Source organism: Proteus hauseri (assembly GCF_040139125.1).
GTDB lineage: Bacteria > Pseudomonadota > Gammaproteobacteria > Enterobacterales > Enterobacteriaceae > Proteus > Proteus hauseri_B.
In genome coordinates this window covers 1-57,671 of sequence record NZ_JBEEUB010000009.1, presented here as the reverse complement: position 1 = coordinate 57,671, position 57,671 = coordinate 1, and the positions used below count along the sequence as shown (strand labels likewise).

Annotated in this window: 48 protein-coding genes (1 of these 48 running past the window's edge); 16 read left to right on the top strand and 32 right to left on the bottom strand. The window is 38.0% G+C overall.

Annotated features, from left to right (window positions below; translation table 11 throughout):
• Both umoA and ABN099_RS14710 read left to right on the top strand, forming a co-directional pair.
• A protein-coding gene (gene umoA, locus ABN099_RS14715) for a UmoA family flagellar biogenesis regulator (protein WP_349464681.1) crosses the window boundary here: on the top strand, positions 1-262 show its 3' portion. The gene continues 275 nt to the left of window position 1, outside the view; the window shows 262 of its 537 coding nt (coding positions 276-537); the start codon falls outside the window, past its left edge; its stop codon occupies positions 260-262.
• 301 nt (positions 263-563) lie between these two features.
• Positions 564-1,427 carry an ATP-grasp fold amidoligase family protein gene (locus tag ABN099_RS14710; RefSeq protein ID WP_349464679.1) on the top strand — a complete coding sequence of 288 codons (864 nt, stop codon included), beginning with the start codon at positions 564-566 and terminating at the stop codon, positions 1,425-1,427.
• A gap of 84 nt (positions 1,428-1,511) precedes the next feature.
• Here ABN099_RS14710 and fdhD read toward each other — a convergent pair whose 3' ends face one another.
• Positions 1,512-2,342, bottom strand: a complete 831-nt coding sequence (fdhD, locus tag ABN099_RS14705; protein ID WP_349464677.1) for a formate dehydrogenase accessory sulfurtransferase FdhD — start codon at positions 2,340-2,342, stop codon at positions 1,512-1,514.
• Positions 2,343-2,520: 178 nt separating this feature from the next.
• On the opposite strand from fdhD, the gene fdnG reads away from it, so the two are divergent.
• From fdnG to ABN099_RS14670, 7 genes are all read left to right on the top strand, one after another.
• Complete coding sequence (gene fdnG / locus ABN099_RS14700) at positions 2,521-5,568, top strand: formate dehydrogenase-N subunit alpha (protein ID WP_349464675.1); 3,048 nt, start codon at positions 2,521-2,523, stop codon at positions 5,566-5,568.
• A gap of 11 nt (positions 5,569-5,579) precedes the next feature.
• On the top strand, positions 5,580-6,518 hold the full coding sequence (gene fdxH / locus ABN099_RS14695; RefSeq protein WP_349464673.1) for a formate dehydrogenase subunit beta: 939 nt from the start codon (positions 5,580-5,582) through the stop codon (positions 6,516-6,518).
• On the top strand, positions 6,515-7,174 hold the full coding sequence (gene fdoI, locus ABN099_RS14690) for a formate dehydrogenase cytochrome b556 subunit (protein WP_349464671.1): 660 nt from the start codon (positions 6,515-6,517) through the stop codon (positions 7,172-7,174). Before fdxH ends, fdoI begins: the two co-directional genes overlap by 4 nt.
• A 234-nt stretch (positions 7,175-7,408) precedes the next feature.
• Positions 7,409-8,329 carry a formate dehydrogenase accessory protein FdhE gene (gene fdhE / locus ABN099_RS14685; protein ID WP_349464669.1) on the top strand — a complete coding sequence of 307 codons (921 nt, stop codon included), beginning with the start codon at positions 7,409-7,411 and terminating at the stop codon, positions 8,327-8,329.
• A gap of 15 nt (positions 8,330-8,344) precedes the next feature.
• Positions 8,345-9,736, top strand: coding sequence for an L-seryl-tRNA(Sec) selenium transferase (gene selA, locus ABN099_RS14680; protein WP_349464667.1), 1,392 nt, complete (start codon positions 8,345-8,347; stop codon positions 9,734-9,736).
• The gene (selB, locus tag ABN099_RS14675) at positions 9,733-11,595 is read left to right on the top strand and encodes a selenocysteine-specific translation elongation factor (RefSeq protein ID WP_349464665.1); all 1,863 of its coding nucleotides are present in this window, start codon (positions 9,733-9,735) and stop codon (positions 11,593-11,595) included. Before selA ends, selB begins: the two co-directional genes overlap by 4 nt.
• Before the next feature lie 119 nt (positions 11,596-11,714).
• A complete protein-coding gene (locus tag ABN099_RS14670) occupies positions 11,715-13,361 on the top strand; it encodes an LTA synthase family protein (protein ID WP_349464663.1) in 1,647 nt (548 codons plus the stop codon).
• Positions 13,362-13,503: 142 nt separating this feature from the next.
• On the opposite strand, the gene ABN099_RS14665 is transcribed toward ABN099_RS14670, so the two are convergent.
• The 11 genes from ABN099_RS14665 to ABN099_RS14615 form a co-directional block, all read right to left on the bottom strand.
• On the bottom strand, positions 13,504-13,932 hold the full coding sequence (locus ABN099_RS14665) for a TOBE domain-containing protein (protein ID WP_349464662.1): 429 nt from the start codon (positions 13,930-13,932) through the stop codon (positions 13,504-13,506).
• Positions 13,929-14,708 carry a hypothetical protein gene (locus ABN099_RS14660; protein ID WP_349464660.1) on the bottom strand — a complete coding sequence of 260 codons (780 nt, stop codon included), beginning with the start codon at positions 14,706-14,708 and terminating at the stop codon, positions 13,929-13,931. The genes ABN099_RS14665 and ABN099_RS14660 overlap by 4 nt, the downstream gene beginning before the upstream one ends.
• 46 nt (positions 14,709-14,754) lie before the next feature.
• Complete coding sequence (locus ABN099_RS14655) at positions 14,755-16,257, bottom strand: deoxyguanosinetriphosphate triphosphohydrolase family protein (RefSeq protein ID WP_349464658.1); 1,503 nt, start codon at positions 16,255-16,257, stop codon at positions 14,755-14,757.
• Positions 16,258-16,405: 148 nt separating this feature from the next.
• Positions 16,406-17,365 carry a glycosyl hydrolase family 8 gene (locus ABN099_RS14650; protein WP_349464656.1) on the bottom strand — a complete coding sequence of 320 codons (960 nt, stop codon included), beginning with the start codon at positions 17,363-17,365 and terminating at the stop codon, positions 16,406-16,408.
• 142 nt (positions 17,366-17,507) lie between these two features.
• Positions 17,508-18,464, bottom strand: a complete 957-nt coding sequence (gene galU / locus ABN099_RS14645; RefSeq protein ID WP_349464654.1) for a UTP--glucose-1-phosphate uridylyltransferase GalU — start codon at positions 18,462-18,464, stop codon at positions 17,508-17,510.
• 180 nt (positions 18,465-18,644) lie between these two features.
• Positions 18,645-19,550, bottom strand: coding sequence for a sensor domain-containing diguanylate cyclase (locus ABN099_RS14640; RefSeq protein WP_349464652.1), 906 nt, complete (start codon positions 19,548-19,550; stop codon positions 18,645-18,647).
• 39 nt (positions 19,551-19,589) lie between these two features.
• The gene (gene bcsD, locus ABN099_RS14635; RefSeq protein ID WP_349464650.1) at positions 19,590-20,060 is read right to left on the bottom strand and encodes a cellulose biosynthesis protein BcsD; all 471 of its coding nucleotides are present in this window, start codon (positions 20,058-20,060) and stop codon (positions 19,590-19,592) included.
• A gap of 15 nt (positions 20,061-20,075) precedes the next feature.
• The gene (locus ABN099_RS14630; protein ID WP_349464648.1) at positions 20,076-23,765 is read right to left on the bottom strand and encodes a cellulose biosynthesis protein BcsC; all 3,690 of its coding nucleotides are present in this window, start codon (positions 23,763-23,765) and stop codon (positions 20,076-20,078) included.
• A gap of 12 nt (positions 23,766-23,777) precedes the next feature.
• A complete protein-coding gene (bcsB, locus tag ABN099_RS14625; protein WP_349464646.1) occupies positions 23,778-26,138 on the bottom strand; it encodes a cellulose biosynthesis cyclic di-GMP-binding regulatory protein BcsB in 2,361 nt (786 codons plus the stop codon).
• Positions 26,139-26,140: 2 nt separating this feature from the next.
• Positions 26,141-28,261, bottom strand: a complete 2,121-nt coding sequence (bcsA, locus tag ABN099_RS14620) for a UDP-forming cellulose synthase catalytic subunit (protein WP_349464644.1) — start codon at positions 28,259-28,261, stop codon at positions 26,141-26,143.
• 164 nt (positions 28,262-28,425) lie between these two features.
• Positions 28,426-28,836, bottom strand: coding sequence for a hypothetical protein (locus ABN099_RS14615; RefSeq protein ID WP_349464642.1), 411 nt, complete (start codon positions 28,834-28,836; stop codon positions 28,426-28,428).
• 1,356 nt (positions 28,837-30,192) lie between these two features.
• Here ABN099_RS14615 and ABN099_RS14610 point away from each other — a divergent pair.
• The 3 genes from ABN099_RS14610 to ABN099_RS14600 all read left to right on the top strand — a co-directional run bounded on the left by ABN099_RS14610 (position 30,193) and on the right by ABN099_RS14600 (position 32,431).
• Positions 30,193-30,747: an NADAR family protein gene (locus ABN099_RS14610; RefSeq protein ID WP_349464640.1), complete on the top strand. Its 555-nt coding sequence runs from the start codon at positions 30,193-30,195 to the stop codon at positions 30,745-30,747.
• Between the two features lie 130 nt (positions 30,748-30,877).
• Positions 30,878-31,789 (top strand): N-acetylglucosamine kinase, encoded by a 912-nt coding sequence (gene nagK, locus ABN099_RS14605; protein WP_349464638.1) that lies wholly within the window; start codon positions 30,878-30,880, stop codon positions 31,787-31,789.
• Positions 31,790-31,846: 57 nt separating this feature from the next.
• Complete coding sequence (locus ABN099_RS14600; protein ID WP_349464636.1) at positions 31,847-32,431, top strand: rhomboid family intramembrane serine protease; 585 nt, start codon at positions 31,847-31,849, stop codon at positions 32,429-32,431.
• A 25-nt stretch (positions 32,432-32,456) separates the two neighbouring features.
• Here the strand turns inward: ABN099_RS14600 and satP are convergent, their stop codons facing one another.
• On the bottom strand, positions 32,457-33,020 hold the full coding sequence (gene satP, locus ABN099_RS14595) for an acetate uptake transporter (protein ID WP_349464634.1): 564 nt from the start codon (positions 33,018-33,020) through the stop codon (positions 32,457-32,459).
• Between the two features lie 360 nt (positions 33,021-33,380).
• Here satP and ABN099_RS14590 point away from each other — a divergent pair, with 360 nt between their 5' ends.
• A complete protein-coding gene (locus ABN099_RS14590; protein ID WP_349464632.1) occupies positions 33,381-33,779 on the top strand; it encodes a YgiW/YdeI family stress tolerance OB fold protein in 399 nt (132 codons plus the stop codon).
• A 495-nt stretch (positions 33,780-34,274) separates the two neighbouring features.
• The gene (locus ABN099_RS14585) at positions 34,275-34,727 is read left to right on the top strand and encodes a DUF411 domain-containing protein (protein WP_349464630.1); all 453 of its coding nucleotides are present in this window, start codon (positions 34,275-34,277) and stop codon (positions 34,725-34,727) included.
• Between the two features lie 87 nt (positions 34,728-34,814).
• Here ABN099_RS14585 and glmS read toward each other — a convergent pair whose 3' ends face one another.
• The 15 genes from glmS to asnC all read right to left on the bottom strand — a co-directional run bounded on the left by glmS (position 34,815) and on the right by asnC (position 49,756).
• Entirely contained in the window at positions 34,815-36,641 is a 1,827-nt protein-coding gene (gene glmS / locus ABN099_RS14580; protein WP_349464628.1) for a glutamine--fructose-6-phosphate transaminase (isomerizing), read from the bottom strand.
• A gap of 159 nt (positions 36,642-36,800) precedes the next feature.
• Positions 36,801-38,174 (bottom strand): bifunctional UDP-N-acetylglucosamine diphosphorylase/glucosamine-1-phosphate N-acetyltransferase GlmU, encoded by a 1,374-nt coding sequence (glmU, locus tag ABN099_RS14575; protein ID WP_349464626.1) that lies wholly within the window; start codon positions 38,172-38,174, stop codon positions 36,801-36,803.
• Between the two features lie 151 nt (positions 38,175-38,325).
• A complete protein-coding gene (locus ABN099_RS14570; protein ID WP_006534340.1) occupies positions 38,326-38,742 on the bottom strand; it encodes a F0F1 ATP synthase subunit epsilon in 417 nt (138 codons plus the stop codon).
• 21 nt (positions 38,743-38,763) lie between these two features.
• Complete coding sequence (atpD, locus tag ABN099_RS14565; RefSeq protein ID WP_064718357.1) at positions 38,764-40,146, bottom strand: F0F1 ATP synthase subunit beta; 1,383 nt, start codon at positions 40,144-40,146, stop codon at positions 38,764-38,766.
• A gap of 34 nt (positions 40,147-40,180) precedes the next feature.
• The gene (gene atpG, locus ABN099_RS14560; protein ID WP_349464624.1) at positions 40,181-41,044 is read right to left on the bottom strand and encodes a F0F1 ATP synthase subunit gamma; all 864 of its coding nucleotides are present in this window, start codon (positions 41,042-41,044) and stop codon (positions 40,181-40,183) included.
• 56 nt (positions 41,045-41,100) lie between these two features.
• The gene (gene atpA / locus ABN099_RS14555) at positions 41,101-42,642 is read right to left on the bottom strand and encodes a F0F1 ATP synthase subunit alpha (protein WP_349464622.1); all 1,542 of its coding nucleotides are present in this window, start codon (positions 42,640-42,642) and stop codon (positions 41,101-41,103) included.
• Between the two features lie 14 nt (positions 42,643-42,656).
• Positions 42,657-43,190: a F0F1 ATP synthase subunit delta gene (gene atpH, locus ABN099_RS14550; protein ID WP_349464620.1), complete on the bottom strand. Its 534-nt coding sequence runs from the start codon at positions 43,188-43,190 to the stop codon at positions 42,657-42,659.
• A 12-nt stretch (positions 43,191-43,202) separates the two neighbouring features.
• Positions 43,203-43,673: a F0F1 ATP synthase subunit B gene (gene atpF / locus ABN099_RS14545; protein ID WP_349464619.1), complete on the bottom strand. Its 471-nt coding sequence runs from the start codon at positions 43,671-43,673 to the stop codon at positions 43,203-43,205.
• 61 nt (positions 43,674-43,734) lie between these two features.
• Positions 43,735-43,974: a F0F1 ATP synthase subunit C gene (gene atpE / locus ABN099_RS14540; RefSeq protein WP_004246596.1), complete on the bottom strand. Its 240-nt coding sequence runs from the start codon at positions 43,972-43,974 to the stop codon at positions 43,735-43,737.
• Positions 43,975-44,019: 45 nt separating this feature from the next.
• The gene (atpB, locus tag ABN099_RS14535) at positions 44,020-44,844 is read right to left on the bottom strand and encodes a F0F1 ATP synthase subunit A (RefSeq protein WP_072071088.1); all 825 of its coding nucleotides are present in this window, start codon (positions 44,842-44,844) and stop codon (positions 44,020-44,022) included.
• A gap of 31 nt (positions 44,845-44,875) precedes the next feature.
• The gene (atpI, locus tag ABN099_RS14530; RefSeq protein WP_349464617.1) at positions 44,876-45,253 is read right to left on the bottom strand and encodes a F0F1 ATP synthase subunit I; all 378 of its coding nucleotides are present in this window, start codon (positions 45,251-45,253) and stop codon (positions 44,876-44,878) included.
• 601 nt (positions 45,254-45,854) lie between these two features.
• A complete protein-coding gene (rsmG, locus tag ABN099_RS14525) occupies positions 45,855-46,481 on the bottom strand; it encodes a 16S rRNA (guanine(527)-N(7))-methyltransferase RsmG (RefSeq protein WP_349464616.1) in 627 nt (208 codons plus the stop codon).
• A complete protein-coding gene (mnmG, locus tag ABN099_RS14520; protein ID WP_349464614.1) occupies positions 46,478-48,376 on the bottom strand; it encodes a tRNA uridine-5-carboxymethylaminomethyl(34) synthesis enzyme MnmG in 1,899 nt (632 codons plus the stop codon). Before mnmG ends, rsmG begins: the two co-directional genes overlap by 4 nt.
• 377 nt (positions 48,377-48,753) lie before the next feature.
• Positions 48,754-49,194, bottom strand: coding sequence for an FMN-binding protein MioC (gene mioC, locus ABN099_RS14515; protein ID WP_349464613.1), 441 nt, complete (start codon positions 49,192-49,194; stop codon positions 48,754-48,756).
• A gap of 100 nt (positions 49,195-49,294) precedes the next feature.
• The gene (gene asnC / locus ABN099_RS14510) at positions 49,295-49,756 is read right to left on the bottom strand and encodes a transcriptional regulator AsnC (protein WP_349464611.1); all 462 of its coding nucleotides are present in this window, start codon (positions 49,754-49,756) and stop codon (positions 49,295-49,297) included.
• A gap of 159 nt (positions 49,757-49,915) precedes the next feature.
• Here asnC and asnA point away from each other — a divergent pair, with 159 nt between their 5' ends.
• Complete coding sequence (gene asnA, locus ABN099_RS14505; protein WP_349464609.1) at positions 49,916-50,908, top strand: aspartate--ammonia ligase; 993 nt, start codon at positions 49,916-49,918, stop codon at positions 50,906-50,908.
• On the opposite strand, the gene viaA is transcribed toward asnA, so the two are convergent.
• Together viaA and ravA are read right to left on the bottom strand one after the other, a co-directional pair.
• Positions 50,909-52,366 (bottom strand): ATPase RavA stimulator ViaA, encoded by a 1,458-nt coding sequence (gene viaA / locus ABN099_RS14500; protein WP_349464607.1) that lies wholly within the window; start codon positions 52,364-52,366, stop codon positions 50,909-50,911. It abuts the gene before it with no gap.
• A 7-nt stretch (positions 52,367-52,373) separates the two neighbouring features.
• On the bottom strand, positions 52,374-53,870 hold the full coding sequence (gene ravA / locus ABN099_RS14495) for an ATPase RavA (protein WP_349464605.1): 1,497 nt from the start codon (positions 53,868-53,870) through the stop codon (positions 52,374-52,376).
• 281 nt (positions 53,871-54,151) lie between these two features.
• Here ravA and rbsK point away from each other — a divergent pair, with 281 nt between their 5' ends.
• Positions 54,152-55,081 carry a ribokinase gene (gene rbsK / locus ABN099_RS14490; RefSeq protein WP_349464604.1) on the top strand — a complete coding sequence of 310 codons (930 nt, stop codon included), beginning with the start codon at positions 54,152-54,154 and terminating at the stop codon, positions 55,079-55,081.
• A gap of 64 nt (positions 55,082-55,145) precedes the next feature.
• Here rbsK and mdtD read toward each other — a convergent pair whose 3' ends face one another.
• Both mdtD and ABN099_RS14480 read right to left on the bottom strand, forming a co-directional pair.
• A complete protein-coding gene (gene mdtD, locus ABN099_RS14485; protein ID WP_349464603.1) occupies positions 55,146-56,540 on the bottom strand; it encodes a multidrug transporter subunit MdtD in 1,395 nt (464 codons plus the stop codon).
• Between the two features lie 82 nt (positions 56,541-56,622).
• The gene (locus tag ABN099_RS14480; protein ID WP_349464602.1) at positions 56,623-57,309 is read right to left on the bottom strand and encodes a FadR/GntR family transcriptional regulator; all 687 of its coding nucleotides are present in this window, start codon (positions 57,307-57,309) and stop codon (positions 56,623-56,625) included.
• Between the last annotated feature and the right edge of the window lie 362 nt (positions 57,310-57,671).

Below are 57,671 nucleotides of genomic sequence, written 5' to 3'. Positions count from 1 at the left end.
TAAAACTTACCAAATTATGTTTACTCACTACTCAAGCAGCGGAACGCGTAAAATTCGTTATTTAGGTGAGTTATATACTGTTGTTGGGGATATCTATTTAGTCGATCCTTTTGCAACAACCAATGAGTGGCAACGTGGTCGTAGTCAAATTGTTGAAGAATATTATGAAATACTAGATAGCCACGGAAATAGAACCGGAAAAGGATTACGTTTTCATAGTTGGGATAGACCTATTAGCGTAACAAAGTGGTCAGTCAATTAATATATCCTTAATCTATATTTAGTTTTATTAATTATCTCTTAATGTCATTATTTCGCCTCTATTTTACAATAAAAAATATTGATAATGATTAAAATATCAACATCTCTATTTCAATTATAAAAAACCGTAAAACCAAAGATAACAGCAGTGCTTTTAAATAGTGATATTAATTAAAAACCTTTTCTTAAAAACCTATAAATCTTTATTCTGATTTTTAATCATTCATTAATATTTCTATATATAAAGCACTTCCATTATCAGGCATTTAATTTAATTATACATTTAGAATAAACATCAGATTATGAAACTATTAGAATATTACTTTAAACAACTACGTACTGTTTTAGTGCCTGATAAAACCTATTTAAAAAATAAGTTTATACGTAACTTAGGTTATCAACCCAATTTTATTATCCCCACATCTCTTAATGAAAAAATCAACGCACGTATGCTTTATGATAGAAAGCCTATTTATACTCAATTAGCCGATAAGATTAAGGTAAGAGAGTATGTTACGGATAAAATTGGTAAACAATATCTTGTACCTATTATTAAAATATACGCTCATCCCGATGAGATAATGTTAGATGAGTTACCTTCTCGCTTTGTTCTCAAATGTAATCATGATAGCGGCAGTGCTATTATCTGCCTAGATAAAGCTAATTTCGCTTTGGATAAAGCAAAGCAGAAGCTCGCTTTTCATCTAAAACGCAATCTTTATCATGTTACTCGTGAATGGCACTATAAAAATATCAAACCACAAATAATTTGCGAAGAGTATATCGACCTGTTTGAAACAGAGTGTCCAATGGTTCCAACAACTTGCCGAATTCACTGTTTTCAGGGTAATGCCCACTATGCTGAAATTGACCTCTCTGATATGGAAGGCAATGAGTATATTAATGTGTATAACGCTCACTGGCAGCTACAACCTTTTACTTTAGAAGACCCCAACACACCAGAGCATGTTGAAAAGCCTTTACTATTTCAAGACATGCTCTGCCTTGCAGAAAAGTTAGCTCAAGCCTTTATCTATTGCCGCGTAGACTTTTTGATGTCGGAAAATAGATTACTGTTTAGCGAAATGACATTTACCCCAAATGCAGGGCGCATTCCTATCAAACCTAAAGAGTGGGATTATAAATTAGGTGAATTGTGGTCATAATCAATAGATAAAAATAAGAAAATCAAATAGGTGTAAAGTGATAAACTCAAACCGTTACACCTATTTTAAAATAATTCATTTTGTTTAATCAGTAAGTCGTTGTGGATGCGTAAATATCGTAGCGCGTCCACGGCGGCAAAATCCCACCAGCGTCACATTGTATTGATTGGCAACTTCAACCGCTAAAGAGGTTGCAGCTGAAACAGCAAACAAAATTTCAGCACCACACATTGCTGCTTTTTGTACCATTTCATAACTTGCTCGACTTGAAACAAGTACAGCCCCCTCTGCCCACTCTTTTTGTGCTTTTAAACCGATAAGTTTATCAAGAGCGACATGACGCCCAACATCTTCACATCCACCTTGCATTTCACCTTCTGGCGATAGCCAAACAGCCGCATGAGTACAGCCGGTTAATTCACCGATCTCTTGTACTGTTTTCATCTGCTCTAGCGCTTTATCAAGATTTGAAAGTGAAAAAGTTTGTGTAAAAGGTAATGGCGTAATAGGACGAAAAATCTCTTCAAGTTGCTCTGTTCCGCAAATCCCACATCCTGTGCGCCCAGCCATACTGCGGCGTCGCTCTTTTAATCCCATAAAGCGTCGGCTTGATAATTCAACTTGAACTTCAATACCACCGTTACAACTTTCAACAATTTCAATGCTGCGAATTTCGCTCGCAGATTCTATAATACCTTCAGACAAAGAAAATCCGACAGCGAACAACTCTAAATTTTTAGGGCTTGCCATCATAACAACATGAGAGATTCCGTTATAAACTAGAGCAACAGGAACTTCGAGTGCGATATAGTCGTGTTCTTCACATCCAAGAGCCCCTTTGTGTTGCACAATTGTTTGATCTACGCCAATGATTACACGTTTAGTTAACAATTCTGTCGATTTTGTTTCATCCATAAGATGAATTCCTAAATTTATTAATACATAATAACAATACGGGTAAAAGGATTTTACACTACCTATCAGGCAATGAACCTGATCCTGTTTAGGATAACGGGAATAAAACAAAAATCAGCTCCATTTTCGTGAAGAAAATCAGAGTCAGTAAAAGCAATGTATGATGAGGAGAGACCCCATGCAGGTCAGCAGAAGACAGTTCTTTAAGATCTGTGCTGGCGGTATGGCAGGTACAACGGCGGCTGCGCTAGGTTTTGCACCAGCGGTTGCGTTAGCAGGCTCACGTCAGTATAAATTACTGCGTGCCCGCGAAACCCGAAATACCTGTACGTACTGTTCTGTCGGTTGTGGACTATTAATGTATAGTCTGGGCGATGGCGCGAAAAACGCAAAAGAAACGATATTCCATATTGAAGGTGACTCAGACCACCCGGTAAACCGTGGTGCACTTTGTCCTAAAGGTGCAGGTCTTGTGGATTTCATCCACAGTAAAGGTCGCTTACAACACCCAGAATACCGCGCACCCGGCTCGGATAAATGGGTGAAATTATCATGGGAAGAGACTTTTGACCGCATTGCGCGCTTAATCAAAAAAGACCGCGACGCCAATTTCCAGAAACTCAACAAAGAAGGTGTTGAAGTCAACCGTTGGTTAACAACAGGTATGCTTTGCGCCTCAGCAGCAAGTAATGAAACTGGGTTTTTAACTCAGAAATTCTCCCGAGCTCTCGGGATGCTCGCTGTCGATAACCAAGCGCGTGTCTGACACGGACCAACGGTAGCAAGTCTTGCTCCAACATTTGGTCGCGGTGCGATGACCAACCACTGGGTTGACATGAAAAATGCCAATCTTATCGTCGTTATGGGCGGTAATGCGGCAGAAGCTCACCCTGTAGGTTTTCGCTGGGCGATGGAAGCTAAAATCCATAATAAAGCCAAATTAATTGTTATTGATCCACGCTTTACCCGTACTGCGGCTGTTGCGGATTTCTATACGCCTATCCGTTCTGGTACTGATATTACATTCTTATCTGGTGTGATTTTATATCTGCTAGAAAATAAGAAATATCAAAAAGAGTACGTTGAGGCTTATACCAACGCAAGTTTGATCGTGCGTGAAGATTATCACTTTGATGATGGTCTATTCAGTGGTTACAACCCTGAAAAACGTCAATATGACAAAACCACTTGGAACTACGAGATGGATGAAAATGGTTTCGCAAAACGCGACACCACATTACAACATCCTCGTTGTGTCTGGAATCTGTTAAAACAACACGTTAGCCGTTATACGCCTGATGTCGTTACTCAGATTTGTGGTACACCAAAAGAAGATTTCTTAAAAGTCTGTGAATATATTGCAGAAACTGCAGCGAAAGATAAAACAGCCTCTTTCCTGTATGCATTAGGCTGGACTCAACATACCGTTGGTGCGCAAAACATTCGTACCATGGCAATGATCCAATTACTGTTAGGTAATATGGGTATGGCGGGTGGTGGTGTTAACGCACTGCGTGGTCACTCAAATATTCAAGGCTTAACTGACCTTGGTCTGTTATCTCAAAGCTTACCGGGCTATATGACGCTGCCTTCTGAAAAGCAGACTTCATTAGAAACCTACTTAGCCGCGAATACGCCAAAAGCAACCGTACCAGGGCAAGTAAACTATTGGGGCAATTATCCTAAATTCTTCGTCAGCATGATGAAGACATTCTATGGTGATAATGCTCAACGTGATAATGATTGGGGTTTCTCACTATTACCTAAGTGGGACAAACCATACGACGTTTTACAATATTTCGAGATGATGGATAAAGGTGAAGTCAACGGCTATATCTGCCAAGGCTTTAACCCTGTAGCTTCATTCCCGAATAAAAACAAAGTTATTCGTTCATTATCAAAACTGAAATTCCTTATCACTATGGATCCGCTTAATACAGAAACGTCTTGTTTCTGGCAGAACCACGGTGAAGAGAACGATGTTAAGACAGAAGAGATCCAAACCGAAGTATTCCGTCTACCAACAACCTGTTTCGCAGAAGAAGACGGCTCTATCGTTAACTCTGGTCGCTGGTTACAGTGGCACTGGAAAGGTGGTGATGCACCGGGTGTTGCAATGCCTGATGCTGAAATACTGTCGGGTATTTTCCATCGCTTACGCCAACTCTACAGAGAAGAAGGCGGTGCGATGCCAGAGCAGGTGTTGAATATGACTTGGGATTATTTTGATCCTGATAATCCAACATCGTCAGAAGTGGCACAAGAAAGTAATGGTAGAGCATTAGTCGATTTAAAAGACGCTGATGGCAATATCATTCTGAAAAAAGGTCAACTCCTTAGCTCGTTCGCTCAATTACGTGATGATGGTACAACCGCAAGTGGCTGTTGGATCTTCGCTGGTAGCTGGACAGAGAAAGGCAACCAAATGGCTAACCGTGATAACTCAGACCCATCAGGGTTGGGTAACACATTAGGTTGGGCATGGGCATGGCCTCTTAACCGCCGTATTATTTATAACCGTGCATCGGCAGACCCACAAGGTAAACCGTGGGATCCTAAACGTACATTAATCGAATGGGATGGCAGCAAATGGACAGGTATTGATGTACCTGACTATAGCAATGCAGCACCAGGTTCTGATGTCGGTCCGTTTATTATGCAACCTGAAGGTATGGGTCGTCTGTTTGCTATCGATAAGATGGCAGAAGGTCCATTCCCAGAGCACTATGAACCAATTGAAACACCATTAAGTACCAATCCATTGCACCCTAATGTCGTTTCTAACCCAGCTGCTCGTATCTTTAAAGATGACTGGAAAGAGATGGGTAAAGCAGAAGAGTTCCCATATGTCGGTACAACTTATCGTCTGACTGAACACTTCCACTTCTGGACTAAACACGCGTTGTTAAATGCAATTATTCAGCCACAACAATTTATCGAAATCGGTGAACGTTTAGCTGCAGAAAAAGGCATTGTTCAAGGCGATACCGTCAGAGTCAGCTCAAAACGTGGTTATATCAAAGCCAAAGCGGTGGTCACTAAACGTATTAGAACCCTACAAGTCGATGGTCGTAATGTGGATACCATTGGTATTCCTATTCACTGGGGCTTTGAAGGTGTTGCAGTTAAAGGCTTTATTGCCAATACGTTAACGCCATTCGTCGGTGATGCAAATACACAAACGCCTGAATTTAAAGCGTTCCTTGTTAATGTGGAAAAGGTGTAAGGAGATAAATTATGTCACTGCAATCTCAAGACATTATTCGTCGCTCTGCTACCAATTCCCTTACTCCCGCACCTCATGTGCGGGATTACAAGGAAGAGGTGGCAAAACTTATCGACGTAACAACTTGTATCGGCTGTAAAGCGTGTCAGGTTGCCTGTTCTGAATGGAACGATATTCGCGATAAAGTGGGTCTTAACGTCGGTGTTTACGATAATCCGATGGATTTAACGGCTAAATCATGGACAGTAATGCGTTTCTCAGAAGTTGAAGAGAACGGCAAACTGGAGTGGTTAATCCGTAAAGATGGTTGTATGCACTGTGCTGATCCGGGCTGTTTAAAGGCTTGTCCTGCTGAAGGTGCAATTGTTCAATACGCTAACGGTATTGTCGATTTTCAATCTGAACACTGTATTGGTTGTGGTTATTGTATTGCGGGTTGTCCTTTTGATGTACCTCGCATTAACGAAGAAGATAACCGCGCTTATAAATGTACTCTGTGTGTTGATCGTGTTGAAGTCGGTCAAGAGCCTGCGTGTGTGAAAACATGTCCTACTGGTGCGATTCATTTTGGTTCTAAAGAATCAATGATCGATCTAGCTAATGAACGTGTTGCAGAACTCAACACCCGTGGTTATGACAAAGCAGGTTTGTATGATCCACAAGGTGTAGGTGGTACGCACGTTATGTACGTACTTCATCATGCTGATAGACCAAATCTGTATCACGGTTTACCCGATAACCCAGAAATTAGCCCAACGGTTAAATTCTGGAAAGGCATTTGGAAACCACTGGCTGCGGTTGGTTTTGCGGCAACCTTTGCAGGTGCAATCTTCCACTACTTAGGTGTCGGTCCTAACCGTACTACTGAAGAAGATGAAGAAGAAGCACTTAAAGAGATGGAAGCATCTTCTAAAACACAGACATCTGTGAATAAAGAGGAGCAAAAATGATGAAGAAGAAAAGCGATAAAATTCTTCGCCATACCGCGTCAGAGCGTATTAACCACTGGCTAGTAGCGATAGTTTTCGTTTTCACTGCCATCAGTGGATTGGGCTTTTTCTTCCCATCTCTGAACTGGTTTATGAATATTTTAGGAACGCCAGAATTATCCCGTTTACTCCACCCATTTGTGGGTAGTGTAATGGCATTCCTCTTTATCTTCATGTTCTTCAGATACTTGAAGCACAACTTTATTGATAAAGATGATTTGGTTTGGGCTAAAAACATTCATAAAGTACTGCAAAATGAAGAAGCCGGTGATATTGGTCACTACAACCTTGGTCAAAAAGGAATTTACTGGACATTAAGTATCAGTCTTATTCTGCTGACAGTGAGTGGTGTTATCATTTGGCGTCCTTATTTCGCTGATTATTTCTCTATTCCGGTTATTCGTATTGCATTGCTGGTGCATTCATTCTCAGCAATCTTACTGATAATTACGGTTTTCGTTCATGCTTATGCGGCATTTTGGGTTAAAGGCTCAATCCGCAGTATGGTCGAAGGCTGGGTAACACGCGGTTGGGCTAAAAAGCACCACCCACGCTGGTATCGTGAAGTGCTAGAAGAAGAGAAAAAAGAAGAAGAGAACAAGCCGTCACAGAAATAGGGCACCAATACTCATTTCTGAACAAACGGAGGCTGAAGTATGCCTCCGTTTTTTTATTTTATTCTCGTGTTTTTTCATTTTTTCCGGTGTTAATGATTCATTGTGAAAAAAAACAATAACATGATCTCATCATTACCTACTGTAATGGCTTCAAGTAAGTTTTTGATTTATCCTGATGCCAACAAAAGTGAGTAATAAACTATAAAATTAATGATTATAGGAAGATAGAACGTTATGAGTATTCGCATCGTTCCTAAAGAGCAATTAGGCAAAGAGCAATCAGAGAAAAGTATTAGTTTTATTCCACCAGTACTGTTTCCTAATCTGAAAAATCTCTATCAACGTCGTGCTGAACGTTTTCAAACACTAGCAAAAGATAACCCATTTGCGGATTACCTCGAATTTGCCGCAGAGGTTGCCAGCGCACAAGAAAAAGCGCTACATGATAATCCTCTTGAGCTCGACTTAGCACCGTTGTTAGCACAACAAGCCAATAAAGCGCCTTTAGATAGAAAAACATTTCAACGCAGCAAACACTGGCATAAGCTATTAGCTTCTATCATTGCTGAACTCATCACAGTCGTGCCTGAAAGTGCTAAAGTTACATTAGAAAATCTGTCAAAAGCATCTGAAAATGAGCTTGAAGAGATGGCAACAGCACTACTTAACGATGAGTATTCAAAAGTTCCAGCTGATAAATCTGTTTTTATTTGGGCTGCATTATCCCTTTATTGGGCACAACTTGCGGCAAACATTCCGGGTAAAGCCAAAACAGAATATGGTGAAAACCGTCAATTCTGCCCTGTATGTAACAGTATGCCAGTTTCAAGTATGGTACAGATTGGCACAACCCAAGGACTGCGCTATTTACACTGTAATTTATGTGAAACCGAGTGGCATGTTGTACGCATTAAATGCACCAACTGTGAGCTAACAGGTAAACTAAACTACTGGTCACTTGATAGCGAAAAAGCAGCGGTTAAAGCAGAAAGCTGTGGCGATTGTGGTAGTTATCTGAAGATTTTATATCAAGAAAAAGATGCCAATGTTGATGCAGTCGCTGATGATCTAGCATCGATTATTCTTGATGCAAAAATGGAAGAAGAGGGCTTTGCCCGTAGTAGTATTAACCCATTATTATTTCCAAATGAATAATTATTAGGTATTAGCATGACAAATGATACGCGCTCACTTTATAGCCAATTGCCGTCGATTGATAAATTACTGCATCAAGCAGATATTCAAGCGCTCATCGCTTCTTATGGGCAGACATTTATTGCAGAGCACTTACGAAAATTACAACAAGAAGCGCGTATCATTATTCGCCAAGAAAATAGTCTTCCCCAATGGCATAACCATTGGGCTGATGAATTAAAAAATCGTATTACTCAACAGCGAAAATCATCCATTAAGCCAGTATTTAATTTAACAGGTACCGTTTTACACACTAATTTAGGTCGCGCATTAATTGCCGAATCCGCTATTGAAGCAGTAAGCCAAGTAATGCGCTCAGCGGCAACCTTAGAATATTCACTTGATGGTGCATCTCGAGGTCACCGAGATCGTAGCGTTGCCGATTTACTTTGTGAATTAACGGGTGCTGAAGATGCCTGTATTGTTAATAACAATGCGGCGGCTGTTTTACTGATGTTAGCAACCGTTGCCCCGAATAAAGAAGTCGTCGTTTCTCGGGGAGAGTTGGTGGAAATTGGTGGCGCTTTTCGTATTCCGGATGTAATGACACAAGCTGGCTGCACGTTAAAAGAAGTGGGTACAACAAATCGCACACACTTAAAAGATTACCGTAATGCGATTAATGAAAATACGGGATTACTGATGAAAGTACATACCAGTAATTACTGTATTCAAGGGTTCACAGCTGAAGTTCATGGTGAAGAGCTCGCCGCGCTAGGAAAAGAGATGGGGCTACCTACCGCTATCGATTTAGGCAGTGGTTCTATGACTGACTTATCACGTTTGGGTTTACCTGCTGAACCGATGCCACAAGACTATTTACAACAAGGTATTGATCTTGTGACTTTTTCTGGTGATAAATTATTAGGTGGTCCACAAGCAGGGATCATTTTAGGTAAAAAAGAGTGGATTGATGCTATTCAACGCCATCCTCTTAAACGAGTACTGCGTGTTGATAAAATGACATTAGCAGCATTAGATGCCACTTTACGCCTGTATCAACAGCCAGAAAAAATGGCTATTGAAATTCCGACATTACGTTTGTTGACTCGGACACAAACAGAAATTAATGATATGGCGCAACGGTTATTGCCTCATTTTCAGGCATATTATGGGGAATATTACCATATCAATATCTCCTCATGCGCTTCACAGATAGGCAGTGGTTCATTACCTATTGAAAGCTTACCGAGTGTAGCACTGACATTTGAAGCCAAAGCAGGAAAAGGCAGCCAATTAGAAGCATTAGCTGCGCAGTGGCGTCATTTAGAAAAGCCAATTATTGGCCGTATTACAGATGGTCGTCTGTGGCTTGATCTACGCTGTCTTGAGGATGAAAATGCATTAATACAGGCACTTTTACTATGATTTTTGCTACAGCAGGTCATGTTGACCACGGAAAGACCACACTAATACAAGCAATTACAGGGGTAGACACCACTCACCTACCTGAAGAGAAAAAGCGTGGCATGACGATAGATTTAGGTTATGCCTATTGGCCTCAAACCGATGGAACATCTATTGGTTTTGTTGATGTACCGGGGCATGAAAAATTTCTCTCTAATATGCTTGCTGGTGTAGGGGGGATTTCTCACGCGCTGCTTATCGTGGCATGTGACGACGGCGTAATGGCGCAAACCATCGAACATATCTCTATTCTTCGTCTTGCTGGCTGCCCTCGAGTTACCGTTATCCTAACGAAAGCAGATCGCGTCTCATCACAACGCATTGAAGAAGTTCGCCAACAAATCAGCGATTTTTTAGCTAACTTAGGTTGGCATGATTTTGCTATTTTTGTCACTTCTGCGCCAACGGGTGAAGGCATTCCCGAATTACGCAATTACTTAGTTGCCTTGCACCAACAAGCGCAACAACATCCACAGTGGCATAAACGTTTTAGACTTGCGATAGACCGCGTCTTTAGTATTAAAGGTGCAGGTTTAGTTGTTACTGGTACCGCGCTTGCAGGACAAATTTCTGTTGGTGATACTTTTTGGTTAACGGGTGCTGATAAACCAGTAAGAATAAGAGCGCTCCATGCACAAAATCAGCCCGTAGAAAGTGCGGGTGCAGGTCATCGTATTGCTATCAATATAACTGGGGATATTAGTAAAGATAACGTCTCTCGTGGTGATTGGTTATTATCGCAACAGCCAAATTATCAGGCTCATAAAGTATTAGTTAGTTTGGTTACAGATGAACCTTTAAAACATTGGCAGCCAGTTCATATTCACCATGGAACTCGCCATATTACAGGTCGTGTTGCACTACTTAATGAGACAAATGATGCACCACAGTTAGCCGAGCTTATTCTTGATACTCCACTGTGGCTGGTAGATAACGACCGTCTTATTCTTCGTGATATTGGTGCACAACGTACTTTAGCGGCAGCAAAAGTTTTATACTTACATTCGCCACGGCGTGGAAAACGCCAAGATGAATTTTTAACGTGGCTACATGCTCTTGATAAAGCGGCTGATGAGCGTGAATATTTACAATTATGTTTACCCAAAGGTGAGCTATTACTTAATCAATTTTCTTGGGCTCAACAACTAACAGACTCGGCACTAAATCAGCTGTTATCCACTGTGGATATAATCTCGGCAGCAGGCGTTATTCTTTCTCAAGAAAATGCGCTGAGCGCTAAGCAAAAACTGTTAGATACCCTTGATGAATATCACCAACAACATAATGATCAAATGGGTGTGGGTCGTTCGCGATTAAAGCGTATGGCATTACCCACTTATCACGATGAAATCGTCTATAGCTTAATTGAACAGCTTCTAAAAGCAGGAGCAATCAATCAAAGTCGTGGTTGGCTTCATCTACCGTCTCATGGTTTAGCGTTTTCAGCAGAACAAGAAGCGCAATGGCAAATAGCCAAAGTTTATTTTGAGCAATCAGAACCATGGTGGGTGCGTGACCTTGCCGATGAAATGAAAAACGACGAGAAAGCAGTACGTTCTTTATTACGCAAAGCGGCACAATTAGGATTAATCATTCCTATTATTGCAGATCGTTACTATACTCATAAATCGATAGAACAGTTTGCTTCCATCATCATCAAATATAATGAAACTAATGGTAGTGTTACTGCCGCCGATTTTCGTGATGAGTTATCCGTTGGACGTAAATTGGCAGTACAAATTTTAGAGTATTTTGATCGCACTGGATTTACCCGTCGTAAAAAAGACCTTCATATTCTACGGGATAAAGGATTATTCTAGTTATTAGTTTTATATTGTCCCCTTTGGCTGAATACCCTATTCAGCCAAATTAAGGTAATATCCTGCGATATTTGTAAAAATCTCATCATAATAACTTATTGCTATGCTCGGAAAGAGATATGAAAAAACTATCAGGGTGCATATACATTGCACTAATTTTTATTGCCTCTCTATTTATCGTATTTGAAAAAGCTAACCTTGTTTATACTGCTTTACTCTCTGTCAGTGCTTACTTCATTCTATTTGCTATCATTTTTATTTTATCGGCACGTTACTTATTTGCAGCAGTAACAACGGGCACGTTGTTTATTATTATTAAGTTTATCAACCAACTCAAAGTTCATTATTATAAAGAACCATTAATGTTCTCTGACATTAATCTTGCCCTTGATAGCTCTAACCTTGGCACTTTAGGTCATTATTGGGAAGCGGGTGTTGCCTTAATAGTCATGCTAATTTGGTTACTGATTAATATGTTAGTAGCTTGGCGTTTCTCTAAAAAATCTATTTTCAAATTACGTATTAGTGCAATATTGTTGATAGTGATTGGCTTAACTACTGCACATTTCACGATAGAAAAATGGCAAACCGAGTGGGAAGGAACACTACCGGGTGGTAAAGGAACGGTAACGAATTTAATTATGTCAGGTTACCAAACTACCTATTCCCCACCTTATTTCAGTGAAAAAGCGGATTACTTTCTTGAAAAAGCAGCAAATATCAACCTGCCAGAAACACAAACAACAATAAAACCAGATATTGTTGTCTTGCTACAAGAGTCCACCGTCAATCCTGCTATTTATCAGTTTAATAAAGATGTGGCTTTACCTGATCTCTTTATGTTTAAAAAAGATAACGCTGTAAGTGCACAAAGTGCATTGCGCGTACAAACTTTTGGTGGTGGTACTTGGCTCTCTGAGTTTTCTGTATTAACAGGGTTAAATACGGATGACTTCGGTTCTCGTAAAAACTCGGTATTCTACTTTGTGGTTGATAACTTAAATGAAAGTTTATTTCGCCAACTAAAATCTGAAGGCTATTACACCGTATTACTTACACCATTTAATCGTAGTGCTTATCATGCTGGATATGCTTATGGAGAAATGGGAGTTGATGAAATTATTCAACCTCAAGAGTTAGGCTATCCCGGAAGTCTAGAAGAGAACTTATGGACTATCTCAACAAAAGATATGTTGGGTTATCTGAAAGAAGTATTAAAAACACACACAGATAAACCGCTATTTGTGTTCTCATTAACCATGTATGAACATGGTCCATATAATGAATCGCACGCTGATGATTATCAAGTCACCGGACATACTGAAAGCAGTAATGCGCCGGGTAAATTTAGCCACTATATGGAGAAAATCATCAATAGCGATCCTGCTATAGAAGATTTTTCTCACTTTGTTGCTCAACGAGAAAAACCAACGTTATTTCTCTATTTTGGTGATCATCAACCTAATATTGAGTTAAAAAATTACCAATCTCAATTTTCTGATCCTGCACATATTACACAATTTACTTTACGCGATAATTTAACCCAAGGAGCTCCTTTATCGACAGGTGAGCTAACGGATATTAGTTTCCTTGGTGGAATGTTGCTAGAGCGCGCACGTTTACCGTTGTCGCCTTTTTACAAAGCCAATATTCAAATGCGTCACTTGTGTGAAGGTAAATTAAATGACTGTGAAGATGAGAAACTAATTAACAGTTATAAAAACTATATTTATCAGCAGCTCAAAGTGGCTGGTGAAGAAGATTAACAACGCTTCGATACCTTTAATTAAAAAGGTGATCGGGGCTATAAATCTTAAATTACTCCATTTTATCTAAACCAAAAAAGAGGCTAATAATTAGCCTCTTTTCAATGCAACACGTTTTGACTCGATAAAATCTAACAATAATTTATTTACGAGTAGCAACAATCACACTTGATGCTTTAACTAGCGCTAATACATCACTACCTTTTGCTAGTTTCATCTCTTGCAGACTTTCGTTAGTAATCACTGCCGTTAACTCTAATCCTTTCGCTGTCTCTAAATGGATAGTTGAATTAACAGCACCTTGTACAATTTGAGTCACTTTACCAGCGAACTGATTACGAGCAGAGAAGTTTAAACCACAATCAGGCAGTGCAAGCACAACCCATGGCGCTTTAATAATCGCAATAGCTTCACCATCTTTTTTTATTTTTAAGCTATCACAGCTCTCTTTAGTGATAATGGTTGCCAGTTTCTCGCCATGAGCTAAGGATAAAATCACTTCGCTATTTACCGCGCCTTCAATAATATCAACAACTTTACCAACTAGCTGATTACGTGCTGAAACTTTCATTTATCCACCTCTATTGTTGATTTTAACTTTGTTGAGTATTCAATCCTAGTATTTACTCTATCATAGAGAGATATTAAATTTCGTAGCTGTAAGTCATATTCTTGATTTTTAGATAAATAAAACTCTCTAATTTCAGAAAAACTATAATCAGAAAATGATTTTTCTAAATAATTAACTATTTCTTCTGATAAATAAATTGCATTATTATGAAATATGTTTTTTATAATTCTTGAAAAAGAGCCTAGAGTATTAGGATTATCAACTAAATTTATATCTAGATGTCGGTTATTTAAACATTGGTAATAATACTTATCACAAATAATATCTTTATTTTTAAAATCAAACAATACGGCATCCCAATTAAAAAATGTCGTTTTTAACAGGTCATCAATTCTGTTATTAGTATCATCTATTTTATTGTTTAAAAGTGCCCAAGTATCTTTAAAGAACCAAAGATCAATATCTAATTGGCTGGTTTCTATACGAAACCCACCAAATTTATTTTTAATAATACGTTCGCCATTTAGACTTTCAATCAATAAATCAAAATCATCACGATAGCCATTGAAAACCAAATCAATATCTGAAGGCTTATTTTTTAGCTCAATATCACGCACAACCCCACCAAAAGCATAAATATTTGAAAAATCAAATAAATTCACTTTATTCATAATCAAAGAAAGTGCTTTATTATTTAAAGATTCTTCATAGAAAAAATGAAAAACCTTCTCATTTAAGTTTTCTCTCGCTGATGTAAATTGGCGTGATATACTCATATTATTGTCTTATCAATTTGATGATAGTTAGTCTTTTAGTATATAACTAAAGTCGTTTTTTTTCAAACTGCTCATCATAGAGAGGTTTTAACTCATTATGCAATGAAATCAAATAGCTATCTGTCATTCCAGATATTGCATCAGCTAATAGCTGGAACTCTTTATATAATATAGGTAACTTATTTTCTTTACTTTCAAATACTCGACGATAATTTTCAGAAATACGCTTATATGCATAATCACCAAAAAAACTCTTAGAATATTTAGGTTTTTCTTCATTACCTTTACCATAAATACCAATCCATAACATATCCATTAGATTATTAATATAATGAGAGCCTTCAACTTCTAATTTCAATACCTCTTTATTCTTATACCCAAATACCATATCAAACTCTCTTAACGCTTCACTTAGTAAGCTAACATTACTTAATGAAATCAAGTCAGTACTTCTAGATTGGAATAAGCCATTTAATATATCATTATGGTTGTTAATAAAGGTTAATGTTACTTCATTAATCATAAGCTTTATAGCTTCGACTCTAAACATTTGCATGCTAATATCATTAACTTCGTAAGGCGTTAATTTAACCTCACAATTTGAAAATTCATTATATTTATTTCGACTATTTAATAATAAATTATGAATTAAATCAGTTTCATATTTATACTTTGGATTTATTTTGTTTTTAATTTCTATTTTCTCAAGAAAATAAAATAGATCATTTATTGATGCCAACCCTTTTTTTATTGTATCCTCTGCATCTAGAATGGTATACGCAATATCATCACAAGCTTCCATTATATAGGTTAGTGGATGACGAATATTTTCACTTAATCCGGTTTCCGCCCATACCTTATTAACAATTTCCTTCTCAGAATAGAAAAAACCATGTTTTTTCCAGATATTACTATCACTAAATGAAGATCTAGGATATTTAATTAAAGCAGCTAACGTTGCATAAGTAAGATTTAAACCAAAACTATCATTTATAATTTGAAGTTGAGTAACCAAACGAAAAGTTTGTGAATTTCCATCAAACTTTGTAAAATCATTAATAATAGCTTTTGATTTTTCTAAATATGTTTCTTCTTCTATACTTACACTTTTATTATCATTTATCTCTTTATATTTATTTTCAAACCATAGGGACATCGCTTTTTCACCTTTATGACCAAAAGGTGGGTTACCTAAATCATGAGCAAGCCCTATTGCCGCAAGTAGAGCGGGTAAGTTTCTTTTTAAATTATCACCATTACCTATTTTATAAGAACTAAAAAGATCTAATGTATTATCATAGGCAAGTTTTGTACCAATACTTCTAGCTAAATTAGAAACTTCATAAGAATGTGTTAAGCGAGTTCTTACACTGTCATTTTTTTCTAATGGAAAAACTTGGGTTTTATCTGCCATTCTTCTTGTTGGTGCACAAAAAAGAATTCTGTCATAATCTCTTTCTAATTCATATCTAGTCTCTTCATTATTTTTTATTTTATTTGTTTTTTTACTTTTTCTTCTATTATCATTAAGTAATAATTCCCAATCCATGATTACTTCCTCACTAAATTTAAGTTAAATTAAATTAATCCATAAAGAAATAAACACAATATAGACTGTGCTTATTTCAGTTAATTAAATATACTTTTGTGAGTCAGATCGAAGAATATTAATTTAAATAATTTACTCTTGACATTATTTATTGCCCATTCTGAGCAAATGCTGCTAATAAATGTAATGCTGAGGAGTAATAATCTGTATCTTTACTTAAATCAACATCTTCAATAGGTGTTTTCATCGTTAAATCCCTCACTGCCATCATGCCGGGTGTGAGGTTGTATTCCGCACGTTCTTGACCATCAACACTTACCCAAGCAGGGGTTTTATAACGATCAAACTGCTGCCAATATTGTACAAAAGGCTGTAATGCTAATTCGTCATGTGCCCATGCTAAATAAAGCGGAATGCGAATAGCGTCGAAACTAAAATGAGCAGGCCATTTATCACTTGGTATTATTTTACCGCCAACTTGTAAACTTACCCAATCAGTTGGTAATTGATATTCACCAAAATGCATATTTCTTAATAAGGATTGGCTATCACTAATTAATTGTTTCCAACGAGGATCATTACTATAACGATAAAAATCCTTCCAAGCAGGAAAGATAAAGTAAGAGGGATTAATAGTAATTTCTTCTGGTGTTTTAAATCCATTAATACCAGGAAGTAACATTGTATAATGTTCAGCTTTAATTAATGTGTGCTCAAGGATAGCGTGTTGAATAGAATCTGATGCTGAAAGATAGCTCTCATCATTCCATTTTTCCCCCGCTTTTAATAATGCCCAAGCAATTAAAATATCGCCATCTGTCGCATTATTAGGATCAGGTGTATGTTCACTATTTTCTGGCTCATAACGCCATTTAAATAGACCTAAATCACCCCGATAAAGTGATGTTGCTGCCCAGTGCCACAACTTAGTAAAAGTTTCATGATCATCACTCATGACAGCCATTAGCATACCGTAGCCTTGACCTTCTGAATGAGAAATATTCTGGTTAGCGCTGTCAATAACGCGCCCATCATCCGTAATATAGCGCGCTTTAAACTGCTGCCATCCCGCCTCAGTTTCTACAGCTTGTGATATTGGGGAAACCATCAATAACCCCCCAAAAAACAAAAAAGAACAGAGTAAATAATTTAAACGAGATAAGTGTCTAATGGACATTGCCTCTTGCTCCTGCTATTGCCGACCGATACTTTATTTCGGTCGGCATCATGCATGTTATTTCAAAATAGAATCAAAACATTGCAACAACATTTTGTTCTCTACTAATATCTTCAGTATCTTTTATTGTTTGTGGTAACAGTGTTTTTTGGCAAAAGTCCTGCATCCAAGCAGAAAACTCATCTTTTAATGCGCTGTTGTGTAATCCATATTCAACAAACGCTTTCATATAACCTAATTTATTACCACAATCGTGAGATTTACCCACTAAGGTATAAGCTTCTGCGACTTCTTTTTTCAACAACAACTCAATAGCATCGGTTAGCTGAATTTCGCCACCAACACCCGCAGGCAGACCATCTAATAACGCCCAAATTGTCGCTGAAAAGACATAACGACCGACAACTGAAAGATTAGAAGGCGCATCTTCAGGATTTGGTTTTTCAACAATACGACGCATTGGTGCCCAATTACCTTGCGGACAAAAAACGCCTTCGCAATCCACAACACCATATTGTTGAACTTGACTCATTGGCACGGGTTCAACCATGATTTGGCTACGTTCTGTTTTCTCAAATCGTTTTATCATTGCAGATAAGTTGTCATGTTTAGGATCGCAATAGTGTGAGTTCAAGAGTACGTCTGGTAACAGAACAATAAACGGATTGTCACCAATAATCGGGCGAGCACAACAAATAGCATGACCCAAACCTAATGCATGACCTTGACGAACTTGAACAATTTTTACGTTCTCAGGGCAAATAGAACGAACTTCTTCTAACAACTTATTTTTAATACGCTGTTCTAGCATATTTTCTAATTCAAAGCTGGTATCAAAGTGGTCTGCAATTGAGTTTTTAGAAGAGTGAGTAACGAGAATAATCTCTTCTACACCTGCTTGAGCACACTCTTCTACGATATATTGAATGAGTGGACGATCAACAATAGGGAGCATCTCTTTTGGGATCGACTTAGTTGCAGGCAACATACGAGTACCTAATCCAGCAACAGGGATAACTGCTTTCATCATGATATTAATCCTCAAATAGATATTTTATAAACTTAATAGAAAAGTATTTATTTTTAAATGACATTATAAAAATTCAGTAATAAATCAGTGACGTAAATTTAAATTGCACTTATCCCTCTCTAAATAGAGATAAATAAATTCTCTTACATCACTTAAAAATAGAATTTAATTTAACTTAATCTAAAACCCGGAATAAAACCCATATTTATTTCCACCTTTCTCTTTAATAGAATATAGCGTTTTATCCGCAGATTTTAATAATTCAGAAAGTGTTTTTCCATCTTTAGGGTATTCAGCAATACCTAAACTAATTGATGGTGTTAACATTTTATCTGAATTTATTTTTATTGGCTTATCCATTGAATTCCATAATGACTCTATTATTTCCAATAAAACAATAGAGCATGAACGTAATCCTGATGGAAAAAGGATAGCAAATTCATCGCCTCCTAATCTGCCACAATAAACTTTATTTGATTCTAACTTCAATAATCTACTTGATATTTCACACAGAACCTTATCGCCTGCATGGTGACCAAATTGATCATTAATTAATTTAAAATTATCACAATCAATAATACCAAGGCAAAAAGAAGAAGGATGTGAAATATTTAACCTTTCATTTTCAATTTTCTCAACAATACTGAGTCGGTTAGATATTCCAGTTAACGAATCAACATAGCTTTTATTAAATAATTCGTTTCTTAAACCCACCTTATCAGTAATATCCAAACTAATGAACACGTAATGAGAGAGTATATTAGTTTTATCGAAAACAGGAATTATACTAATATCTTCCCATTTTTCTTTTTTTTCATTGTTACTGTTTTTTGCTTCTAATCTAAACACACCACTACTTTTATTTTTCTTACAAGAATTTATTTTATTTTCGTCAATTAAATAAAATAGATTATATTTTTTATCTTTTATGTTTTCAAAGTGAACATTATTGAAGTGACAATACTTTTCATTAGCATAAACAATATTGCCTTCAGCATCTGTTACTGTCATCATAAAAACATCATTAGTAAATTGCTTCATCAATAAGCATTTAGAATTATCATCATTAAACATTATTTCATTCATTTTTAACCTCCTATGCTTATCAATAAAGCATACTTTCTATTATTCAGCAGATGATTGATATGCATAACGGAAAATAAAGACATCTTTTGCATCAGTAGATTGACGGTGAACTTGCATTTTTACATTACCACCTTGATGCGATAGCCAACCTTCATATAACCCTTCTAATACGCTCGCACTTGCCGCTCTCCACTGTGGATCATCTTTACTTTGCATAAAGTGAGGCCATGCACAATGTACTAATAACAGTTCACTCATTGCGGGTGAAATAGTGACAAAACCCCATTTAAATAGTGTTAGCACACGATTAATATGAGACTCGAGCAATTGAATATTCTCACTTTCAGGCAAAGGATAACGTAATGCCATTTCCTTACCGATAATTTTTAATTTATTCTCAGCGGTAGAAATATCATTATCATTTAATACTTGGAAAAATAATAACTGCGTTAAATCTTGCCAGCCACTTTCAAAAGGTAATTGTAAAATATCACTATCATGCTTATTCATTATTTATCTCCTCTATTATTTAGATAGAAAATCTGGTGTATATTTTAGGTATAACCACATATTATCTTCGGCGTAATCACCTGAAGTATCATGTGAAACGCTGATACCTAATTCAGATTCTTTAGTGAGATAATATTTTGCATCTAAACCTAATCGATAGGTTATATTGGTTTCGTCTTGCTCTTCATAACGCGATTTAATACGAGAGTCTGAAGCGTTATGTTTATTTAAATTATCTTGCATATAAGCGTGTGTAGGAAAATAGTCACTACCTTTTTGTTTATAACTTTGCACACCAACAGCACCATTTAACGACACTTCACCTTTATCAAAACGACGTGTATAAGCAACGGGTAATGACACAGAAACATAGTCTTGTGGGCTAAAATATCCGCCGTGACCCAATGAGAAATAGTTTTGGTTATTTCTAAAGTTCATATAATCAACATGAACACCCGCTTTTAATTCTTGCTGATCGTCTTGATAAAACTTAGCATATGAACCTACCCAAGCTTTGACTTCCTCGTTACTTGAGACACTTTTACCGTCGTAACTGTAAAAACCACCACCAGCATAAGCACCGACTTTGCCATCATCCCACGCATATTGCGCTTTCGCGCCATTGCGTGTTACACGCCCCCAACTTTCACCCGTTAATGGATCTGTACGCCCCATATAAGAGAGTAAGCTATCTTTGATAGCTCTACGTTCAGCAGTTAATGTTAATTGCCCGTTTTGACCAATCTTAGGTGAATAGGTAACACCACCAACAACGGTTGCAGAATCTTTATTAATAGGGGTTGAGCCAACATCAAAACTGACGTCCGCTTGTGATAATCGCAAACCTAATTCAACACCAGATGCACGTTGGCTACCGGCATCATCAGCATTAATTTTGGCTTTTTCATTATTGTTATCACTGTTTTTAGCAAAACGTTCCGCATGTTGTAATTGCCCAGAACCAAAGCGATTTGCTTGTTCACCAGAAACTGCACCACTTGTCATAGAAACAGGGGTAACATTAAACTCCCAACGAAACGCCTCACCAGGAACGCTAGAGATACTGATTGGTGCAGATATTTCCGTAACATTAGAGAGTCCTTTATCACCATTACGATGACGAACAGCAACACCACCTTGAACCCAAGGTGAGACTTTTTCTTCTAATTCACGAATAGAGCGTTGAACAGAAGCCATCTCTTTGCGTTCATAAATGGAGCCAGCAACCACACGGTTATCACTATGAAGTGCGGTAAGTTGTCCCGCTGATGTTTTAATAACACCTGAAGTACCCGGTTGTGTATTTTGCCATTGCGCACTACGTAACAATGCGAGCGCTTTACGGTTTTCACCGTTTAACTGAGCAATTTGTGCGGCTTGTAATAAATAAGCAGGTTGTGAGGAGGCGGGTATTTGCTGCAATAACTGTTGCGCTTTTCTGCCATCTTTTTGTGCTAATGCAACTTCTATTTGAGCCTGAATAAGTTTGCTATCTTTACCCTGCTCTTTTTCTAAATAAGAGAGAATCTTATTAGATTGCTCAGGCATTGATTGTGATAGATAGACTCGACTTAATGCCATTAATAAATCAGGATCATTTGGTGAAGTATTTAATGCGGTCACTAATGTATCGTAAGCCGCTTTAATTTCACCTTTTTCACGCAAACTATCAGCCTGCGCAACTTTGGTATTCACTTCTAAACGTCGCTTCTCAACAATAGGTGTTTCTTGCTGTAGTGCAGGATCATTGATTAAGCTTGTTGCTTGAGCATAATGCCCCAATTCATTGAAAACATTAATATGACCAGCATAGTTGCCTATTGAGCCTTTAGTTCCTTTTGCAATATCACTTTCAATAAGTTGTAACGCTTCATCATTTAATCCACTGTTAACCAATTTTTCAGCCAGTTCCCCCACATCACTGGGGTAATCAGCAACTTGATTAATCAATGGGCGCAATGTATTACGCATTGCGACAACATTACCTGATTGACGATAGTGTTCTGCTTGCGTCAATTGACGATAAAAGCGTGCTCGTTGTAATAACTCTTTTTCAGCCTCAGTCTGCTGATTATGGCTATTAAGCAAGCTAAATACTTTATCCCACTGTTTTTGCTCAGCATAAAACAGTGAAGCAACATAGTCTGTATCTCTATTTTTACGGTTTTCTAGCTGCGAAATAATATTTTTAGCACCAGTACTATCACCGTCAGCAGCCATTAAACGAGCCAAATCCAAATACACCCAATTATTTTGTGGATTTTTACGCTGTGCTTGGATCAGTAATTGTCTGGCTTGAACACGATTACCATTTTCGAGTGTTTTTTGTGCTTCACGACGTAATTTTTCTGAAGGATCCGTATTTGCTGTTAACTTTTGACGCAAAGAGGCGGATTGCTGCGCAAGCAGTTGCTCTGCTTTACTATTTTGTCCTTCTTGAATCAAAAGATAATAGTAGGCTGAAATCACTTTCTCATTACGACTATTTTGTTGATATAAACCCGCTAGCAACTGATGAGCCGCAGGCAAGTTTCCTTGTTTACGCAATAAATCAGCTTGCAATAGATTAGCTGATAATCCTTTTTCACCTGTCGCACTGGTGAGCGGAGCTAGCTTATTTAAAGCCTGTTGAATTTGCCCTTGCTTTGCATGTTGCTGTACATCGCGTAATTGAGCATAAAAGCCAGCATCGTCCGCTTGTTGTTTCCATTTACTACCCTGTTCACCACCAGAAAGTGCGGCTTGGTTCAATAAACGTTGCCCTGTTGCTAAGTCACCCGAACGTAAAGCGGTATAACCTAATCCGGCTAGTGCTTGTTCATCTTTGTTATCAGCAGATAAAGCCTGTTTAAAGTAATTTTCGGCATCTTTTAGTTTGCCTTTATTTAATGCATCATAACCAGCTTGACGAGCATTACCTTGAATTGCGCTCTGATAATGCTCTGCAATAGCAGCATCATTAGGATTTGCTTGTAAATAAGCTTTATATACTCCTTCATCTTCAGGACGAACATTAAGCCATAATAACGCTTGGCGAAGCCCTTTATTTGCTGATTCATCACCCGTAATCTTACTTAAAACAGCAATTCCTTCACGACGTGTCTCTTCGTTATACGTTAATGTTAATCCTAATGCTTTTTGCGTTTCTTTATTATCCGGCATCAATACTGCACGCTGTTTTAGCCCGGTAATTGCTTGCGGCAACATAGCAGGAATACCCGCCATTGTTTGATAGTACTCAAGCGCTAAGGTTTCAGGTGGTTCACTGCTGACAAACAAACGTTGATACGCTTTTATTGCCTCTTCATGTTGCCCTTTTTTAGCTAACTCTCTGGCATAACCTAATTGTTGATCATTAAATTGTGATGATCGGATGTTTTTTAATCCCTCAATACGCGGATCTTGAGGTGCTATCTGCGCTAATTTTTCACGCCAATAGGTAGCTTGCTTTTCATTACCTTGTTGCGCAGTAAAGAAAGCCATTAAATAGAGTGCATCCTGATTATTACTTTCCATAATCAGTACTTTTTGCAGTGCCTCTATAGCGCGTTCATCGTGCGCTTTACCATGCCAATAATTAGCTTGTTCAATTAAAGAGCTCACAATGTTAGGGTCTGTTGCCGTTGCCTGTACTTGGCTTGTTGCACCGAGAATACAGCCAGCATAAATTACTTTTACTATCATATTAAGTACGTGATTATTCATTCTGGATCCCCCCTATTTATCTGAATGATGCTGTGATATTTGAGCTAAACGACGCGTAGAACGACGTTGTAACCAGTAATAAGTCACCATTCCCGTCAACGCACAGAAACCGACAGCTAAAAGCCCTAACAAATACACATGTCGAGAGCTATACCAAAGGAACTGCTGTAATAGAGGTAAATCGCCCTGAGAAAAGTGCTCGCCTAAATGAAAACTTCTAACCGTATCTTCTCCACTTATAAGTGTGATATCACCTTTAATTGCGGCATTAACTTCAGCCAGATTTAAGTCACCAATAATGGTTTTTATCGATTCATTACCTTTTGCAGTCACTAACACGACAACACGCTCTTTTGCCCAAGGAGAGACAAAACTCACCATTCCTCGCCAATCATTGAGTGAAGCTAAATAGTTAGCTGCATCACCACTTTGTGATAAAAAATCACCCGCAAGCCAGCTTTTTGCCTTATTAATTAGCGATTGAGATTTGATCTCGATATTTTTATTCACAAATGAGAATGTTTGTTGAGAAAAACGCGCAGGTAAAAAACCTTCGCTATTTAATGAACCAATAGCTAACACATCATGTTGCGTTAAATTGCTTTTCTCTAACGCTTTGGCACCTAAAAAAACAGAGGCGTGAGAAATCGGTGTTCCTGTGGAATAACCCGATCTCGCCATTAAATTAACTAAGGTATAAAGCTCTTCAGCCGTTGGATTTTCAGGTAATAACAGCGTGGTTTGTGAAAAATCAGCACGTCGACTAAATGGGAATGAAGCACCTGAAAAATAAGCTAAATTAGGCATTCTCGAATAGTGCCAAGTATTTTTAAATTGCAGTGTTGATTGAGAGTCAATTCGACTAATTAAACTGCTGCCATCTGTCAGAATACAAGGTGAGTCATCCGGTTCACGCAAATCAAAATAGAGCTGTAATTGGTTTTGGCTATAAATCTGACGAGGACTTAAATAGAGAGTACTGCTTTGTTGTTCGCTCTCTATTCCTAACCACTGTCTTAACATCCCTAAAGGCTCTGAACGAGCAGGATATAAAGAACCAATAAATTGGTTATTCAAAGAAGCAATCAATGATGAATTACGATTATTGAGCTTATCTGAATGAGGAAATACATATTTTAATTCTAGTGGTAGTGCGTCACCATCCCACCAAAATAGATCCGGTGATACACGAAATGAGAACTGATTAGGTGCATGATTAATACCTTGGCGAGTAAAATCATCACCACCATTGGCGATTTGACCTAACGTGACCGGTTTATCGGTATTTAACCAACGTGGCGTATCGTAATCTTTGCGTGTCACTAAATTTTGAGTAGGTACCTCTAAGCGGTCATTTTGAGGTAACTTACCGCTATTTAAAGCCCAAACAGCCTGACGTAATGATTTCTCATCATTACCGCTAATAAGTAATAATTTAAAAACAGGATCGACAGGATTATCAACTATTGTAAGTTGTCCTGTATTACCTGATGGCAAGGTAATACCGGCAATAGTTTGTCCTGCATAACCAATTAAAACACCATCACTTTCAGGTAGTTGATTCATTAATATAGGCAAATCAACCTGTTTAATATCATGACTTAAACTACCAAACCATGATGCGGCAATTGCTGCTGTGGTCACTTCTGCATAGTCAGGTTTATCTGACAATATTATCGGTAACGAGGTCGCTGTCATTCTGTCGGGGTCAAAGAACGGTAGGGGCAATCGTTCTAAGCTATACCCGCCATTAATCCAGCGACCTCGATAATCTAGTGATGACTCAGGGGAAATAGTTAGGCTTAGTCCATCGGCTAACGGTGGTGTACATTGGTTTTCATCCAGCGCATCACGATTAGCTAAACGAAAACTAAGGTTATTCACATTTGTCAGCATCATTTCAGGAATTTCTAGCACATATTCATGCTCTTTCCCGCCCTCTTCTAAAGGCAAAAATCCCATTGGCTGACCATTTAGCATCAAGTGTAAAGTCTGATCAGATTCAACTAACCCTTGTGATACTTTTACTTTCATCGTTAATGTGGCGTTATCAATAAACAGGTCATTTGCCATATTAAAAGTGACGCCTGAAAGCAAACGTCTACCTGATAACACTATCGGTGATGGATTTCCCATTTGAGATAATGTGAGTTGCTCTTCAATATTACGCGCTTGTGAAAGTGATAAATTATCAAACTGTCCATCAAGCTGATTTACTTCACTTTGTTGTTGTGATGGTAAATGCGTATAAGAAGTTGGGTCAGGTAATACTTCACCACCTAACTCAAACATCCCTGTTGCAGCTTGAGATAAGCTAATGCTTGCTATCGCTATTGCGGTCAGGCTTAACATTAAAGTCAGTTTCTTTTTCATGCTTAGTCATCTCCGTTAATTGATTGAACAGAGAGCGATGATTTAGCATGAGTGCGTACAGCAGCGGCTTTTACTTTTTGGCGACGACCAAAGAACAGTTCAAAGATACAACGTGTAATGCCACCAAGCTCTTTTACCGGGCTATCTTTATAATCTGCTTGATTAATCCATGCATCAGCACGACCAAATACAATACGGACTAATTTGCGGCGTAGATCTAAATCAATAGGTAAAAATTCAAGACGTAATTGGTTGTTTTCCAAACTCACTTGATCAACAGGTACAGTAACAATATCTCGTTGAACACGTAAGGTAATAGAAGTGACATTGCGTTGGCGAACTTCAGCCATTTTATTAACCGCAATACGTACACCTCCCATTGAAATATCTTCTGTTGTGGTTTCAAGTTCAGCACCATCATCAAAATGCAATGTAATAGGTAAACTTGCTTTCACTCGAGTGTGTTTACGAATTTGGCGAGTCTCTTTACCTACTGCTATCGATGCCAAAATAATAAATAGACTGTAAGTTGCCCAAGTGAGGTTTAAAACAATAACCAGCGGGTCGATACCTTGGAAATCATTTAATAGATAACGAATAACAACCCATGAAATGCCAGCAATCAGAAAAAGTGCAGTAATAATCAAAGGACGTACTGTCAGATAATCCATATAGCTTTTATCAAGCAGATCACCTTTATCCGTTACATTAAATTTACCCAATTTTGGTGAAATTAAGCTCAATAATGTAGGAAGCACTAAACTAAATGCCATAACCGTTTCATATATTTCTCCCCAGAAAGAGTAACGATATTTACCAATATTTCTGGAGTTTACATATAACGACATAATTAAGTGTGGCAATGCATACGCAAATATCATGCTCGCTGAAGATGCGATGATATTGAGGTTAAATAGCATAAACAGTAACGGGGCAGTCAAAAATATAATTCGAGGTAAACCATACTGAAAATGTAACATCGCATTGAGATAACATAAGCGCTGAGGAAAGGTTAAACCACGACCTAACATCGGATTATCAACCCGAAATATCTGAGTCATCCCTCTTGCCCAACGAATACGTTGGTTAACATGCAGTGCTAAACGTTCTGTCGCTAAACCAGCAGCTAAAGGAATATCAATAAATGCCGAGTTCCAACCTAAACGTTGTAGTTTTAGCGCGGTATGCGCATCTTCTGTCACTGTTTCAACCGCAATACCATCAATCTCATCAAGCGCAGAGCGTCGCATAACAGCACATGAGCCACAGAAGAATGTCGCATTCCAGTTATCATTTCCGCGTTGAACGGGACCATAAAATAGCGCGCCTTCATGGGGTGCATCTTTTGCCGCACTTAAGTTACGTTCAAAGGGATCTGATGAATAAAAGTAGTGAGGTGTTTGAATAAGGGCGAGTTTAGGATCTTGTAGAAAACTACCCACAGTAGCCTGTAAAAAAATACGTGTCGCAATATGGTCACAATCAAACACACAGATTAACTCACCCTCGGTTAGCGCCATAGCATGATTTAAATTACCCGCTTTAGCGTGATCGTGTACTTCACGTTCAATATAAGTAACACCAACATCACCTGCGAATTGCTTAAATTCTTCACGACTACCGTCATCTAATAAATAAACCTTCATTTTATCTTGTGGGTAATCGATAGCTTGAGCGGCTAAAACAGTATCGCGAACAACATCAAGACTTTCGTTATATGTCGGAATATAGATATCCACAGTAGGCCATTGAGAAATATCTTTAGGTAGTGGTGCTATTTTTCTATTTAATGGCCATGAAGTTTGAAAATAGCCAAGCACTAAGATTATCCAAGAATAGATCTCAGCCATAAATAAACCACTACCTAACACCGCTTCAATAGTGGTATTAAAATTAAGGGTATTTGTCGCACGCCAGTAAAGATAACGCGTTGACATCAATAACGATAAAAAAACCATTGTTAATAATCGTTTTTTAGATTTTTTAAAACCAATAACGAATAGCAACAATATATTTATTATACCGAAGATATATTGCTGTTCCGCACTCATAGGCATAACAATAAGTGAAAACATGGTTATTAATAGAAATGCCGTAATTAGCACTTTAAATATTTTATTCATAAAACCCATACCTTTGTCATCGCCACTTATATTTTTTTAAGACAAAGGCTCTCTATCGGAGTGATAAATACCGAAAAGAATTAAATTAGTCTTAAAAACAAAATAACAATGGCTATAGATTGACACCAGTCAATATTATTTATTTACACAAAGAGCTAGTTTATTTAAACAGAAGCAATAAACGATAATATATCTTTTAAGGATATTTTTTCATTTACATGTTTTTTATCTGTTTTTTCATTATCGAATACTCGAGTATCTGATAACGCACTAGATTGTCTCTTAATAAGATCGTTTTTCTCTGCTTTAGTTGCTAAAGCATTCTGGTGATAAGAAGGAATAGACTTAGTAACAGGCTGTTTTGGTATGTTTTTCACCACAGGTGAAGTTTCTGAAAACGTTTTATTACTCAAAGAACTGCTGATTACATTATTATTTTTTTCATTATCTTCTTTAATTATAACTTTTGATTCTTTTTTATTAACAACTTCTTGCGTAATTGAGGAAGAAAAATCTTGAAAAGAAAAGGCATCTTCCTGAAATTTATCTTTTAGGTTGCTTATATCATCATACATAGTGTGGCCCCTTTAATAACAGTACACTTAACCTTGTTCAATAATTAGATGCTCTTTAAAAATAAAGAGATAACCATTAGAGATAACTTTCGCTGTAATTAAAAATAAATGGATATTTATAAATTTATATTAAAATTCTCATCTATTAATGAACATCAACTATGTAGGGTAATTTAATCTTATAAATTTTTTCCATTTAATGACAAATAATCACTAACGTTTTACGAGTAATGTTTATTTAATTTGAATTGTATAATTATTTTAATGTTAAGCACAACCTCAAAAAAATCTAAAAAATAAGATTCCATTCTTACCAATTTATAAAACTGTGTATTTTTACTTACCAAAAAGTTAAGAATAATAATCATAAATTGCATTTTTAAAACGTAAAAAAATACCACTCATGATCATTTGATAACCAAAGTAAATTAATAACATTTTGTATAAATTTTATAAATATAAAATTCTAAAACAATTACCTCATAATATTATTTCTTCTAAAAAGAAAATTATCGTTACAGATCAATTTAAAAAAATTTTCATTTTTTTATTCAAAATTCGATTAAAAAAATAAGGTAGATAAGATGCAACTATTAATTATCTATATTGATCATCATCAAAAGAGTGTTACCTTTTACACGTAAAAGGAGAACTTATTGCTTTTTATCATAAGAGAGCCTAATGATTTTACTATCAGAAAATTCAATACATCATATTTGATTAAGTTTTAGAAAAAACCACCTCCAAAATAAGACAAAAATAGATAATCATTATACGACTATAGATATATTATGTTTATGGTAAATATCGCTATCAAACACTAATATCTTAGAATAATTAACTAAGGAAATATTTTATCTTCTAAATAGTATTGTTAACTTAGCTTAACAAAACCACAAATGTGATAGAGTTCAAATTACAAATGCAATACTGAAAAAGATAACACAATAAAAACAACACACTGATAAATATCATATTTTTACTTATTGATAGTTATAAATACCAATAATTAGTATAAACACTGATATTTATAAATTTTTATATTGCAAACACCTAACTAAGTACGTTTTTATACCAATAGAACTATATCAATTTTAGATAATCTTTTTATGAAAATATGTTAACGATAACAGTTTAATATCTAATTTTTTTAAGACTATTCCTAGCATTTTTAGTTGTGTTTTATTTATTAATAACTAAAAAAATATCATTTTAAGATGTATTTTTGAGGTTAATTATCTCATTAGCCGAATCGCTTCACCTCCTCACATAAATACAAAAATGCACTCAATCCTTCTTTACTTCTATGCTATCTTTATTAAATCCAATGGGAGCCCTGCTATAAATGGAAAAAATATGGATTTACAACAATTACAAAAAAATTTCCGAGCAAATAAAAAAATAAAATTTGTCTTCTTCTGGGGACATAAAACTAAAAGTGATGAAGTCACTAACAGCTGTTTTAGCCAATGGTATCCTGCTTCTTTTATAGTAGATGATGTACGTTACTCATCTGCCGAACATTATATGATGGCAGAAAAAGCTAGAATTTTTAATGATATAGAAATTAGAGAACGTATTATCCAAACCTCTAATCCAGGTACTGCAAAAGCATTAGGCAGAGAAGTTAAAGGGTTTGACCAAGCAATCTGGGAACAACAGCGAATGGAGATTGTTATCCGCGCTAATGAAGCAAAATTCTCACAAAATAGAGATCTGGCTGAATTTCTTATCTCAACGGGGAGTCGTATTCTCGTTGAAGCAAGCCCTGTAGATAAAATTTGGGGAATAGGCTTAAGTAAACAAGATAAAGAAGCAGAGAATCCTCTACTTTGGCGTGGATTAAATTTATTAGGCTTTGCATTAATGAAAGTACGTAGTACGTTAATTGAAAAAACACTCAATAGATAAAAAAATCTCAACTGTTATAAGTCACTATTTTTGGTTAAGTACATAAACCGTAAAAATAAGTAGAAATAATTTAGCACTATAACGGTAAATTCGTTATAGATAATATTTACAGGATAATTAAGAGACTGATATGTATTATGGTTTTGATATGGGCGGCACAAAAATTGAGCTAGCCGTTTTTGATAAAAATCTGACACAAATCTGGCAAAAACGCGTTCCTACCCCAAAAAATGACTACCTTGCACTATTAAACGTCTTTAAAGAACTGACGTTAGAAGCAGATAGTGATTTAGGCTGTAAAGGTAAAGTAGGTGTAGGGATTCCTGGGATTGTAAATGCTAAAGAGGGAACGGTATTTACGACCAATGTGCCTGCCGCTAAATATAAACCGATGGTTCATGATCTTGCCCAAATTTTAGATAGACCCGTTAAAGTAGAAAATGATGCCAACTGCTTTGCATTATCTGAAGCTTGGGATCCCGAATTTCGCCATCACCCCTCTGTATTAGGTCTTATTCTTGGTACAGGTGTCGGTGGTGGTTTTGTTATCGATGGAAAAGTACTTTCAGGCAAAAATGGTATTGCTGGTGAAGTAGGTCATATGAACCTTAATGTCGATGCTGATAATATTATTGGTGAGACAATGCCAAAAATAGTATGCGGCTGTGGCAAAAAAGCCTGCTTTGAAACCTATTTATCAGGTCGTGGTTTTGAGCGAATGTATAAAGCTTTTAATGGCGAACCACAAAGAGCGGTTGATATCGTTGCTCAATATTATGCGGGCGATGAAAAAACAAAAGAACATGTTGATCGCTATATGAAAGTACTTGCTGTTTATCTAAGTAATATTTTGACTGTTCTTGATCCCCATTTAATCGTTATCGGTGGCGGTTTATCACAGTTTAATGCACTTTATGAGCTATTACCTGACTATGTTGCCAAGTGTGTTTATGGCAATGCGCAAATTCCAGCAATAGAAAAAGCGCGTCATGGTGATGCTGGTGGAGCACGTGGCGCTGCTTGTCTTAATCTATTAGACTAATCAGCAATAAAATAACTAGATCTCAATTAATCTCATTACTTTACTAAGGCTAACGCTATGAGAAGTGCAGGATTGAAAAAAAGACTTTATTTTCTTTGTGGCTTAACTATCACATTAATCCTACTTCAACTAATAGGCTCTATTTTACCGATTTCTTTACTTGAATGGGGCGTGATCCCTCGAACGGGAGAAGGATTTATCGGTATTTTTATTGCACCTTTTGTTCATGGCTCTTGGTCGCACCTTTTTAGCAATTTACTGCCTTTGCTTATTCTCAGTTTTTTATCAATGACGCAATCGCTACGAGAATACATAACCGCAAGTATATTTATTATTATTGTTAGTGGGTTGCTTGTTTGGATATTTGGTCGTAATGCTATCCATGTTGGTGCTAGTGGGTGGATTTTTGGATTATGGGCGCTGCTTATTGCACATGCTTTTACTCGCCATAAATTTATCGACATCATTATTGCTCTATTTGTTTTATTTTATTACTCAAGTATGGCTTATGGCTTAATTCCCGGACAATTGGGCGTGTCTACTGAATCACATATTTCGGGTGTTATCGCAGGATTACTTTATGCGTGGTGTGCAAGGCAGGTAGTTAAACGTAAAAGTCGTGTAATAGAAGTGGCTAAATAATAATTAGCCACTTCTATCAATAAAACTATTTATGCCCGATAGGCAACACTGTTTTACCATACATCTCATTTAATACTTCAGCCATTGCGAGATAAAAAGCACTGGCTCCACAAATGATACCTTCAAAACCTGCAATTTTTAAAATCAGTGCATTTCCACTGATATTGCCGATAGCAAGTAAGGCAAATAAGATTGTTAAGCTTAAAAATACAAACTGTAATGCTCTATTGGCTTTTAGTGTGCCAATAAACATAAAGAGAGTAAAAATTCCCCATAGCGCTAAAAAGATACCAAGGAAAAGAGGTGTTGTAGGCTCGCTTAATCCCATAATAGGGAGTAACCAAATACCAACAAGTGTTATCCAGAAAAAGCCATAAGAAGTGAATGCGGTAGCGCCAAAAGTATTACCTTTTTTGAATTCAAAAATTCCAGCAATAACTTGAGCAATTCCACCGTAAAAAATACCCATACTCATGATGACAGATACAACAGGGAAAAAACCGGCATTATGTATGTTCAACAAAATCGTTGTCATACCAAAACCCATTAAACCTAATGGACCAGGATTGGCAATGCGTTCGTTAGTCATAAAACCTAAAACCTCTAAAAATAATAGGGGAAAATTAAAAAAAATTTGAAGGCGCTGGATAATAAGAGGTTATACATCTAAAAACAATGATCCTAAGCGGTATATTTTTGAATAACCGCCTACACTGATACTAAGGGGAAATAACTAGCAGGTTTGACTTAAAGAAAACAGAAAACCAGTGATAGATGCTTATTTTACAACCAGAAGTAAAACGAAATAAAAGACTAATACTATAATAGTAACCTTAAATAACTAATATATTAATACAATGATTTACCTTAATATGCTGTTTTATACAAGAAACTGAAATAAAATCAGATACTATAATTAGTTATAATTTAACCAAAAAGCGAGCTTGTTATGAAAAAAATCTTTCTATTATTGATTGGTAGTACGCTGGCTTTCGCATCTCAAGCCAATACCCAAAATGGTGGATTTATTTCTCCACAACACAATACACAAGTCAGTACACAACAAGGTGGATTTAAAGGACCTTCTATTAGTGAAACAACGGTGAATAAAGCCAAAGAGTTATCTGATGATACTTGGGTGATTTTAACGGGTAAAATTACTAAAAAAATTGGTGATGAGCTGTATGTTTTTGAAGATAACACAGGTGGAATCAATGTTGATATCGACCATAAAAGATGGCAAGGGCAAACAGTGACACCTGAAAATACAGTAAGATTAGAAGGTAAAGTTGATAAAGAGTGGACAAGCACTGAAATTGATGTAAAGAAAATTACTATTATTAAATAATTACCATCAAATAATTTGGCTTTTACCTGATTTTATTAACGCTTTTCTAAAACCAATATATTGAAATATATTGGTTTTTTTATTTTCTATTTTTATTATTCTGTTTTTCATCAATAAAATTGGATCCTTTATACAAATTTATCCGCTTTAACCTCAGGCTAGGTTTAGGTTTATACTTATTACAAGTTAAAGCATCGCTACTCTTGATTAGAAATGACTTAACCCATGAGTATTACCCTCTCATAACCGTTTAATCCTAATCACTCTAATTACCCTACTTTCTCCATTTTAAGCCTGCTATGCAGGCTTTTTTTCTTACAAAATTACGTATTTTCGCAATAAATCTAAAGATAACCATAAAAAAAAGATTGGTTATATCTTTGTTTTATATAAATATTATTTTACAAAACTCTACGTGCTTATACTTTTATTAAATTGACCTTCCAGTAGGGGGAAAGATTATTGTTTTAGCTATCAACTTAATGAAAGGAATTGATGATGAAGAGATTATTACTACCTACTATTTTGGCTATTTCAACATTTACTGGTGTAGCTCATGCGGCTGTTCAAAATACCGTTGAAGTTTATAAAACAGAAACTTGTGGATGTTGTACTTTATGGACTGATGGTGTGAAAGATGCTGGTTTTAACGTTAAAGTTAATATTGTGTCAGAAGCAGAATTAATGCAGAAATATCAACAAGCAGGCGTACCTTCTAATTTACTGAGTTGCCACTTTGCAACTTATCAAGGTAAAGATCTCGTTGGTCATATTCCTGTTGATAGCTTAAAAAATATCAATTTAGTAGATAAAAATAAAACAGGTATTGCTGTTGCAGGTATGCCAGCAGGCAGTTTAGGAATGTATGCAGGTGATTATAAAGAACCTTACCAAGTTATCGCCTTTGATAAAGCAGGTGGTCAGGCGATATTTAAGTCTTATAACTAAAGATAAAGTGGGGTTAGATATAAAAAATCCGGTTACCTTATTTGATAACCGGATCCTCTTTATTTAATCGCTTTAGTATCAGTTAACTTATTCAACCGTTACTGATTTTGCCAAGTTACGAGGTTGGTCTACATCCGTTCCTTTAATTAAGGCAACATGATAAGAAAGTAGTTGTAATGGCACAGTATAGAAAATAGGTGCTATTAACTCTTCAACATGAGGTAACGAAATTAGCTTCATCGTTTCGTTCTCTTCAAAACCAGCATCTTGATCAGCAAATACATAAAGCAAGCCACCACGAGCACGAACTTCTTCGATATTAGATTTTAATTTTTCTAATAACTCGTTATTTGGTGCAATGATGATAACTGGCATATCAGCATCAATTAACGCTAATGGACCATGTTTTAATTCACCCGCAGCATAAGCTTCAGCATGAATATAAGAGATCTCTTTAAGCTTCAGCGCACCTTCAACCGCAATAGGGTATTGGTCACCACGACCTAAGAATAAAGCATGGCTTTTTTCTGAGAAGTCTTCCGCTAATGCTTCGATAATTTTGTCTTTCGACAACATGCTTTCAATGCGACTTGGCAATGCATGTAATGCGGTTGACACTTCTTTTTCTAATGTTGCTACACCTTTAATACGTCCCATATAGGCAACAAGCATTAATAGAACAGTTAATTGAGTGGTAAAGGCTTTTGTTGAAGCAACACCAATTTCAGCACCAGCTTTTGTCATTAGCACAAATTCTGATTCACGTACTAAAGAAGAACCAGCAACGTTACAAATTGCTAATGACGATAAATAACCTAACTCTTTCGATAAACGCAATGCTGCTAAAGTATCGGCAGTTTCACCTGATTGAGATAACGTAATCAGTAAGCTATTACGACGTGTTGCTGGTTTACGATAACGATATTCAGAAGCTATTTCGACATCACAAGGAATGCCAGCTAAAGATTCAAACCAATAACGTGAGACCATGCCCGCATTATAAGAAGTACCACAAGCAACGATTTGAATATGCTCTACTTTAGATAAGATATCTTCAGCTTTAGGACCTAACTCACTAAGGTCAATGCTTTCTGCTTTTAAGCGATTTTCTAAAGTATTTTTAATCGCTAAAGGCTGTTCATAGATCTCTTTTTGCATGTAGTGACGATAAACACCTTTGTCACCTGCATCATATTGCACATTAGATTCAATAATATCGCGGGTAACTTTTTCACCATCAACAGAGAAAATATGAACATGACGACGGGTTATCTCAACAATATCCCCTTCTTCAAGGTAGATAAAACGACGAGTAACTGGTAATAATGCCAATTGGTCAGAGGCAAGAAAGTTTTCGCCAACACCAAGACCAACCACCAGCGGACTACCTGAACGCGCAGCAACTAATAAATCAGGAGTACGGCTATCCATAATCACAGTGCCGTAAGCGCCACGTAATTGAGGAATAACGCGCTGTACTACTTCACGTAAAGTACCGCCTTGGCGCTGCTCCCAGTTAACTAAATGAGCAATAACTTCAGTATCTGTTTGAGATGCAAACTGATACCCTTTTTTAATTAAATCAGCTTTTAGTTCTTGGTAGTTTTCAATAATACCATTATGTACCACTGCAATTGAGCCAGATACATGAGGATGCGCATTATCTTCACAAGGTTCACCATGTGTTGCCCAACGAGTATGAGCAATACCTGTTCCACCAATAACTTGCGTTTTTTCTGCTTCATCAGCCAGCATTTGAACTTTGCCAGCCTCACGCAGACGCGTCATTTTACAATCGCTATCTACAACCGCTAAACCCGCAGAATCATAACCACGGTATTCTAAGCGACGTAAGCCTTCAATTAAGATTTCTGCGATATCGCGTTGTGCAACTGCACCTACTATTCCACACATTGTGTTATTCCTAAAACCGTGCGTTTATTCGCACTTAGATGTCTTATACCTGATTGTTTTGTTCCCCAAGCCTTGTAGAGAGCGGGGATGTTTTTTGTTTTTAGAATAATAGCGTACAAGAAAAGGGCGCTGATTTAACATACGCCCTTTTCTTAAAATTTAAGATTTTTTCTTCACTGGACGTTTCCATCCACTAATATGAGTTTGTTTAACACGACTTATTACTAATTCGTTTTCACCCACATTTTTAGTCACTGTTGTTCCCGCACCTATTGTTGCACCTTTAGCTACAGTAACTGGCGCAACTAACTGCGTATCAGAGCCAATAAAGACATCGTCACCAATGATGGTTTGGAATTTATTTGCACCATCATAGTTACAAGTAATAGTACCAGCACCAATGTTTACGTTAGCGCCAACTTCTGTATCACCAAGATAAGTTAAATGACCCGCTTTTGAGCCAATACCTAAACTTGCTTTTTTCATCTCAACGAAGTTACCAACATGGGCTTTATCTGCCAGTTTTGTTCCAGGGCGAAGCCGAGCAAAAGGACCAACCGTACACTCTTGGGCTAGATTAGCATCCTCGATCACCGTATATGGGCTAATAATTGAATTATCGCCAATCACACAGTTTTTCAGTACACAACCTGTACCAATTTCGACGTTATTACCTAAAGTAACATCACCTTCAATGATAACGTTGGTATCAATTACGACATCTTTGCCGTGAGTTAAAGTGCCACGTAAATCAAAACGAGCAGGATCTAGCAACATTACGCCTTCAAGCAATAAGCGCTCTGCTTGTTCTGTTTGATAAATACGTTCTAAAGCCGCTAACTGTAGACGGTTGTTCACCCCTTCCATTTCACTATGGCGACGTGGATGAGCCGTTTCAATTTTACGACCTTCTTTATGTGCTAAGGCAATAATGTCAGTAATGTAATACTCTTTTTGTGCATTATTGTTGTCGAGTTTACCTAACCAACGTTTTAAATCAGCACCATTAGCAACCAAAATACCTGTATTGATTTCATTAATTTTCAGTTGCTCTTCTGAAGCGTCTTTTTGTTCGATAATACCTGTCACTTCGCCATTTTCACGAACAATACGACCATAACCTGTTGGGTTATCCAAAATAACGGTTAATAAACCAATACCGCCAGCTGGTTTTACTTCGATTAAACGCTCTAGCGTTTCTTGGGTGATAAGTGGAACATCACCGTAAAGCATCAGGATATCTTCATCGTCAGCAAAAAAAGGAGCGGCTTGTTGCATTGCATGACCGGTTCCTAACTGCTCGGCTTGCAATACCCAATTAACAGGCTGTGAGCCTAATTTTTCCTTCATTAACTCGCCACCATGCCCATACACTAAATGTGTTTGTTGGGCACCTAGGGATTTTGCAGTATCAATCACATGTTGAACCATGGATTTGCCCGCAAGCTTATGAAGAACCTTAGGTAACTGTGAATACATGCGAGTACCTTTACCCGCAGCAAGAATAACAACGCTTTTCGCTGAACTAGACATAATTAACCCGATAACTCCCGTAAAGAATGGCAAGTAAACCTGTTTATGATAAATAATACTACATATTTCGCCACTCAAAATATTTCACAACGCAAAAAAGCCAGTTAGCGAATACCAACTGGCTTTTTTATTCATAGACTGCCTGTTTACATCAACGTCTAGTCAATTCGATTACACGTAATTTTGCAATCGCTTTGGCTAATTCCGCAGATGCCTGAGCATAATCAACATCGCCATGAGAGGATTGAATGTGTTCTTCAGCTTTACGCTTAGATTCCAACGCTTTCGCTTCATCCAAATCACGACCACGGATCGCTGTATCTGCCAGTACAATGACGCCAGTCGGCTGAACTTCGAGGATACCACCAGAAAGGTAGATAACCTCTTCTTCGCCCGATGTTTTTACGACACGTACCATGCCCGGTTTTATGGCAGTTAATAACGGGGTATGCTGCGGATAAATACCGAGCTCACCTTCGCTACCAGTTACCTGAATTCGTTTTACTTCGCCGTCATATAACTGTTTTTCAGCGCTGACAACTTTCAGGTGGAACGATGTATCGGCCATATCAACCTCCCGTCAGCCGTATTAAAGCTTTTTAGCTTTTTCTACTGCTTCTTCGATAGTACCAACCATGTAGAACGCCTGCTCTGGCAGGTGGTCATAATCACCGTTCAGAATACCTTTAAAGCCACGGATAGTGTCTTTCAGGGAAACGAACTTACCTGGTGAACCGGTAAATACTTCAGCAACGAAGAATGGCTGAGATAGGAAGCGCTGGATCTTACGCGCACGCGCAACAACCAGTTTATCTTCTTCTGACAGTTCATCCATACCTAAGATAGCGATGATGTCTTTCAGTTCCTGATAACGTTGCAGGATAGACTGAACACCACGAGCTACATCATAGTGCTCTTGACCAACTACCAGTGGGTCTAATTGACGACTGGTAGAATCCAGTGGGTCAACCGCTGGGTAGATACCTAATGAAGCAATTTGACGGCTCAGTACAACTGTCGCATCCAAGTGAGCAAACGTAGTTGCTGGTGATGGGTCAGTTAAGTCATCCGCTGGTACGTATACTGCTTGAACAGAGGTGATTGAACCTGTTTTGGTTGAAGTGATACGTTCTTGCAGAACACCCATCTCTTCAGCCAATGTTGGTTGGTAACCTACTGCTGATGGCATACGGCCTAACAGTGCTGATACTTCTGTACCGGCTAAGGTGTAACGATAGATGTTATCGACGAATAACAGTACGTCACGACCTTCATCACGGAATTTCTCAGCCATGGTTAAACCAGTCAGTGCTACACGCAGACGGTTTCCTGGTGGCTCATTCATCTGACCATACACTAACGATACTTTGTCAAGAACGTTAGAATCTGTCATTTCATGATAGAAGTCGTTACCCTCACGAGTACGCTCACCAACACCAGCAAATACAGAGTAACCTGAGTGCTCGATCGCGATGTTACGGATCAATTCCATCATGTTAACTGTTTTACCAACACCCGCACCACCAAACAGACCTACTTTACCACCTTTAGCAAACGGACAGATTAAGTCCATTACTTTGATACCGGTTTCTAGTAGTTCTTGAGAGCTTGATAACTCTTCATAGGTTGGTGCTTCACGGTGAATAGACCAACGTTCTTCAGTCGCGATATCACCTTTCATATCAATAGGTGTACCCAGAACGTTCATGATACGTCCTAGTGTTGCTTTACCTACTGGTACTTCAATTGGGTGACCTAAGTTTTCAACTTTTAAGCCACGGCTTAAACCGTCTGATGTACCCATTGCGATACAACGAACAATACCACCGCCTAACTGTTGCTGAACTTCTAGCACCAGTTTTTCTTTACCATTCATAACCTCAAGAGCGTCGTATACTTTAGGGACGCTATCCTGAGGGAACTCGGCGTCCACTACGGCGCCGATTACCTGGACAATCTTTCCAGTAGCCATCTTGAATCCTCTACGTAATTCGTAAACCTAGCTGTTATACCGCGGCTGCACCAGACACAATTTCTGTAAGTTCCTGAGTAATGCTTGCTTGGCGTGCTTTGTTGTACACCAATTGCAGTTCTTTAATCAGGTTACCACCGTTATCTGTAGCGGCTTTCATCGCGACCATTCGGGCGGCCTGCTCACTCGCTAAGTTCTCTACGACGCTCTGGTAAACCTGCGATTCGATATAACGACGCAGTAAAGTATCCAGTAACGCCTTAGGATCAGGTTCGTACAGATAATCCCAAGATTTCTCTTTCAGATCTTTATCATCACCTGCTGGTAATGGTAAAACCTGAAGGATTTTAGGCTCTTGAGCCATGGTATTGATGAACTTATTTGCCACCACATACAGTTTATCTAAACGACCTTCGTCATAAGCCTGCAACATGATATTGACTGGACCGATAAGGTCAGACAGTTTTGGATCATCGCCCATGCCGGTTACTTGACCTACAACATTCCCGCCCACAGAGCCAAAGAATGAAGCAGCTTTAGAACCTACTAGTGCTAAATCTACCTGTACACCTTTTTCAGACCACGCTTTCATGTCTGCTAGCAGTTTTTTGAACAAGTTAATGTTCAAACCACCACACAAACCACGGTCGGTCGAAACAACCAGGTACCCGACACGTTTAACTTCCCGCTCTTCGAGGTATGGATGTTTGTATTCCAGATTCCCTAACGCAAGGTGACCAATCACGCTGCGCATGGTTTCTGCATAAGGACGGCTGGCTGCCATGCGTTCCTGCGTTTTACGCATTTTCGACGCGGCGACCATCTCCATCGCTTTAGTGATCTTCTGTGTGTTTTGCACACTGGCGATCTTCGAACGTATCTCTTTTGCGCCGGCCATTTCTGCTTCTCCTCATGAACCAGACGGCCCAATATTACTATTAGGCCGAATAGTTATTACCAGGACTGAGTCGCTTTGAAGTTTTCGAGCACGCCTTTCAGCTTAGCTTCGATCTCTTCGTTATAAGTACCGGTCTGGTTGATTTCTTTCAATAAATCAGCATGTTCACGAGAAGCATAAGCTAACAGCGCAGCTTCAAATGGCACAACTTGTGAAATTTCAACATCTTCCAGATAACCACGTTCTGCTGCATACAGTGCTAAAGACTGTTGTGCGACAGACATTGGCTCGTACTGTTTCTGTTTCAGCAATTCAGTCACTTTCTGACCGTGGTTCAATTGTTTACGGGTAGCATCATCCAGATCTGAAGCGAACTGTGAGAATGCTGCCAGCTCACGATACTGCGCAAGTGCAGTACGGATACCACCAGAAAGTTTCTTCATAATCTTAGTCTGAGCTGCACCACCAACACGAGATACAGAGATCCCTGGGTTAACAGCTGGACGAATACCTGCGTTAAACAGGTTAGATTCTAAGAAGATCTGACCATCAGTAATAGAGATTACGTTCGTTGGAACGAATGCAGAAACGTCCCCTGCTTGCGTTTCGATAATTGGTAACGCAGTCAGAGAGCCGGTTTTACCTTTAACTTCACCGTTAGTGAAAGTTTCTACGTACTCAGCATTAACACGAGCAGCACGCTCAAGTAGACGGGAGTGCAGATAGAAAACATCACCTGGGTATGCTTCACGTCCTGGTGGACGACGAAGTAACAGTGAAATTTGACGGTATGCGACAGCCTGTTTAGACAGGTCATCATAAATAATCAGGGCATCTTCACCACGGTCACGGAAGTATTCACCCATTGCGCAACCTGAATAAGGAGCAAGGTATTGCAGAGCTGCTGATTCTGATGCAGAAGCAACAACTACGATGGTGTTTTCTAACGCGCCATGCTCTTCTAATTTACGAACAACGTTCGAGATAGTAGAAGCTTTCTGACCAATAGCGACATAAATACATTTAATGCCAGAGTCACGTTGGTTGATAATCGCATCGACAGCCAGAGCAGTTTTACCTGTTTGACGGTCACCGATAATCAATTCACGTTGTCCACGACCGATAGGGATCATGGCATCGACTGATTTGTACCCTGTTTGTACAGGCTGATCGACTGATTGACGGTCGATAACACCAGGAGCAATCATCTCAACAGGTGAGAATCCATCATGCTCTACAGCGCCTTTACCATCAATAGGCTCACCCAGTGTGTTTACCACACGGCCAAGCAGACCACGCCCTACAGGTACTTCCAGAATACGACCTGTACATTTAACTTTCATGCCTTCTGCTAAGTCAGCATAAGGACCCATCACAACCGCACCAACAGAGTCACGCTCTAAGTTCAGTGCGATAGCGAAACGGTTACCCGGCAGTGCGATCATCTCACCCTGCATAACTTCGGCTAAACCGTGGATACGAATGATACCGTCACTAACGGAAACAATCGTACCTTCATTGTGAGCTTCACTCACTACATTGAACTGAGCAATGCGCTGCTTGATCAGTTCGCTGATTTCAGTGGAATTCAGTTGCATATGCTCCAGTCCCCTTAAGACTGCAAGACGTCTGTTAAACGCTCTAAACGGCCACGAATACTGCCATCGATGACGAGGTCACCGGCGCGTATAATCATGCCTGCGATAACAGACTTATCAATTTTGCAATTCAGCTTCACTTTGCGTGATAGACGTTTTTCCATCGCTGCAGAAATGTTAGCTAGCTGCTGTTTAGTTAGCTCAATGGCAGAAGTTACCTCAACGTCAACCGTTGATTCGAGTATTGCGCGAAATTGATTAAATTGGCTCAATACTTCGGGCAACGTTGATAAACGGCCATTATCAGCCATAACACGAATTAAATTCTGAGCATGCTCATCTAATTGATCGCCACAAAGGTCGATGAAGATGGTTGCCAGTTTTTCTGATGCTAAAGAACCAGAAAGTAATTCGGTTACCTGCTCATTGCGTGCTACTTCAGCGGTGAACGCCAGCATAACCTGCCATTTATCGACAGCCTGGGTTTCCACAGCAAAGTCAAAAGCTGCTTTGGCGTAGGGGCGAGCTACCGTTGCAATTTCAGACATGCCCCTCCCTCCTTACAGTTCAGCGACCAGTTTATCAACGATGTCGCTATTAGCAGCTTCATCCACGGAACGTTCAATAATTTTCTCGGCACCTGCGATAGCCAGCATTGCGACTTGTTTACGCAGTTCTTCACGAGCACGTTTACGCTCTGCATCCAATTCGGATTGAGCTTGTGCAACGATCTTACTACGTTCTAGCTCTGCTTCTGCTTTAGCATCTTCAATCATTTGAGTGCGTTGTTTATTCGCTGATTCAATGATTACTTGAGCTTCTGCTTTTGCTTTTGCTAACTGTTCGCCTGCATCGGCTTTCGCTAAATCTAAATCCTTTTTAGCTCGTTCTGCAGATGATAAACCGTCAGCAATTTCTTTTTGACGTTTCTCAATGGCCGCCATAATCGGTGGCCATACAAATTTCATGCAGAACAGAACAAACAGGACAAATGCGATGGCCTGGCCGAGGATTGTTGCATTTAAATTCACAGCACAATACCTCTTTCTTGGTTATAAACTAACTTGATGCATTTACTGCTAGTTACCATCATTAGGCAACAGCAAACATCACGTAAAGGCCCAGACCCACAGCTATCATAGGGATGGCGTCAACCAGACCCATAACGATAAAGAACTGTGTACGCAGAAGAGGGATCAGATCAGGCTGACGAGCAGCACCTTCTAAAAATTTACCACCGAGGATTCCGATACCGATTGCAGCACCGATTGCAGCTAAACCCATCATAATCGCGGCAGCCATGTACAGCAGATCCATACTCAGGTTTTCCATGACAGTCTCCAGTTTGTTTCAGTTATTTCTTCAAAGAGTTAATAATTAATGTTCTTCAGATGCCATCGACAGATAAACAATCGTTAGAACCATGAAAATAAAGGCTTGTAACGTAATAATCAGTATGTGGAATATCGCCCAAGGGAGGCTTAATAACCACTGTGACCACCACGGTAACAGACCAGCAATAAGAATAAAGATCAGTTCACCTGCATACATGTTACCAAACAGTCGAAGACCGAGTGAAACAGGTTTTGATAGCAGGCTTACCCCTTCCAGAATCAAGTTTACAGGAATAAAAATTGGGTGATTAAAAGGCTGTAAAGTCAGCTCTTTAGTAAACCCTTTTATGCCCTTCATCTTAATGCTGTAGAAGAGAATCAGGATAAATACACCAATAGCCATCGAAAGAGTAATACTTACGTCAGCAGTTGGAACTATGCGCAACGCAGGTAACCCTAAGATGTGTTCACCGATATAAGGGATGAAGTCGATTGGTAATAAATCCAGGGCATTCATTAACAGCACCCAAACGAACACAGTCAATGCCAAAGGTGCAATGACCTTGCTCTTTCCGTGATACATATCACGGACGCTGCTATCAACGAAACCGATGATCATTTCTACTGCAGTCTGGAATTTTCCCGGTACGCCACTGGTTGCTCTTACTGCTACTTTTCTAAACAGCCATAGGAATAATGCTCCCATTAATACTGAAAAGAAAAGTGAGTCAATATTTAACACCCAGAATGATGGCGCATTTTCAGCATGGGGATTGACCAACTCGAAAGTACGCAGGTCCAACTGAAGGTTATTCAGGTGGTGACCTATGTAGTCTCTAGTGGTTAATGCTTCTCCTGATGCAGACATGATGCCAATTACCCTTTTGTTGTTAAAAACGCTAACCGTTAATGACGGCTGGTGCAACGACCTGCATAACAAGCACCGCTAAGTAGGTCATGACCAGAGGTGCAAATGCCGCTTTAAACACTCCTAAAGCAACTATCAGCAAGGCTATTGATAATATAACCTTCAACCCTTCACTGAAAGCAAAAAGCCAGTTTATGCGAACTGGAGCATCTTCTTCTGTTGCTTTTTGTAAACGGATTAATAATAAAAAAGCAATATTGGGTAACCAACATGCTATTCCGCCTAAAAAAGCTGAAAAGCTCCAGTCTGTACTCTTTAAGTAGAAACCCGCACTGAGAATAACAAAAGTCATAAACTGCAATAATAACAGTTTCAGTGCAACTTTCCCGCTGTAGAGGGAGACAGACATGACGTTTGTATTCTCCAGACTAGCTATCGTAAAAGGTATTACTGAATGATGTATCAAACTGTCTTTGCTATAAAGTGTCAAGTGACAAAAACGAGCAAATTATACGGGGCGTGGCAATGAATTCAATCAATAAGTAGCGAAAAAGTGAAGATTAATTTAAATTTCTTACCAAGGTTCCATTTATGAAAAATGATTAAGAACAAAAAGAGTAAAAATAATAGGGAAGAATAAAATAATTAGTGTGATTTAGCTCACAAATATAAAAGTATAAATAAAGCTTATTTCATAAAAAACATAACAGAGTTAACAAATAACTCCCCTTTTATGAACAAATTACTGTCAATTGGAAAATAATTAGCCAATTTTTAATTAAATAAATTCAATATTTTTATAAGGCACAGAATTATTAATTTATTTTAGAAATAAAAATAAAAAAATAGTGGTTGCATCGCCAATTAAATTAAAAGATACGAATATGTTACTTTATTGTAATAAACAGGTGAAAATTAAATTTATATTGCCTTATCACTAAAGCAAATGGCGATAACATTGTAAATGTTATCGCCAGAGCACAAAAAACGAAAAAAAACAGCAGTGCTGATTAAATAATCACCAAATGACGTTGTTCATTCAATTCTGGTATTACTAAACTAATTACTTTTTCAGGTGCTTTTAACCCATTTTTCGAAAGTTCATCAAGCTCTTCTTGATGAATTTGTCCTTTTAATGCATAAAAATGACCACGCTCTTCAGTGACTAAATGAGAACACCAAGAGAGCATATCTTTCATTGATGCAAATGCGCGACTAATAACACCATCAAAAGGCAGCTCAGGTTGGTACTCTTCAACACGATACTGCACAGGTTCAATATTGCTGAGATTTAACTCATGCTGTACCTGTTTCATAAAGCGAACTCGTTTACCCAGGCTATCAAGTAACACAAAATGGTGATCGGGGCGCATTATTGCTAGTGGTATTCCGGGTAATCCAGGACCTGTACCAACATCAATAAAGCGTTCGCCTTCAAGATATTGACTTACCACAATGCTATCGAGAATATGGCGAATAATCATCTGAGCGGGATCTCTCACCGAGGTCAGGTTATAGGCCTTATTCCACTTATCAAGCATAACCACATAACCCGTTAGCTTTTCAGCTTGAACATCCGTTAGCTCAATATTAGCTTGCTTAGCCAGCTTTTTTAGCCGATTAAGTAAGTCACTCATGATGCACTCCTGCGCAGTAAACCTTGTTTCTTCAGCCAAACTAATAAAATAGAGATAGCCGCTGGTGTAACACCCGAGATCCTTGACGCTTGACCAATAGATGTCGGTTTGTGATCGTTAAGCTTAGCGATTACTTCGTTAGATAATCCACTGACTTGTTTATAGTCCAGATCAATCGGTAAAGAAGCATTCTCGTTACGTAATTGCTTTGCGATCTCTTCTTGTTGACGATTAATATAGCCTTCGTATTTAACTTGAATTTCAACTTGTTCTGCTGCTTGTGGTTTTGAATCATCAATACCAGGAGCAAAACGAGACAGTTTTTTTAATACGTCATAAGTCATTTCGGGGCGACGCAGTAAATCTTCACCATTGGCTTCTTTGGATAAAGGAGCTTTTAGTAATTCATTGATTTCTGAAAGGTTATCCGCTTGAGGATGTACCCAAATATTTCTTAAACGTTGACGCTCTTTTTCAACTAATTCAACTTTTTCACTAAATTGAGCCCAGCGATTATCATCAACCATTCCTAGTTCACGACCAATCTCGGTTAAACGTAAATCAGCGTTGTCTTCGCGTAGCATCAAGCGATATTCGGCACGAGAAGTAAACATGCGGTACGGTTCTTTTGTACCAAGAGTACAAAGATCGTCAACAAGAACACCAATGTAAGCTTGATCACGACGAGGAAACCAACCTTCTTGGTCAAAGGCATAACGAGCAGCATTAAGTCCTGCTAACATGCCTTGTGCTGCTGCTTCTTCGTAACCTGTTGTGCCGTTAATTTGTCCAGCAAAGAATAGACCATTAATAAATTTACTTTCTAAGGTCTGTTTTAGATCTCGGGGATCGAAGAAATCATATTCGATAGCATAGCCTGGTCGGATGATCTTCGCATTTTCCATGCCTTTCATCGAATTAACTATCTGCATTTGAACATCGAAAGGAAGACTGGTTGAAATCCCATTCGGATAAATTTCATTGCTAGTTAAACCTTCAGGCTCTAAAAAGATCTGGTGTGAGTTACGATCGGCAAATCTCATCACTTTATCTTCAATAGATGGGCAATAACGCGGTCCTATTCCTTCGATGATCCCAGCATACATTGGGCTACGATCTAAATTATTACGAATAACATCATGCGTTTTTTCGTTGGTATAAGTGATATGGCAAGGCATTTGTTCAGGATGCTGATCCACATTACCTAAAAACGAGAAAACAGGCATAGGATCATCGCCTAACTGAGGTGCTAGTTGGCTAAAATCAATGGTTCTTGCATCAATACGTGGTGGTGTACCTGTTTTTAGTCGACCAACACGCAGTGGTAATTCGCGTAAACGATGTGATAGCGATACTGAAGGTGGATCACCCGCTCGACCACCACTGTAATTTTCTAAACCAATGTGAATTTTACCATCAAGGAAAGTACCAACCGTTAACACAACTGATTTAGCACGGAATTTTAATCCCATGCGAGTAACAGCACCTGTTACTTGTTCATTTTCAACAATAAGATCTTCAACAGGTTGTTGGAAAATCATTAAATTAGGTTGATTTTCGAGTGTGGTACGTATTGCTTGGCGATAAAGAACTCGGTCAGCTTGTGCTCTAGTCGCTCTAACTGCTGGACCTTTGCTAGCGTTTAACGTTCTAAATTGAATACCAGCATGGTCAATAGCGGTTGCCATTAATCCACCCATGGCATCAATCTCTTTTACCAGATGCCCTTTACCTATCCCACCAATAGCTGGGTTACAAGACATTTGGCCCAAAGTATCAATATTGTGGGTCAGTAATAGGGTTTGACGCCCCATACGAGCTGCAGCCATAGCGGCTTCTGTACCGGCATGACCACCACCGATCACAATGACGTCAAAGTGTTCTGGATAAAACATGTGTGAACCTTAAATGTTACGAATGCTGAATGTGTTGCATTGGGAAAATGAATTCTACTCAACTTTTGCTGAGATACAAGTTAACGAATCCGTAGGTAATTATTTAAAGATCTTTTTATTTAAAGATCTCTTTATTAGATCTTTTATTAAGGAAGCGATCCTCTGTGGATAAGTGGATTTTCCATTTAAAGATCATAAAACTGTAAAGGATCATATACTGTGAATGATCCGTGATCTATCTGCTGATAAGCTGGGATCAAAATGGCTAGTTATGCACAGGTCAATTAATGATAGAAGCTTATACAATGGATAACTACCGGTTAACCCCTGCTTTTAAGCATAGTTATCCACAGCTGACTGCTTCTTTTTTGTTCGATTTAAAGCAAATTTTTCCAAGACGCCAACCATTCTTCGGCTGGATCTTCAGGAATGTCATATTTCTGTATATCTATTTCTAGGGTAGATCCTAAACGAATCGCACCTTTTTGCGTTAATTTTTGATCCAGTGTTCTTATGGCACCACAAAAAGTGTCATATTCACTGCTACCTATTCCAATAGCACCGTATTGCACCTTACTTAGATCAAGATCATCGGCGGATATTTCATTAGCAAATGGCTGTAAATTGTCAGGGATCTCTCCTGCACCATGTGTTGAAGTAACCACCAGCCAGATCCCTTCATGAGGAAGATCATTAAGTGAAGGTCCATGGTGCAATGAGATCTCAAATCCACCTTCAGATAAGATCTCACTGAGGTGTTCTGCTACATATTCAGCATTACCCATAGTACTGCCACTAATTAGAGTGACTTTTTTCATTAATGATCTCCTTATGTTCAAGACGCGCTATTGTACGCTGTGAATCACTTGGGATCTACCTGTGGATAATGTGGTTATAAAAAAAAATAACAATTTATCCTTATGGCTTGATAGTCCTTATTATCGGGTTTTGCAAAGAGATCAGGGTTTCTGTAGATTGGATTTCGTCTATAGTTTGAATTTTGTTGATAAGTACGTCTTGCAATGCCTCAATACTTCTACACATTACCTTAATAAAAATACTGTACTGTCCTGTTGTATAGTAGACCTCAACCACTTCGTCTAACTTATCTAACTTATCTAGTGCTGTATGGTAGTCTTTAGCACTTTTTAAAATAATGCCAATAAAGCAGCAGACATCAAACCCAAGTTGTTTTTCACTAATATCGACTCGAGTACCTGTAATAATTCCCGCTTGCTTCATTTTTTCAACACGAACATGAATTGTGCCGGGGCTAACTGCGAATTTTTTAGCTAATTCAGCGTAAGGTGTTCTCGCATTCGCCATTAATGCGTGAAGTATGTCACGATCAAGATTATCGATCTGATAAATATTGTCCATAAACCCCCCTTGTTTTTAACGATAATGCAATTTTATAGCGCTATTTTTAACGATTTAAAATAGGCAAGGCTATTTTTAATGAAGTATATTGAATTTAGTACCCATTTTGTTGCTTAATCTATATTAGCAAAACGCAACACCACCACTAGGGACATAAAAATGGAAAAATCATTCATTCAGACTCAGCAACAAATTAGCTTTGTTAAATCATATTTTTCACGCTTGTTGGAAAAAGAATTAGGACTGATTGAAGTTCAAGGACCGATCTTAAGTCGCCTTGGTGATGGAACTCAAGATAACTTATCTGGGCATGAGAAGGCTGTACAAGTTAAAGTCAAATCTTTGCCAGATTCTACATTTGAAGTTGTCCATTCATTAGCAAAATGGAAACGTAAAACATTAGGTCGTTTTGGATTTAGTTCTGGTCAAGGTTTATATACACATATGAAAGCCTTGAGACCGGACGAAGATCGCTTAACTCGGATCCACTCTGTTTATGTTGATCAGTGGGACTGGGAAAAAGTGATGGAAGCTAAGGAACGCACACTTCCTTATCTTAAGCAGACAGTGGGTAAAATCTATCAGGCAATAAAAGAAACTGAAAAAGCCGTCAGTGAAGAATTTGGTCTGGCACCGTTCCTGCCAGATCAAATTCAATTTATCCACACTGAAGAACTGCTACGCCGTTATCCTGATTTAGATGCAAAAGGTCGCGAAAAAGCGATAGCTAAAGAGTGTGGTGCTGTTTTCTTAATTGGTATCGGTGGCAAACTCTCTAGTGGTGAATCTCATGATGTAAGAGCACCTGATTATGATGACTGGACAACACCAAACGAAGATGGTTTTGAAGGATTAAACGGGGATATTTTAGTTTGGAACCCTGTCCTACAAGATGCGTTTGAACTCTCTTCAATGGGAGTTCGAGTTGACCCTGAAACATTAATGCGTCAATTAACATTAACGGATGATGTAAAACGTCTTGAATTAGATTGGCACCAAGCATTAATGCACGGCGATATGCCGCAAACTATTGGTGGCGGTATTGGTCAATCCCGTTTAGTGATGTTGTTACTGCAAAAAGAACACATTGGACAAGTTCAATGTGGCGTATGGGAAAAAGAGACTCGTTTGTCTTTTGTCGATATGCTGTAATTATTGACGCCAACGTCTAAGTAAACGACTTTTTAACCCAGTATCAAAGCGCCATATATGATCAAAAATCTTCATGATGCTGGGTTTACCGTAATTGGATAGGGTAACCGCATGGAAGCGATTGTGCTGTTGCTGTTGGCTTTTTTTGATTTTGTTGATTAGGTTTTCGGGTAACCTTTGGGCAACAAAGTCAGAAATAACAACAGCATCAGCATCTTTCCATTTTGGGCTATTAAGCTTTTCCGCTACATTCTCCATACAAGCACTTAAATCAGTTCCGCCTCTAAAGGTTTGATTTAAAAACTTAATTAGCTCTTGTAATCCTTGAGGAGAAGATAACTGATAATGAATTATTTCTGTTGAAAAAAGCATGACATGGCATGAGCGGTTATCGGCAAGTGCGATTTTCATTAATGCTAAACCAAAGGCTTTGGCACACTGCTCATTAAACCCCCCCATCGAACCTGAAGTATCAATACAAACAACAAAAGGTCCTCTTGGACGCTCTTCATCATGATGATGGGTTACTGGGCGCAATACGGTGCGTTCTTGCCAGTTATCACCTTGTAAGCGGTAAGTATTAAGCTGTTTTTCTATTAATTTTCGGTAAAACTCATACTCTATTTCACTGACGCCTAACAAGGCGAGTTCAGTAGGAAGAAGACGCAGAATATCATCACTAAGACCAATGCCATTTACTTGTTCCGGCGTGGTATCAGGTGCCTTTTCTACTATAGTAATAGGTTCAAAGATAACACTCTCTTCAGGAAGTGATTTTGCTGTTTTACTGCGACCTAACAAGCTAGCAAGTTTGTGTAACTCTGGTTGTTGATCGAGAAAATCACTATATCGCTGAACTATTTTTTCATCATAAGGCGTTTTTGTTAGAACACCTTTACTCATATCCCATAAGCGACCAGCCGCTCGTTCATTTTCAGCAAAGGTATTACTTAAGCTACCACTTAATGCAAGACGTTCTTGAAGTTCTGCTAAAAGTTGTTCTTGCTCTTGTTCAAATAACATTTTATGCACAGTTGTAACTTGAAATATTAAGCTAATGCGCCAACGTTGAATAAATAGCGCTTGTTGTGCTGCTGTGAAAGGGGCGTTGTTTTTACATAATTGAGATGCTTCTTCAGTAAAAGAAGATTCTAATTTATTTAACTCAATAAGGATCTGTGCGGTTTTTTGGTTAAATAGTGCATTACCTAAGGATTGTGTTTGTTGATAAAGTGCAAACTCATCGGCAATCATAGTTGGAACTACGGTTTCTTTTACTCGCTGCTGTAAACTTTTTTTCCACTGATGGATATCTTTTAATAGTGCTTTTTTTAATCTTGGATGCTTTTCAAAAAAAACAGCTAATTGAGGAGAGGCGAGTAATGCCACAATAACTTCTTCTATCAACTGCCCTTCATTAATTGCTAAAAGCATATCTATTGTTGAAAGTGTTAACATAATATTGTCACTTTATTTGGCTTTTTAATTGTGCCAGCTTTTCGTTTAACTGAACAAAACTCTGCTCAATAGAAATAAGCCAATCATCATTAATAAATAGATTTGGTTGGTGATGATTAAATTTTTCTTGTTCGCTATAAATTTCTTGAGCTAGGTTTTTTAACTTATCTTGCCACTCTTTATTATCTTCAATTGTTGTGGTTGTTGTTTCTTGTTGTTGATAAAGAGAGGTTGTTCGGCGACTGACATCAAGAATTTCTAATACACCATCTTGGCGAATTTGAGCTGTAATTGGTTGTGGAAAACCAATACCATTTAAACGAGCAGATAATTCATCACCTTTGGTTAAAAAACTTTCCAGTGATTTTTGTTCAATAGTAATAAAATTAACTTGAATGCTGTGTATATGCAGGGGAATGTGTAAAAACAGCGTAAATTTATCAGCCTGCATTTTTTCTGGTAGGTTGAAATGAACATTTCTCCCAAACATGCCACTTTGTTTTTCAAAGCGAAATGCCTGTTGGTCTTGTTTGCTTCTTGTCGATTGCATCCACTCAGCCCAGAGCGTTTCTGTTTTTCTTATTAATTCCAGCTGGTGGTAGGCTTGCTCGGCTAATAAACTGTGCAATAATTTATCAAGTAGGGCGAATGATGCTTGGTCATGCCAAAGACAATCGCGTAATAAGATAAAATCAAGAGGTGAAATAGCACTACGACCATTAAAAAATGCACTAGCTTGTAAAAGGCGTACTGCTTTTTTCCATCGTCTATCAGAAACATAAGGTGCAGCATCACTTTTTTCTAATGATTGTCTTAGTTGATAAATTAAATCAAATAGATGGTCATCTAGTGTGATTTTTTCTAACTCGGATTGCCAGTAAGTAAACTCTTCTGCCGTAATCTGCACTTTTTCTGGAATATGAAAAGACTCAATCTCTTTATTTACGAGTAATGCACGAAAATTTTTCTTCTCTTGAACTGGGGTTAACCAAATTCTGACCAGCATTCGGTCATAAAGCGCTTCAAGGCTGCTATCGGAATCAGGTAATTCATTTGAAGCCGAAACTAAAAGGCGCATAGGAATTGCTATTTCAGCTTCGCCATTACGAAATTTACGTTCATTTATTGCGGTTAATAATGTGTTGAGGATTGCAGGACCCGCTTTCCATATTTCATCAAGAAAAACAATTTCAGCATCAGGAAGGTAGCCTTCAGTTAAACGCTGGTATTTTCCTTCATCTTTTAGAGCTTGAATGGACAATGGTCCAAAAATCTCTTCTGGAGTAGAAAAACGAGTCATTAAATATTCAAAAGCCTTCGCATTTTTAAAAGCTTCTTTCATTCTTCTTGCTATAAGGCTTTTAGCTATACCAGGAGGACCAAGTAGAAAAACACTTTCTCCACTTAATGCGGCAAGTAGGCAAAGGCGAATCGTTGATTGGCGCTCATAAAGACCTGTTTCAAGGTATTGGCTTAATTGTGAGATCCGTTCTGCTAATTGCATAAAAACTCCTAGTAAGGGTATTTATTATTGCTCTTAAAAGAAAATATCAGAAAACGAAGTGCGATATACAGCTAAACATTCAATTTATACTCCTTTCGTTTATAACAAAAATCGATTCAGCTTTATACCGCTTATTTTTGGTTCTTTTTTGTTTTTACAGCGAAACGTTTCGATGGTGATCACGTTTTTTCATTTATGTTGCTGAGATGATCGGTTTAAAATATTGAGTGTCACTTATGCTATCCATTTAGAACCTATCACCCAGCGAGTAAGGAAAAATAATGCAAGCAAAGAAACTTGTGATTTTAGGTAGTGTTAATGCTGATCATATTCTTAATGTTGCCAATTTTCCGCTTCCTGGTGAGACTGTTTCAGGGAACCATTTTCAAATGGTCTTTGGTGGAAAAGGGGCTAATCAGGCCGTTGCTGCAGGGCGTTGCGGTGCTAATATTACCTTTCTTGCATGCTTAGGTGATGATGATATTGGTAAAAAAGCGAAAGCACAGTTATTAACAGATAATATTGATATCAATAGCATTGAATTTATTGAAAACGAAGCAACGGGTGTTGCTCTTATTTTTGTTAATCAGCAAGGTGAGAATGTTATTGGTATTCATGCGGGAGCGAATGGTCGATTAGATACTGAATATGTAGAACGCCATGCTCGTGTTATTAAAGGCGCTTCAGCTTTATTAATGCAGCTTGAATCACCACTTGATTCTGTTTTAAAAGCAGCAGAATTTGCCAAGCAAGAACAAGTGCAAGTTATATTAAATCCAGCACCTGCTCAGGCTTTACCTGATGAGTTACTTTCTTTAGTTGATATTATTACACCAAATGAAACTGAGACTGAATATTTAACAGGTATAAAAGTTATCGACGATAAGAGCGCACAAGAGGCTGCTAATATCTTACATAATAAAGGTATTGGTACGATTCTAATTACTTTAGGTAGTCGAGGTGTTTGGGTAAGCCAGATTGGTCATTACGGCTGCCTTGTTCCTGCTTTTAAAGTTAAAGCTGTAGATACTATTGCTGCTGGTGATACTTTTAATGGTGCATTTATTACAGCGTTATTAGAAGGTCAGCCCATGATGTCTGCAATTAAGTTCGCTCATGCCGCCGCTGCTATTGCTGTAACGCGCCCTGGAGCTCAACCTTCTGTACCTTGGCGTGATGAAGTGGATGCTTTTTTATCTGCGTCTTTATAGTTAGTTAAGTTTTTATAAAAAAGAGAGCTAAGGCTCTCTTTTTTATTCGGCATCATCAAGATAGCTAGGCTTTTCTCTTTTTATTCGTCAGATTATCGCCATCGTGTTTATCTAGTAATAAGAAGACAAAAGAAGATAATAAAGTAATGACACCCACTGTAATAAAGGTGTAATGGAAGTTATCTACCGTAGTGCCTACATTTTCAGTATCAAAATAGCCTAAAATAGATGCACTGACAGCAATGCCAAAACTAATTGCTAGTTGTTGAGTGACGGCTAATACGCTATTTCCTGAACTCGCATTATTGTCAGTTAAGTCAGCCAATGAAATAGTGTTCATTGACGTAAACTGAATCGACATAAAAATGCCCAATAGAAAAAGTGGTAACACAAGATAATAGACTGACATACCTGGTGATTGTAATGAGAATTGCGCGATCATAATGCCGATAATAATGGTGATAGCAAAAAGAGTGCGTCGATAACTAAATTTCACCAAAATATGGGTAACAAAAGATTTAGCTAGTATAGAGCCTAATGCCATTGGCGCCATCATCATTCCTGAAACAATGGCTGGGTAACCAAATCCCACTTGTAGCATAAGTGGCATTAAAAAAGGAATACAGCCTGTACCTAATCGAGTTGCAATATTACCTGCAATACCGACAGAGAATGTTCGAGTTTTAAATATATTTAGTGGAATAAGTGGTTGCTGGTGGTGTCTTGCATGGTTGATATATAGCATTAATAGAAAGAATCCCCCCAAAATTACTGCAATAGGGATATAACGAGAAATTGCTTTATCACCAAAAAGATCAAGGCTGACAGAAAGCATTACTAATCCAAAACCAAAAAAAACAAAGCCGAGTAAATCAAATTTACGCTTTGGCATCGTAAAATCTGGCATATGTTTAATGGCATAAAAAATACCAAGTAATCCGATAGGAATATTAATAATAAATATCCAATGCCAAGAAGCATAAGTAACGAGTATTCCACCTAATAGAGGTCCTGCGATGGGACCAACAAGCCCCGGCATCGTAACAAAATTTAGAATTGGCAGTAGTTCACTACGAGGATAGGCTCTTAATAAAGCAAGACGAGCAACCGGCATCATCATCGCACCACCTATTCCTTGCAGTATACGTGATACGACAAGAGAGGTTAGGTTAGGAGAAAGAGCACAGAATAATGATCCTATAGAAAATAGAGAGACAGCAATAATAAATATTTTTCGAGTACCAAATCTATCTGCTAACCACCCACTAACCGGAATTAATAATGCCACAGTGAGCGTATAGCTGATTACAGCAGATTGCATTGCCAATGGAGAGTGGTTAAGACTCCTTGCTATATCAGGCAGTGCTGTATTGAGTATTGTTGCATCAAGCGCCTGCATAAAAAAAGCCATCGCGGCTATCCAAGGCAATCCTGACATATTTTTGGCGGATTTAAACATAAAAATATATACCGTCTTTGCTTTCTATTTATTTACCCTTCTATTATAAGCAGAGAACTCATTTAGTTTGTATTAAAACTATTCAATCACTCGTTAGTAATATTAAACATAGATCACGTGCGCTATTTCCGTCACCATCAATAATAGCTTGAACAATTTGGTTGTGCGTTTCTGGTTGAACGGTTTCATTACCCACTATAAGGTCGAAGTACTTTTTATAAGCAGAGAGAAATAGTGAGCCAAAAGAAGCAAAAAATGGATTACCGCTAGCTTGGTAAATAAGATAGTGAAATTGGGTATCAATATCTAACCAGTGCTGGCGATCAAAATGCTCATCAAGTAATTGCATTTCTTTGCCAAATAAAGAAAGAGATTGTTTTTGTGCTTCTGTTGCATTAAATGCGGCTAAATAACATGCTTGAGGTTCTATTGCTAAGCGGACATGATGGAAATAGTGACTCACTTTGTTAAATTCACCGCTATCAATCCACCAAGTAAGAAGATCATTATCTAATAAGTTCCAATTTTGCATTGGTGTAACGCGTGTACCGATCCTTGGACGGGGTAAAAGCATACCTTTTGCCGCTAACATTTTTATCGCTTCGCGTATAACGGTTCTACTTACTGATAACTGCTCTGCCAGTTCTATCTCTCCTGGTAATAAAGATTCTGGCTCATAAGTAGCAGAAAGGATTTGTTTACCTAGTTTTTCAGCAACAATATAAGAAAGATTCTTTTGAGAAGCTGAACGTTGTTCGCTAAATTGCATAATAAAAGTTACCTATACCATAATTTGTTTCTTATATTACGTGAGTCAGAGATGGAAAGCTGTTTGGATTTCACGCTATCAGCATAAAATTAGAGCGTTTTTTCTCAAATTGTTGAAAAAAAAAGCGAACGAAAATTAATTTCAAAAAAAGGCTTGCGCTAATCCGAGATCTCCCTATAATGCGCATCCACTGACCCACGATGAGCTGACAACAGCCTCGAAGGAAAGTGAAGAGAAAAGAAAAAAGTTTGAAAAAACTCTTGACTCTTCAGAGGAATAACGTAATATACGCCTCCTCGCAACAACGCAGAAGACCGGAAACGGCAGCCATTGTTGCACTGCTCTTTAACAAATTATCAGAC

Bases quoted from the DNA above. Each gene is read 5' to 3' on its own strand.
- ABN099_RS14710 (WP_349464679.1), top strand. From the start codon at position 564: ATGAAACTATTAGAATATTACTTTAAACAACTACGTACTGTTTTAGTG.
- fdhD (WP_349464677.1), bottom strand. From the start codon at position 2,342: ATGGATGAAACAAAATCGACAGAATTGTTAACTAAACGTGTAATCATT.
- fdxH (WP_349464673.1), top strand. From the start codon at position 5,580: ATGTCACTGCAATCTCAAGACATTATTCGTCGCTCTGCTACCAATTCC.
- fdoI (WP_349464671.1), top strand. From the start codon at position 6,515: ATGATGAAGAAGAAAAGCGATAAAATTCTTCGCCATACCGCGTCAGAG.
- fdhE (WP_349464669.1), top strand. From the start codon at position 7,409: ATGAGTATTCGCATCGTTCCTAAAGAGCAATTAGGCAAAGAGCAATCA.
- selA (WP_349464667.1), top strand. From the start codon at position 8,345: ATGACAAATGATACGCGCTCACTTTATAGCCAATTGCCGTCGATTGAT.
- selB (WP_349464665.1), top strand. From the start codon at position 9,733: ATGATTTTTGCTACAGCAGGTCATGTTGACCACGGAAAGACCACACTA.
- ABN099_RS14670 (WP_349464663.1), top strand. From the start codon at position 11,715: ATGAAAAAACTATCAGGGTGCATATACATTGCACTAATTTTTATTGCC.
- ABN099_RS14665 (WP_349464662.1), bottom strand. From the start codon at position 13,932: ATGAAAGTTTCAGCACGTAATCAGCTAGTTGGTAAAGTTGTTGATATT.
- ABN099_RS14660 (WP_349464660.1), bottom strand. From the start codon at position 14,708: ATGAGTATATCACGCCAATTTACATCAGCGAGAGAAAACTTAAATGAG.
- ABN099_RS14655 (WP_349464658.1), bottom strand. From the start codon at position 16,257: ATGGATTGGGAATTATTACTTAATGATAATAGAAGAAAAAGTAAAAAA.
- ABN099_RS14650 (WP_349464656.1), bottom strand. From the start codon at position 17,365: ATGGTTTCCCCAATATCACAAGCTGTAGAAACTGAGGCGGGATGGCAG.
- galU (WP_349464654.1), bottom strand. From the start codon at position 18,464: ATGATGAAAGCAGTTATCCCTGTTGCTGGATTAGGTACTCGTATGTTG.
- ABN099_RS14640 (WP_349464652.1), bottom strand. From the start codon at position 19,550: ATGAATGAAATAATGTTTAATGATGATAATTCTAAATGCTTATTGATG.
- bcsD (WP_349464650.1), bottom strand. From the start codon at position 20,060: ATGAATAAGCATGATAGTGATATTTTACAATTACCTTTTGAAAGTGGC.
- ABN099_RS14630 (WP_349464648.1), bottom strand. From the start codon at position 23,765: ATGAATAATCACGTACTTAATATGATAGTAAAAGTAATTTATGCTGGC.
- bcsB (WP_349464646.1), bottom strand. From the start codon at position 26,138: ATGAAAAAGAAACTGACTTTAATGTTAAGCCTGACCGCAATAGCGATA.
- bcsA (WP_349464644.1), bottom strand. From the start codon at position 28,261: ATGAATAAAATATTTAAAGTGCTAATTACGGCATTTCTATTAATAACC.
- ABN099_RS14615 (WP_349464642.1), bottom strand. From the start codon at position 28,836: ATGTATGATGATATAAGCAACCTAAAAGATAAATTTCAGGAAGATGCC.
- ABN099_RS14610 (WP_349464640.1), top strand. From the start codon at position 30,193: ATGGATTTACAACAATTACAAAAAAATTTCCGAGCAAATAAAAAAATA.
- nagK (WP_349464638.1), top strand. From the start codon at position 30,878: ATGTATTATGGTTTTGATATGGGCGGCACAAAAATTGAGCTAGCCGTT.
- ABN099_RS14600 (WP_349464636.1), top strand. From the start codon at position 31,847: ATGAGAAGTGCAGGATTGAAAAAAAGACTTTATTTTCTTTGTGGCTTA.
- satP (WP_349464634.1), bottom strand. From the start codon at position 33,020: ATGACTAACGAACGCATTGCCAATCCTGGTCCATTAGGTTTAATGGGT.
- ABN099_RS14590 (WP_349464632.1), top strand. From the start codon at position 33,381: ATGAAAAAAATCTTTCTATTATTGATTGGTAGTACGCTGGCTTTCGCA.
- ABN099_RS14585 (WP_349464630.1), top strand. From the start codon at position 34,275: ATGATGAAGAGATTATTACTACCTACTATTTTGGCTATTTCAACATTT.
- glmS (WP_349464628.1), bottom strand. From the start codon at position 36,641: ATGTGTGGAATAGTAGGTGCAGTTGCACAACGCGATATCGCAGAAATC.
- glmU (WP_349464626.1), bottom strand. From the start codon at position 38,174: ATGTCTAGTTCAGCGAAAAGCGTTGTTATTCTTGCTGCGGGTAAAGGT.
- ABN099_RS14570 (WP_006534340.1), bottom strand. From the start codon at position 38,742: ATGGCCGATACATCGTTCCACCTGAAAGTTGTCAGCGCTGAAAAACAG.
- atpD (WP_064718357.1), bottom strand. From the start codon at position 40,146: ATGGCTACTGGAAAGATTGTCCAGGTAATCGGCGCCGTAGTGGACGCC.
- atpG (WP_349464624.1), bottom strand. From the start codon at position 41,044: ATGGCCGGCGCAAAAGAGATACGTTCGAAGATCGCCAGTGTGCAAAAC.
- atpA (WP_349464622.1), bottom strand. From the start codon at position 42,642: ATGCAACTGAATTCCACTGAAATCAGCGAACTGATCAAGCAGCGCATT.
- atpH (WP_349464620.1), bottom strand. From the start codon at position 43,190: ATGTCTGAAATTGCAACGGTAGCTCGCCCCTACGCCAAAGCAGCTTTT.
- atpE (WP_004246596.1), bottom strand. From the start codon at position 43,974: ATGGAAAACCTGAGTATGGATCTGCTGTACATGGCTGCCGCGATTATG.
- atpB (WP_072071088.1), bottom strand. From the start codon at position 44,844: ATGTCTGCATCAGGAGAAGCATTAACCACTAGAGACTACATAGGTCAC.
- atpI (WP_349464617.1), bottom strand. From the start codon at position 45,253: ATGTCTGTCTCCCTCTACAGCGGGAAAGTTGCACTGAAACTGTTATTA.
- rsmG (WP_349464616.1), bottom strand. From the start codon at position 46,481: ATGAGTGACTTACTTAATCGGCTAAAAAAGCTGGCTAAGCAAGCTAAT.
- mnmG (WP_349464614.1), bottom strand. From the start codon at position 48,376: ATGTTTTATCCAGAACACTTTGACGTCATTGTGATCGGTGGTGGTCAT.
- mioC (WP_349464613.1), bottom strand. From the start codon at position 49,194: ATGAAAAAAGTCACTCTAATTAGTGGCAGTACTATGGGTAATGCTGAA.
- asnC (WP_349464611.1), bottom strand. From the start codon at position 49,756: ATGGACAATATTTATCAGATCGATAATCTTGATCGTGACATACTTCAC.
- asnA (WP_349464609.1), top strand. From the start codon at position 49,916: ATGGAAAAATCATTCATTCAGACTCAGCAACAAATTAGCTTTGTTAAA.
- viaA (WP_349464607.1), bottom strand. From the start codon at position 52,366: ATGTTAACACTTTCAACAATAGATATGCTTTTAGCAATTAATGAAGGG.
- ravA (WP_349464605.1), bottom strand. From the start codon at position 53,870: ATGCAATTAGCAGAACGGATCTCACAATTAAGCCAATACCTTGAAACA.
- rbsK (WP_349464604.1), top strand. From the start codon at position 54,152: ATGCAAGCAAAGAAACTTGTGATTTTAGGTAGTGTTAATGCTGATCAT.
- mdtD (WP_349464603.1), bottom strand. From the start codon at position 56,540: ATGTTTAAATCCGCCAAAAATATGTCAGGATTGCCTTGGATAGCCGCG.
- ABN099_RS14480 (WP_349464602.1), bottom strand. From the start codon at position 57,309: ATGCAATTTAGCGAACAACGTTCAGCTTCTCAAAAGAATCTTTCTTAT.